The following is a 57,671-nucleotide window of genomic DNA, read 5'->3' on the forward strand; positions in this document are numbered from 1 at the left end:
CATGAGCCGGGACAGGTATTCAACCGCAGGTGGAAAATGAAACCCGGAACAGTTTCCACCAACCCATTTGGAGGTGAAGACCAGGTCCGGATGAATCCGGGAATAGGCAATCCTGATTTGCTGGAACCTGCCGGGCCCACAGATCCGGAAGTGCCTATTGTATCCGTCCAGTCCCTTGATGGCAACCCCATAGCCTTAATGGCCAATTATTCCCTGCATTATGTTGGCGGGACCGGCGGAGGAGAGATATCCGCGGATTATTTCGGCATGTTCGCCAAGCGGATTACACAAATGGTAGCCGCAGATCAGCAGTCCCCCTCCTTTGTGGCCATGTTGTCCAACGGCACCAGCGGGGATATCAACAATATCAATTTTGGAGGCAAGCCTTCGGCCCCCATGCCTCCTTATTCCAAAATGGAGATCGTGGCCAATACGCTGGCAGCCGAAGCTTTTAAGGTCTACCAAAGCATTCAATACCGGGAATGGGTCCCCCTGGCGGTAAAACAAACGGAAATTTCCCTGGGTGTAAGGAAGCCCAATCCGGAAGAACTGCTTCGGGCAGAAAAAATCATGTCGGAGGCAAAAGGTCCAAACATGGTTTCCAGGGAGGAAGTTTATGCCAGGGAAACGGTATTGATCAAGGATTTTCCGGACCAAAAAAATATAATTCTTCAGGCAGTTCAGTTGGGCGATTTGGCCATCACGGCGATTCCCTGTGAGGTTTTCGTGGAAATAGGATTGGAAATCAAAAAGAAAAGTCCTTTTGGAACAACGTTCAATATTTCCCTTGCCAATGGTTATAACGGTTACCTTCCCACCCCCCAACACCACGCATGGGGGGGATATGAAACCTGGAGGGCCAGGTCCAGCTATCTGGAGGTCGATGCGTCCAATAAGATCACCGATACCGTAATGGATTTGTTGAACCAACTGAAATCAGCCCCCAAAACCTCCAGATATCCGGAACCGCTGAATGCCGACAAGCTTAAACTGGGAAAAACCGTAAAGCTGTTCAATGGCAGAAATCTTGACGGCTGGTATACTTTTCTTACGGAAAGCGGAAAAAACCATGACCCTAAAAATGTTTTCACGATTAAGGACGGCATCATTCATATTTCGGGGGAAGAATGGGGTTGTATTACCACCGATGAAGAATTTGAAGACTATAAATTGGTAGTTGAGTTTAAATGGGGAGGGGGAACGCATGAACCCCGCCTGGAAAAATCCCGGGACAGTGGGGTTTTGTTGCATTCACAGGGAAAGGACGGAAATTTTTCCGGGACTTGGATGAATTCCATCGAATGTCAGATCATAGAAGGGGGTACAGGGGATTTTATTGTGGTAGGAGACGGAACCGACCGGTTTGCAATCACCAGTCCGGCCGCACCGGAAATGGTAGCAGGGGCTTATGTTTACCAACCGGACGGTGATCCCGTAACTATAAACAGGGGACGGATCAACTGGTTTGGCAGGGATCCGGAATGGAAGGATGTTATTGATTTTAGGGGAGCCAATGACGTGGAGAAGCCGGTGGGTGAATGGAATACACTGGAATGTCATGTATTGGATGGAGAGATTACCATTTATCTTAACGGCGTGTTGGTAAACAGGGCATTGGAAGTGCAACCAAGAAGCGGAAAAATCCAGATCCAGTCCGAAGGCGCGGAAATGTTGGTGAGAAAAGTTGACCTGAGCCCCATTTCCCAACAATAAGTAATTGAAGGATGTACTCAATAATAAAATAATAGATTTTGGCCGTTTAAATCGGATAGTTAAACAGGCATTATTATGAAAAAACAAAATCATTTTTCCAGAAGGGAAGCAATTAAACTAGGCACAGGTGCAGGATTGGCACTTTCTCTGGGATCTGCCCCCCTATTTGGACAGCTCATTCCTAAAAGGAACAACCTGATAAGTACCGAGAATCAAAAGGAAGGGACCACGGACTGGCAGCTTACCCGTGTACGCTATGATGAGGATTTGTACCGGACGTCCTTCATTGAAGGGTATTGTTCCAGACAGAGCTTCCAACATGGGGAAAGGTTGGATATAATGATTTCAACCTCACCGGCTCAATCCTATAAGATTGATTTTTACAGAACAGGTTACTATTCAGGAACTGGAGGAAGATGGATGCATAGTATAGGGCCTCTCTCCGGACAAGTCCAACCGACCCCTTCCCCGGGAGAAATGAATATACATGAATGTGAATGGGAAGTGTCTGCCAGTTTGGTAATTCCCAAAGATTGGCTTAGCGGTGTATATCTGGGTAAACTTCGTACGCTTCCCGAAAATGACGAGGAACCCTATTGGGAAAGCTATATCATTTTTATTGTAACTGATAAGCGCCCGGCAGATGTCCTTTTTCAGTGTTCTGACAATACCTGGCAGGCATACAACCGTTGGCCCAATAATTATTCCATTTATACCCACCCCAAGGGCGTTCAGGGCCCCTGGGCAGCGGTAAGTTTTGACAGGCCCTACGGGAGGCAGTCCCAGTTTACCGGCATCGTAAACGATCCCCTATCCTTCGGATCAGGAGAGTTTATCTCCTTTGAGCGACCCTTTTCCTACTTTCTGGAGCAACATGGCTACGATGTCACCTATTGTTCCAACAGTGACATGCTGACCCCTGAACGGGGACTTAAGACGAAGGTATTTCTGAGTGTTGGCCATGACGAATATTGGGATATCAGACAGTTTAGAAGTGTGGAGGTATTAAAGGAAAGAGGAGTGAACCTTTTGTTTTTCTCAGGAAATTCAGTTTGTTGGTTATCACCATTTTCAAAAAGCAAAAGCGGTAATCCCCAGGGCAGGATTTTTAGGGCCGGACCGTTTGGGGGGGATAATGATTATGCGGTAAATAGGGAAAAATCCTTCGGTCCCTATCCGGAAAGGGGACCGGACGAAGGTCTGTTAATGGGGGTCAGGAATATTCAGCCGATCAACGGTGGTGGGGATTGGATCGTAGTAAAGCCAGATCATTGGATGTTTGAAGGTACAGGAATGAAAAAAGGAGACGGAGTACCTGGTCTGATAGGGTGGGAATACCATGGAGATGCCGCAGAAATTGAGGGGCTTGAGGTCGTAGCGGAAGGTACAGCCTGGCAGGGGGGAACAAATCCTTCACATTGGCAATCCGTAATTTACCCGGGACCGAAAGGGAATTTTATTTTCAATGCTTCCACAATATTTTGGGCACAGGGTCTAAGTAGCCCACCGGGCCATACCCTGCCCTGGTCCCATTTTAGCCGTCCCCACGGCCCGGATAAACGAGTTCAGATGATTACGCATAATCTCTTAAAAAAAGCTATTTTGACTAATTCTTGAAATGAAGTAATGTCTTAATATTGTTTACATCAAGAACCTTCCTGCTACATTATGTTTCCCTAACAGTTTAGAGATGACTCGATGGCAGGAAACGTCTTCTTAAATAAATTCGAATAGGGAGAGAAATCTTATATATTTTTTCGATGAAACTGCTCTTTCCGGAGAATTTAGGGGGATGTATATTTTTTCAAACATCCAATTCAATCGTATTAACCTCCCTTAGGTTTAATATTACTTCAATTCTTTAATGGAACTCAGGTTAATTACAACCCAATTCGATAAAAATTGAATTGGGCAAGAAATCAGTCTATATAAATATTAAAATATAGTATTGGAAAAGTAAAAGATAATAGAAGAAATGAAATTTTTATGTAGGTAAATTTCGTAAAAAAATAAGTGGGTAAAATCGATTTTCACTATCGGTCTACCCAAAAATAACGATTGTTTACAGCAATTCAACGGGGGTTATCGTTCTTTCCTTCTTTCTGTAAAAACTATTTTCCACTTCTAACCTTTCCAATTATGAAAAAAAAGTACACCCTATTCCATTCGAGAAAGAAAGATCCTGGATGTATTTGTTCATCCTTTTGATTATCCCCTTTTTCTCGATGGCAGGTGAAACCGAAGCACTGGTTTCTGAATCCCTTTCGATTGATTTTCATTTTCTGGCTGAGACTGATTTAAAAGTGTCCATACAACCAAATCCCGATATTATTGAAAACAACTCGGAAGATGTGTTGGATATTTCAATTAGTGGTACGGTGGTGGATCAAAAAGGTGAGGCCATACCTGGAGTTACTGTCTCTGTGGAAGGCTCTATCATAGGTACAGTTACGGATATTAATGGGAAATATGTCATTTCAGTTCCTGACGGTTCCACTATGATTTTCTCTTTTATAGGGTTTAATACTCAAAGGGTTCAGGTTGGAACACAGAATGTTATAGACGTTACCCTTATTGAGGAAATGGCTTCCTTGGATGAATTTGTTGTGGTCGGGTATGGCACAGTAAGAAAATCAGATATAACCGGAGCGGTGGCCTCAGTATCGAAGGATAAAATCAATGAGTTTGCTTCGGCAAATGTAATGCAGGCCATAGCGGGAAGGGCTTCTGGTATTCAAGTGAAACAAAACAATGGAAGACCGGGAGCCCCTATCAGTGTCAGAATTAGGGGGACAAATTCAATTGTTGGAAATAACGAGCCATTGTATGTGGTGGATGGTTTTCCGGTAAGTAACCCCTTGTCCATCAATAATTCCAGTATTGAGAGCATTGAGATTCTTAAGGATGCCTCGGCTGTTGCCATTTATGGCTCAAGAGCCTCTAACGGCGTGGTTTTGATTACCACCAAGAGGGGTAGGGAAGGAGAGACAAGTGTGAATATTGAAACTAACTATGGGTTTCAACAGGTGATTAAAAAAATGGAGATGATGAATCCTTTGGAATTTGGCATCTATTATAATCGTTTGGATAACAATATGAACAGGGGTGACCGATTTTCCCAGCAACAATTGGATGAATTTGCAGCTATGGGAGAGGGAACCATTTGGCAAGATGTCGTTTTTCAGACCGCACCCATGCAAAACCATTCAATTAATGTCACTGGAGGGACAGAAAAGACCAAATTCTCCGTTACAGGCGGTTTATTTGACCAACAGGGAATTATAAATAACAGTGATTTTAAGCGGTATTCCTTTAATGCGAATATACGCCATGATATTAACAAAAAGTTTTCATTCGAAACAACGATGACACTGTCAAAAAATAAGAGTGCCCGTCAACTTTCCGAACAGGGTAGATTTGGAACATCATTAATTGGAAGGGCATATGGAATTCCCAATTATTTAGGGGTTTATGAAGAGGACGGTTCCTATCTGGAACCTGTTCTGAGAGATCCTAGAGTTTCCGAGGCATTATGGAATCCATTGAATTTCATAAACGAAACAAGTAATATATTAGGAGAAAACAATGTACTTGGAAATCTTGCGGCCTACTACAAAATAATTGATGGCCTGGAACTGAAAATTTCGGGGGGGATTGAGAGCATCAATTCCCGTACAGATTTTTATCAGACAAAGAACTTTCAAAATGTTCCCGATGGCGTGGCAACGGTTAATGTAAGTGAATTTACCAGTTTGTTGAATGAAAATATTTTAAGCTATAATAAAACCTTTGGAGAGAGACACAGTGTTTCCGCCGTGACGGGATTTACTTACCAGAATTTCTTGACCACCTCTTTAACCGGTGGGGGGAGAAATTTCTTAAGTGATGTAACGGAAACTCATAACCTGGCCACTGCAGCCATCCCGTCCATACCCGGATCAGGATACTCTCAATCTAATCTTCTTTCAGGTTTGGGCAGGGTAAATTATTCTTTTGATAACAGGTACTTATTTACCATCAGTTACCGTGCCGATGGCTCCTCTGTGTATTCTCCAGGCAATAAATGGGGATATTTCCCATCTGCTGCATTTTCATGGAGAGTGTCAGAAGAAGGTTTTTTCAATGTTAATAGGGATGTAATAAATGACTTGAGGTTAAGGACCAGTTGGGGTAAGGCGGGAAGCCAAGCAATTAGTCCTTATGCCACCATGAATCAACTTTTCCCTGGAACTACCGTGTTTGGAAGTGCATTATTTACCACCATGGCACCCTCTGTGAGACTAGCCTCCGACTTGAAATGGGAAACTACAGAACAGTTGAATATTGGTCTGGAAATGAGTTTCTTACAGAGTAGACTGCAATTGACTACGGACTATTATATCAAAGAAACCAGTGATCTGCTCAATGCTGTTCAACTAGCCCGTTCGACAGGATATACCAACTCACTTCGTAACATTGGCCGGGTAAGCAACAGAGGAATTGAGTTTCAGGTCAACGCCAGTATTTTTGAAAAAAATAATTTCAATTGGGAGGTCGATGCCAATATTTCGTTCAACCGATCGAAGGTTTTGGACCTTTATGGCGGACAGGATATTCTGGCAGGTCAGTTGCAGATGATCATGTTTACTGATTTTGCCAACACCTATAGAGAGGGTGAGCCTTTAGGAATTATGTTTGGCTATGTTGAAGCAGACGAATATACAGAAAATGGGTTTTTGCAATACGTGGACCAAAATGGTGATGGAGTCATTGATGCTAGGGATAAGGTTCAGATTGGCGATCCCAATCCCAATTATATTTTTGGTCTGAATTCCAAGATGTCGTTTAAGGATTTCACCTTTTCCGTTTTTCTTACTGGTACCCAAGGCAATAGCATCATCAATATGAGTGCCGTTGCCTATAGCATGGATCAAACCAACGGAACCAACAAGTTGAAAGAGGTACTGAACAACCACTGGACTCCGGAAAATCCCGATGCCAAATACCCCATTCCATCTACCAACAACAGGTTTTTGTTTTCGGACAGGTATGTGGAAGATGGATCCTTTGTGAGGCTTCGTAATATTGAACTGGGCTATAATATACCGGTGCATAAGTGGACAGGAATGAAAAATGCCCAGATTTATTTCAGTGGTCAAAACTTGTTAACCTTTACAAGTTATTCTTGGTTGGATCCCGATGTGAACACCAGAGGAGGGTCCAATTCATTGGATCAGGGGATAGACTATGCTGGATACCCTGCAATGAAATCTTATACTTTTGGAGCAAGGATTGGTTTTTAACTCATGGATAATAAAAAGATGAAAAAAATATCAATTAAATTATATATAGGGATTATAGCATTAATTCTAGTTGTTTCCTGCGAGGATACCTTAATGGAAGAGCCAAAAGCACTAATGGTGGAAAGTTTTTACAATTCACCGGCCGAAGTTGAAGCGGGATTGGCAGCAATCTATGCACCCATACGGGGGCAGATGAGCGGATGGTGGATTGGTGCCTTGGATTGCCAGGCAGAATGGGGTGCTGGTTTAAACGGAGCAGCTAATTTCGATGCCCATAAAACAATGCAGGGTTTGGATAATGTAGCAAGCAACAATATAGTAGCCATATGGGACAATATGTTCAGAAGCATATTGTACGCTAATTTGGTAATAAAGTACACTCCCCTAGGCACTGTATTAAGTGATTCGCAAAAGAACGTCTATTTGGCTGAGGCGAGATTTATGCGAGCCTTCGTTTATTTTCAATTGGTAAAAGCTTGGGGTGGAGTGCCGCTTTATACTGAGGAGACTATGGATCAAACCATCGGGGTGGCAAAAAGCACAAAGGAACAGGTATATGAGCGTATCAGGCAAGATCTTGAATTTGCGGAAAATCATTTGCCCGATGCCCCCGCACTTTTGGGAAAACCTTCCAAATGGAGCGTTAAAACGGTCTTGGCAGACGTTTATTTTTATATGGGCTTACACGTAGAGGCTGCATTAAAAGCCAATGAGGTCATTGAGTCCGGAAAATTCCTACTCGAAGAAGTAACTGAGGCGGATGACTTCAATAATCTATTTGGAAGAGAGGCCAGTTCGCAGGAAGAAATTTTCTATCTGAAATTCAACCAGAACAGTACAAGCGGATTGATCTTGTTTACCCAACAGATCAATACGCCATGGTGGGGTGCACAGGGATATGGTATTCATACCTGGCACACATCCTCCCGGTTTTATTCTGAATGGAGTGATAGTGACCTAAGAAAAAGCTTCGGGTGGTATGTTGAGACATCCAGGACCAATCCGTTTCTAGCCGGACAAGCAGCGTTTCCGAGTTCAGGGGTGACGCTGATTTCTCCTAAAAAGTACAATGATCCCAGCGCAATTATCTCCACCTTCGATTTGCCCGTTTACAGATATGCGGATTTACTTCTCATTTATGCTGAAGCATCAGCCCGTGCCAACGGTAGTCCCACCCTGGATGGAATGGAAAAACTCAACATGGTGCACCGAAGAGCCTATGGTCAGCCTGCCCAATCGCCTTCGGTTGTGGATTTTAACCTTTCAGATTACAATCTGGAATCTTTTATTAACCTGGTTATCAGAGAAAGAGGGTATGAATTCCAGTTTGAGGGGAAACGTTGGTTTGATTTGGTAAGAGCTGGCAAAGCCAATGAGGTAATGGTTAATGCCATCGGCAGAGAAGTTGCGGAAAAACATTTACTCTGGCCAATTCCTGCCATCGAATTTGACCTGAATGAATCCCTTTTACCAAGTGATCAAAACCCAGGATATTAACTGGTGTGAAAAGCCCCAAATGGTTTTAATATTTCTTAATGTTGGAAGGTATTTCCCTTCCTTCCTTTAAAATTGGCATTTGGATAATAGTATTAGGTTTGGAAAAGAAAGTAGGAGATATTATTCTTTTTTGTAAGTTAATTTGTATGAAAGGTTAAGAAAAAATATCGAATTTCTCTTTCTAGATTAAAAAACGAAAAAAGATTTGGCGGGAATCTCTTGAAGCTAGCTTCACCTTCAATGCAACCCAACCCGTTCAGAAATTCAAAAAATGTCAATTATGATAACAAACGTGTTTAGTCTGATTTTTGTTCTTGGCGGAATTTTTGGATCCCCATCCCTTACAGCGCTGACTGATCCAATGGGAATGCCTGAACGGGATTCAATTAAAATTACCGATCCTTCGGATAAAATTGTAACAAAATTAATTGATTTGGGAGCCGACGTATCCCTAGAAGTGGTTTATATCCCTCCAGGAAAATTTAAAATGGGAAGTACACCGGAAGAAAAAGCCTGGGCCACCGGTACCGAGGGGGGAGCCACACCGGGAACAGAAAGGGAATCCTATGAGGGAGAATTTCCCCGTCCAATGGAAGTGAAAAACGGTTTTTGGATGGGAAGAACCGAAGTTACGGTCGGTCAATTCAAGCGGTTTGTTGAGGAGACGGGCTACGTTACGGATGCTGAGAAACCGGGTGGAGTAACCCAGGTTTTCAACCCTGAATGGAAAATTTCAGGTCTTGCCCCTCCGCACCCCTGGATTAAGCTGGAAGGCAAGAGTTGGCGTGATCCGAATTTTGGATTCCCCTTGCGGGACAGCTATCCGGTAGTAAGTGTGAGCTGGAATGATGGAAATGCGTTCTGCGCATGGTTGACTGAAAAGGAGAAGGCTGCGGGAAACCTGCCCGATGGAATGGAATACCGTTTACCGACCGAAGCCGAGTGGGAATATTCCTGCAGGGCCGGACAGGAAAGCCACTATTTTTGGTGGGGAAACGACCTAAGCGATGGAGAAGGCAGGTTCAATATTTCCGCCGTGGATTTTCTTCCCGGCCGGAATAAGATCTGGCCTCTGGCCAATGCACCCTGGAGCGATGGCTTTGCATTTGTCTCCCCCGTGGACCACTATAAGGAACTGGGACGCAACAGCTTTGGGCTTGCGGATATGTTGGGGAACGTTTGGGAAATTGTTTTGGACCATTTCGATCCGAAGGGTGGACATGAGACATTTCATTCTGTGGAAAACAATTACCGGCCGGTTTGCCGTGGGGGTAATTACTATGATGTCCCCGGCAATGCCCGGGTTGCTGTGCGGTTGGGGCTTCAAAGTACCAGTTATTCTGATTCCCGGGATGGTTTCCGGATTTGCTTAGGGGTGGTCCAAAAATAGTTGGAATGGAACATTTTCCGGCGTCGTAGAAAGGGACCGATCTTTTTTACAGCTAAGGGAGTCGCTCGCTTAATCAAAACCAACACCTTTGCTATAATTAACCTGGTGGGTTTGAAATATTTTACGGATTTTGAAACAAGTTTTAGAATAAAAGTGATAAACGAAAAACCAATCCGCCCTAATAGAATCTTTATACTTCTATTTCTTATTTCTTTAGGGGAAATGGCAGCTTCAAAATCTACATTTGCCCAAACCCCGGAAATCTTTGGAGGAGCAGCCCAGATTGAAATTACTCCCCAAGAGAGTGGTTATCCTCATTATAGAGGGGCAAGTACAGGAACACATGACCCTCTTTTTGCAAAAGCAATGGTTTTAATGGAGGGGGATGAAAAATTTGCCATCCTGGTCTGCGACCTTCTTTGGATCGAGAGGGACCTTTCCATCAAAGTCCGAACAAAGATTGAAGCCGACATGGGGATTCCCTACCACAATATTATTGTATCAGCCACCCATACCCATACCGGTCCTGCGTACCATCCTAACATACGTGAATTGACTGGTAAACTGCGAATTCCTTTTGATACAATTAATACTACTGGAGAAAATGACTCCTATCCTACCTGGCTGGCCGAGAAGATGGTTGAGGCAGTATCTAAGGCCCATGATAACGCTGTTCCTGTCATGCTGGAATCCGGTTCTGGATTAGTGGATGACATTGCTTTTAACCGTAGGTTTTTAATGAAGGATGGGAAAATGACCACAAACCCAGGCGTGATGAACCCTCAGATCAGCAGAACCACCGGTCCAGTTGACCCTGTTTTTGAAATCTTGCTGCTACGAAAGAAGTCGGATAACCGGCCAATTGCTGGCTTGAGCAATTTTGCGGTTCATGCGGATACCTTTGGGGGGACCGCATTCAGTGCAGATTACCCGGGATTTTTAGCTAAGGGCCTCGCCTCTATGTATGGGGATCAATTCGTGTCGGTATTTGCGGCAGGGGCCTGTGGCAATATTAACCATGTCGATGTTTCGGGAAGTATTCCGCGCCCTTCATCCGAAGTTATCGGTAAAGCCCTGGCTCAGGCGGTTGAACCGGACCAATTGAAAGCTTTGGGTATAGGCAAATTTGAAAGCCTGTCGTCTATTGTATATGCACCTTTGCAACACTTCACCCAAAAAGAATTGGAATGGGCACATCAGGAGGAGGCCCCGCCTCTCTATGTGGAATCCGCCTTTCTGGAACGCAGGAGACGTCTGAAAATCCGTTCCTTGGAACGGATGCGCAGGACAGAAGCCATTCCGCCAACCATTGGTGAGCGACCCTGGAAAATACCATTAGAGGTTCAGGTATTCCGGATAGGGAATGAATTTGCCATTGTGGGAGTGCCAGGGGAGGTTTTTGTGGAACTGGGGTTGGCGATAAAGGAAAAATCCCCCTTTAAACAGACTCTCGTCATTGAATTGACCAATTGCCATATTGCCTATGTACCTACAATGGAAGCCTTTTCAGGTGGAGGTTATGAAACCGTCAATTCAAGACTGGCTCCGGGAGGAGGGGAATTATTGGTGAAAACCGCTATAAAAATGCTTGAGGAACTTGGCAAAAGTAATTAAGGTAAAATGAATGTCCAATGGTAAGGCAATGAATTTTATTTTAGAGACAATTTACCTCCGGCGGTTTTCGGTATTTTGCCGGTTGTCCAAATAAGCAATACTATTCAGGAATGGATATCCGAAAATTTAATGTAATTTGAATTAAAAATAAATTAAAGAGATTGGCAGGGGCAAAATAAATTCGTATGAAATACTGTGAGACAATTCGTAAGGCCATAGGATTTTTTGGCAGTTTTTCCATTTTAACCATTCTTTGCCAGATCGCAATGGGACAAAATCTGCTTGCGGATTCCGAATCAGCGATATTCCGTGCAGGAGCTTCAACCAGTAATATTACACCGCCTTTGGGTTTGGGAATTGTGGGTAATTTTGGTACCCCCCCTCCTGGAGTGCATGTTCATGATGAACTTCATTCCAGGACTTTGGTTTTGGATGATGGCAGTACCCAATTGGTATGGGTTATAGTGGATAATGTGGCGATCAAACGGGAGGTTTTTGACGAGGCCAAGCGACAGATCCAGCTGAAAACCGGTATTCCGGTATCCCATATGATGATGTCCGCAACCCATACCCATTCCTGCATTGGGGCTGGGGGCGGAGAAACCGGGGATGAGCTGGGGTGGTGCTCTTGGAACGAACAAAAACCGCTGGTCGGGTACCAGAATTTTCTGGTAGAACGAATTGTAGATGGAATTATCATTGCCCGCAACAACTTAGAACCGGCCAAAATTGGCTGGGGTTCTGGACAGGTTCCACAGCATGTTTTCAACCGTCGCTGGAAAATGAAGGAAAAGGTAATCAATCCCTTTGGGCAAATGGATCAGGTCCGGATGAATCCTGGATTTGAAAACCCTGATTTGCTGGTTCCTGCTGGTCCCACAGATCCTGAAATTGCCTTTGTTTCAGTTCAATCAATGGATGGGCGTCCCATTGCTCTTATGGCAAACTATTCCCTTCACTATGTAGGTGGGGTTCCCAAAGGACATCTGTCTGCGGACTATTTTGGCGTTTTTGCGGACCGGATTCAACAACTATTAGGGGCAGACCGACAAGATCCCCCTTTTGTGGGAATGATGTCTAACGGAACCTCGGGAGATATAAACAACCTCAACTTCGGCACGCCGGCGGAAAAACATACTCCCTATGAGAAAATGCGTTTGGTGGCAGATGATCTGGCTAAGGAAGTTATAAGGGTTTATGCCAATGTCAAACACCAAGATTGGGTTAAGTTGCAGGCGGCCCAAAAAGAAATCAGCTTGGAGGTACGTAGGGCAACACCGGAAATGCTAAAGAACAGCCATGCATTGATGGAAGGAAGCAGCACCAAAAAGTCTTCCCAACATCCCCTTGAAATAATATTTGCAGAAAGCTTATTGCAAATGGAAGAAGAATGGCCGGATAAGGTGGATATTATTCTACAGGCGTTCCGCATCGGGGACTTGGGGGTCGCCGGTATTCCCTTTGAAGTGTTTGCGGAAACTGGCTTAGAAATTAAATTCAAAAGTAATTTGCAGCCGGTATTTACCGTCAGTTTGGCGAATGGTTGGGGAGGATATCTGCCCACACCGGAACAACATGCCCTTGGTGGCTATGAAACATGGCTGACAGTTAACAAAGTAGAATTTTCTGCCTCGCAGAAGATTGTACAGGAATTGTTGGCTCTATTTCAAACATTGGAATGATAATGTTTTTGTTTCGTGTAAATTGATTGGAGGATTTAATTTGTCCTAAATATTTTATTCTAGTATGAAAAAATCACAACATAATTCCAGAAGAAAATTCATAAAAAATTCCGTCGCAGCTTCTGCGGCTTTTGGTTTTTCTGATTTTTTCCCTTTCAACAGCTACGCAGAGTCCGGAATTAGGAACGATTCAGACAACACGAAACCAAAATTGGAATTCATGAAAGCAGGCTATGCCGAAGGGGATATCAGCCCGGAAATCGGTATGGAGCAACCCGGAAACTATGGCAAATCCTACCATACTACCTTTCATGATCCCTGTAAAGTAAGAGTATCCGTTTTTGAGGATGGTGCAACAAAATTGGTACTTATCGGAGTGGATGCGCTGGCGGTGTATCCCCCTCTGATTCAAAACGTCAGGGACCAGATTAATGCTGCCTGTGGCGTTCCTCAGGAGAATATCCTAATCGGCGCTTCTCATTCCCATTCTTCTGGACCTACGGCTATGGTACAACCCGGGGAATTTGATCATGCCGATGAATTTGTTCAGTTTCTGGCTTATGAAAAATCCTCATGTGCCGATCCCAAATACCTTGATTTTGTAGAAAAACAAATAATAAAAACCACCTGCGAAGCAGTGAATTCCATTCAGGAAGTTGCCATGGGTATAGGTACAGGCAGTGAAGATACAGTATCCTTTAACCGTCGGTTTAGGATGAAAAACGGCTTAACCTATACGCATCCAGGCCAACTGAATCCGGATATCCTGGAAGTTGCCGGTCCCATTGATCCGGATGTAGGGGTGATCGGTACCTGGGACAAGGAGGGTAAATGTATTGGCTGTATTGTTAATTTCGCCTGTCATACCACAACCAATCCAGGTGGTACATCTGCAAATTGGGTTTATTATATGGAACAGACCATCAAAGGAGCGATGGGTACAGAATGCGTAGTAGTTTTTCTACAGGGGGCAAGTGGGGATGTCACGCAGGTGGATAACTTAAATCCTGAGGCCAACCGTTCCGGCGAAGCCTGGGCACGATTTGTAGGCGCCAAAGTGGGTGCCGAGGCTGTGAAGGTACTGTTGGATATGCCAAGAGGAATATTGCTGCCCCTGAACTCCAAAAGTGAAGTGGTCATGATGGGCAGAAGGGTTCCGGAAAAGGGGAAAGTGGAGAAAAGTTATGAATTGGCACGGAAAGATCCTAAAGAAGTGGGAGCAACCGAATGGACCTTTGCAAAGGAAATCGTTTTGTTGGATTCGCTTTTAAAAAAAGGGAAAACTTCTCCAGTGGAAATTCAGGTCCTCCAGATCGGACCTGCGGTTTTTGTATCCAATCCCGCAGAATTTTTCTGCCAATTGGGACTGGATATAAAGAAACAAAGCCATTTTCCCTTTACCTTTCCGGTATCTATGGCCAACGGGTGTGTGGGATATGTGCCTACCAAAGAAGCTTTCGATCCTAATGGGGGAGGGTATGAGACAAGGTTAACTGCCTATAGTAATTTGGAAATCGAAGCGGGAAATAAAATGGTGGAACTTGGAGTAAAACTGGTTCAAAAACTGAAGCCGGGAAATATTCCCAAAGCGGTTAAGGTTCCCCCGTTCAACGGAGAACCTTGGAGTTATGGAAATGTGAAACCAGAATTGGGTTGAATAGAATGCGAATTAGAAGCTAATTTGCCCCAACAATAGGGCATTTAACGTTGTTTAAAAGTAATTATGACCACACATAAATTAAAATATTTATTTCAGCAACCATTTTTTTTACTCCTTTTACTTTCTCCATTATTTGGGTTTTGGGCATGTGAAAATAAGCAGGAGGAACAGGCTGAAACGGATGAAGTTACATTTGAATTGCAGGATTACCCGGTAAATTCCCCCTTATTCACCTATGAAGATTCGGTTCTTCTTAAAAATGGACTGGCCAGCTTTCAGTTGGAGCCTGGTCTGCGCATTGAATTGATTGCGGCGGATCCCCTGGTAGGAGATCCTTCTGCTTTTGCTTTTGATGAGAACGGTGTAATGTATGTAGCCGAGAACAGGGGTTATCCGGACCCGGCAGAGGGGGGAACCCCCACAAAATCCGGCATAATTGCCCGGTTGGAGGACAGGGATGGTGACGGGAGATTTGACCACAGGACCGAATTGGTGACCGGACTCACCTATCCCAACGGGATCATGGTTTGGCGTGGTGGGGTATTTGTAACCTGTGCACCTGACATTTATTATTTTAAGGATACCAATGGAGATGGAAAAGCCGATGTTCAAAAGGTGGTGCTTACGGGGTTTAATGCGGACAAAACTGCTCAGATCAGAACCAGCCATCCTACACTTGGCATGGATGGCTGGATTTATGTTACAAGCGGTTTAAATGGGGGTAATGTGACATCCCCCGAACACCCCGACCGGGACGCGGTTGCTTTTTCACCCGCTGATGGCCGGTTTCATCCCGAAACGCTGGAATTTCAGACAACGGGAGGCAGAAGTCAATTTGGATTGACCTTTGATCCTTATGGCCGACGTTTTGGGGCTTCCAACAGACATCCTTTGCAACAGATAGTTATTGAGCCCTGGTATCTAAAACGAAATCCCCACCTTCTGTTTAACCAAACGGTACAGAATGTGGCCAAGGCCGAGGCAGAGGCAGTTGTATACCCTATTAGCAACGCGGTGACTTCTGCGGATTTTATACCTAAGTTAATTGGTCTTTCACATAAAGGGACCTTTACATCTGCCTGTAGCCCTATAGTCTATAACGGGACGGCCCTAAATGCGGATCACAGGGGCAATGCATTTATATGTGAACCTGCCCAAAACTTGGTTCAAAGACAGATTATGAGTGCGGATGGGGTTTCCTTTCGTTCTGAACGGGCTTACGAAAACCGTGAATTTTTGGCATCTTCTGACAGTTGGTTCAATCCGGTTTTTCTGAGCCACGGACCCGACGGTGCCCTCTACCTCGCCGACATGTATAGAAAAGTGATCGATCACCCATCCTATGTTCCTGAAACTGCGAGAGGGGGATTGGATTTTGAAAGTGGAAGAAACATGGGCAGGATTTATAGGATCGTAAACAAGGATTTTACACAGCCAAAGAAAAACAGGGAACACAGTCTGGGATCTTCAACCAGTATAAAGGATTTGGTGTCCTACCTGGAATTTGAGGAAGAATGGGTCAGGGCCACTGCCCACCGTTTATTATTGGAAAGATCGGACATTACTGCCGTCCCCTTGTTGACAGAATTGTCAGAAAAGGGAGAGTTGCCTGAAGGAAGGGCCCGATCGCTGTGGATTCTTGAAAGTCTGGATGCTTTAAAGGGGGAAATTCTGAAACGGGCGATAAAAGACAAGGATGCTGGAGTAAGAGAGCAGGCAGTTCTACTGGCGGGAAAATTAAAGGACCAATATCCGGAATTGATCCATTCTTTGATTGAAGCTACAGAAGATGGGGAAATCCGTGTCAGGTATCTCGCTTCATTGGAATTGGGGTCGGAGTCGGGTGAAAAAGTAATCCATGCCCTGGCAAAGGTGGCTGCAAGAGATGGGGACAATCAATGGTCCCGGGCCGCAGTTTTGAGTGGTATCGGAAATCAGCTTCCCGAATTTTTAGAAAGATTCAGAAGAACCGATCCAATTCAAAATGGACCATTTGCCGCTATGATGCAGGATCTTGGTGAACTGTTTGGCAATGCCGGCTCAGCTGAGGAGTGCCAAGTCCTCCTGGAAGACATGGTTACCACTGAAGGTGGACTTGATTGGCGGATGGCCACTGCACTAGGGCTGTTGAAGGGTCTTGAAGGACGAGACCAAATTAAGACTGACAATGGGCTTTTCTTTGCCTTGGCAAGAATGAAGTCACCTGGCACCGGTAAGGAGGAATTAACATCCTTTATTGATAATGTAGCGGATGTGGCCATGGAGAAAAATGAGCCCCTTAGGTCCAGATTGGTGGCTACTGCAGTCCTGGGCTATACCGAATTTGCAATAGCTGGAGCTTCGCTGAAAGAATTGCTTGCGGCACAAAACCCTCCGGAAATACAGCTCGAGGCAGTAAGGGCTTTGGCAAGGTTGAATGATCCAAGGAGCGGGAAGATACTGCTTGCTGGCGATGGCTGGTCTGCGTACACCCCTCAGATTAAATCTGCGGTGATTTCAGCCCTTGTAGCCAGAAGTCCAACGGTACTCCAGTTGTTTTCAGCAATAGAGGACAAGGTAGTGGCGCCTGCGGAAATCCCTTCCATGATCCGGCAGAGGCTGATGAATGATGCCAATACCAAAGTACGGGATAAGGCAGCTTTTCTGTTTGAGGACCTGGAAAGCGGTGGTAGAATGCAGGTTTACGAAGAATTTCTTAGCATATTGGAAAATCCAGGAGACCCGGTGTCAGGGAAAGGGGTATTTGAGAAAACCTGTTCTTCCTGTCATACCTACGCAGGAGAGGGTGGTGAAGTTGGCCCTGATCTTACAGGGGTAAACAACCAGCCTGGGGATGCGTTGCTTTTACATACAATTGTTCCCAATTATGAAGTATTGCCTGCTTATCAAGCAATTACCATCCAAACAAAAGACGGCAGGTCTATTTCTGGGTGGATATCCGCGGAATCTGAAAATAGCATGACCCTTCGAACAGCTTTTGGAAGCAATGAATCCATCCTTCGCACCAACATAGTTTCTATCCATAATCCCGGACTTTCTTTAATGCCGGATGGACTGGAACAGACCATGACGAAGGAAGACATGGCCAATCTAATTGCTTTTCTAAAATCTGGTGGGAGTTGAGTATCAAAATCGAATAAATATTAATTAATCCAAAAAAAAAACAATCATGAAAAAAACCGCAATTTTAATTCTTTCTTTTTTAATACCTCTGACACTTATAATGGAAGACGGCAATGCTCAGGTAACAAAGGGATATGAAAATGCATTATATAAAGAAGGTAAAACCACGTCTTTATTCAATGGTAATAACCTGGATGGTTGGTATGTTTTTCTTCAGGACCGGGGAAGAAACAATGACCCAAAGCAGGTGTTTACGGTTCAGGATGGTCTGATCCGCATATCCGGTGAAGAATGGGGCTGCATAACCACCGATAAAAATTACAAGAATTATAAGTTAGCTGTACAATTCAAATGGGGGGAGAAAACCTTTGCGCCCAGGGAGGATAAGACCAGGGACAGTGGGGTTTTGTTACATTCCCAAGGTAAAGATGGTGGATATTCCGGGATTTGGATGAATTCGATTGAATGTCAAATCATTGAAGGCGGTACCGGGGATTTTATTGTGGTGGGAGATGGAACGGATAAATTTTCAATTACCAGTCCTGTTGCTTCAGAAAAGCAGGGGTCTAGTCCGGTATTTCAACCGGGAGGCGAGTATGTAACGGTTAATAAAGGAAGAATCAACTGGTATGGCCGTGATCCGGAATGGAAAGATGAATTGGGCTTCCGGGGAGGAAGGGATGTTGAAAAACCTGTAGGGGAATGGAATCTGCTGGAATGTGTGGTAGTTGGGGAAGATATCACCATTTTTTTAAACGGTATATTGGTCAACCATGCCACAAATGTAAAACCAAAGAAGGGAAAGATTCAAATCCAGTCAGAGGGGGCTGAGATGTTTGTAGGAAAAGTTGAACTTACAGCACTGACCAAAAATTAATTTTGAATTAGGCCACTTCAGTAATATTAACCAATTTCCGATATTGGGTAGGTGTCATGGATTTATATTTTTTAAACTGTCTATTGAAATTCGCAAGGTTGTTAAAGCCACATTTAAAGGCTATTTCCACCACGTTTTCATCATTTTCCAAAAGTAATTTACATGCGTGTCCTATTCTGATGGAATTTAGATATTCCACAAAGGTGCTTCGGCATTGATCCTTAAAAAAATTACAGAAAGTAGTGATCGCCATATTGGACATAGCTGCTACTTCCGGAAGTGAGATGTCTTTGTTGAAATTTTCCAGAATATACTCCTTGATTTTTGAAAGTCTGTCTATTTTCGGATATTCAAATTGCCTTACATATCCGGGGCTTGCCAATAATTCGTATTCTTTTGTTTTGGACAAGATGTCGAAAATAGATAACAGACTAGAAATCCGCTGTAGTCCGTTCATATTGATCATACTAATTAACAATGCATTGATTTGGTCCTTGGTTTTTCCAGTAAAGGCCATTCCCCTTTGGGATAGGAATAGAAAATTCCTGAAAGCGTCCATTTCCGGTATTTTCATAAATTCCTCTCCCAAAAAATCTTCCTTAAAATGGATTACAATGGCATAAACCCCATGTTTAGCCTGTCCATTTACATAAATGGAATCATTTACCCAAACATGCGGCAGATATGGTCCAACACAGACCAGGTCTCCTGTTTGAAAATGACCGATATGATCACCTACAATTCTTTTTCCGGTACTTTTCAAAACTAAGACCAGTTCATATTCAGGATGGTAATGCCAGGGACAGGAGATAAATTTTCCTTTTTCTTTAAATACAATAAATGATTTATCAAAATCCTGGGGTAATCTAATTTCTACAGACTTCATAAAACGTTTATTTATTATCTTAAATTTAATAATTAAATGTAAAATTTAAAATAAAAAAAGGAGCTTCAAAAAATAAAATCATTAATGTGAAAAATAGTACCAGTCATTTTTTTACTACATTTATTCTCACAATACCTAACCGGATGTAAGAGCCCTGCTTACCAATTCAAAAACCGGGTGAAAGGGATATTTGGCGATATGTTTTGGGGTTTTAACCGCAAAAGAGCGGGAGAAGCATGCGAAATACTGACAAAAGAAGTGTATCGCGCAGCACTATCAGTACTACATGTAGGCGGCTGTTCCGGATTTGAGACACCTTTTTATAACCAGTTGGGTCCATCTAGCCGGCGGGTGGTTAACGGTGACCAAATTCCATGGCCTTCTTGCTTACTCTTTTCAATATGCACCAAATCCAAGCCTACCCGAAGCCGCATCCGGAAGACCAAAGTCCTGGGGTGTACAGAGGTCGTCACTCATAGCAAAACCTGGGAGACGGGGAAACAGCAGCGTAGATTACTTAAAAAATCTTGAAGAGGGATGGAATTTGTCGTCAAAGTGATGTAACATCCGTGCTTTTTTGTATAATGTGACGACATCAACCTGGGTGGACTTGATCATACCTACCGGAATTCGGATTCAGGAGGGAGGAGGTACGAAAAGTGGTAATTTTACCACCGAACTTCGAGGGAGTATTGAATCGACCATCCTGTTGCCCGGTTGAGGGGACACCAACTACTCAGATATGATTTTCCACAAAAAAGACCTTTGGGTCACGTATTACTCTTCTCATGAAGAAAAGTCAGTGATTTACCTAGCAAAGATTCCTTTCGTCGATTTAGATTAACCCAAGCAATGAGTATCGCTATGAAAAGTACCCTTCTTCTCACGTATGTCCTTTACCTTTCTTTTTCCGCCTTTGCAGAAAAACCTTCATATCCGGCTGACAGTACGAAACGAGTCGTCGAAAAAATGAAAGATATCCTCATTTATCAAGACGACAGATACTATGCGGCATTTCCCTCCATCGTACGTAAACCCGATGGAGAGTTTTTACTGTCCTTTCGAAGAGCGCCCAACCGAAGGAATTTTGGGTCCAAAGGATACAGCCATACCGATCCCAATAGCTACCTCGTTCAGATGACATCCAAAGATGGCATTAATTGGTCTGGTGAGCCGGAGCTTTTGTATGCACATGATTTTGGAGGATCCCAAGATCCCTGCCTGCTACAGCTTTCGGATGGCACCCTGCTTTGTACAAGCTACGGCTGGACGCAGATTTCCGCAGAAGACAGGCAAAACCTCAAGGTGCCGAATTTCACGACAGGTTCGGGGTATGTTTTTTTAGGAGGCTATGTAGTCCGTTCCTTGGATGGGGGGGGATCTTGGAAGGGTCCATATTATCCACCACATATCCAACCGGAAATAAATTATACACCAACCGGAAATCCGGTGCCGGCCTACAACCGTGGAGCTTTATATGAAGGAAAAGACGGAAGGATCTTTTGGATAGTAGCTTCCCACGATCAGCAATCGCCTAGTAAGACGTCGAACCACTTGCTGATTTCTAACGACAAAGGGCTCACTTGGCAGTACTCCTGTCCGGTAGCCGTGGACAATGAAGTGGTATTTAATGAGGCCTCTGTGTATGAGACTCCAAAAGGTGATGTCGTCGCATTTATCCGTACCGAAAAACACGAGGATCAGGCGGTGATCGCACGGTCAACCGACGGCGGAAAAAGTTTTGGCCCGTGGCAGTCAATGGGCTTTAAAGGACATCCTTTACAGGCCATTCGCTTGCCCGATGACCGAGTGTTGCTGGTATATGGGTACAGGCATAAGCCTTATGGAATTCGGGCGAGAATTTTAAATGCGGAATGTAATGATTTTGAGACAGCGGAAGAGATTATCCTACGCGAGGATGGAGGGAGTACAGACATCGGTTATCCATGGGCGGTGTTGCTGAATGAAAATGAAGCCTTGATCACTTATTATTTTAATAAGGAAAACCAGATTAGGCATATTGCCGGAACGGTAATAAGGTTTTGAAAGTAAACCCTATTTTCCATTTGACAGACAAAGGAAATAATGAGTTTCCTTTGTCTGTTTTTTCTTCTTTCTTTGTCTTTGATGAGGGAGGGCAGGAGATTCCCGGGTTTTCTAGGAACGAATAGTAGGCACTTATTGGAATGAACTAGGCATAAAATTATATTGGGGTGGAAGCACGGATGTTTCTTCCCTGTCAGGCAAAGCCGTAAGAATGAGAATTACTCTGCGGGATGCGGGTGTGTTTTCGATTTATTAGGTGAGACTAAGCTACCTCTTGCATGTTTACAACTTTTCTGTAATGTGAGGGTGTCATTTTTTTTTGCTTTTTAAACTGCCTGTTGAAGTTTGCGAGATTATTAAACCCACATTCAAAGGCTACTTCCACGATATTCATGTCATTTTCCGAAAGCAATTTGCATGCATGACCAATCCTCACCGTGTTTAAGTATTCGACAAAAGTAATCCGGTACTGCTCCTTGAAGAAATTGCAAAAGGTAGTTACTGCCATATTGGCCAGTGAGGCTACTTCTGGCAGAGTGATGTCCTTATCAAAATTTTTGAAAATATATTCTTTAATTTTGGAGAGGCGATCAGATCCCTGAGGATCCACTTGATCCAAATAACCCGGACTTGCCAGTAGCTCATATTCTTTGGTTTGGGATAGGATGTCAAATATAGAGAGGAGGCTGGAAAGCCTTTGAATGCCATTCATGTGGAGCATCCCTGTCATAAGGGTATTGATCTGTTTTTTCGTATTGCCATGTAGTGAAATTCCCCTTACGGAAAGTTTAAGAAAGTTTTTCAGAGTTTCCATTTCGGGAATGTTCAGGAATTCTTCTCCCAAAAAATGTTCCTGAAAATGGATGACAATGGCCTCTGCAGGGGAGTCAGCCTGGCCGTTGATATAAATAGAATCATTGACCCAAACATGGGGAACGTAGGGTCCTATACACACCAAATCTCCCTCCTGAAAGTATCCTATATGATCACTAAGCATGCGCTTTCCTGTACTTTTTACTACTAGAACCAGTTCATATTCTGGATGATAATGCCAGGGACAAGGGAAATAGTCGCCTTGTTCTTTGAATACGATAAAGGATTTGTCAAAATCCTGAGGCAATCTAACTTCTATCGATTTCATAAATCCCTGATTTTGTTCGGTTAAAATAATAAGAAATACGAGAAGATGAAAACCTACCCGCTTTACTTGAAAAATAGTATCATAAATATAGAAAAAAATAACAGGACAGGGAGACCTAAGAAAATCTTTTATATATGTGGTTATTTAGAGGAGTTTTCTTCGGTTATATGATGTTAGTCATCTTGGATTCAAGGTGGTGATTCAATATATTTGGATAACCTGACAAAAAATCATCTTTAAATTCTACCAAAACAAGAATTTTTAAACAGGGGTTATCCTAAATCACGGTAAAACAATGTTCACTTAAAAATAGTATAGAGCGGGTAATCGGTCTCGAACCGACGGCCTTCAGCTTGGGAAGCTGACGCTCTACCAACTGAGCTATACCCGCATAAACTCAAATTTAATCCCTTTTCCCGCAAATTCATACATGATGAGAAAAAAAATCCATACGATACTTAAATGTTATATTTATGCAGTTAAAATTTAATTTGCAAAAAAATAAATATACACGACATTTTACGTTATGTTGGTAGGATTATTGCTAATCTAACTTGGCATCACCCTGCTAATTAATTTAGGGACTCCCTAGTCCTTTAAATGACGTTCTATTGTGTCCATATACTGCTATGGGTTCAAGTAAAATATGAAAATCCTGCTACCCTAAGGATTAGAATAAGAATTGAGATGTAAAAAAAGTAGGAAGTAAAATGACGATCATCGTTCGTACTTTCCTATAACTTCCTCAGGCCAAATTTGGGCTGAGGAAATATTATTTCGCATACGGTTTGATTAAGACTTAAAATATAAAACCCTCATGAAAAACAAATTACTTCCACAAGTGTACTTTTTCGTTATTTCCTTAGGTCTTTTTTCCTGTTTTGGGTCAGAAAATAATGAGCTCGAATCCTATCTTCCACTAGAAGATTGTGTAGGAATTAGTTATGGCGATACTATTTTTTATGTCCGTGAAGGTGTAGATTACAAGGTACTGCCTCAAAATATGTTAGAGGGAACTTTCCGTTCTCTTCCTGAAGGGTTGTCCATTGACCCGAACACGGGAGAGATTGACATAAATGCCAGTGAAGCGGGTCTAAAATACAAAATCATCCTAGAGAATGAAGCATTACAAACCGCCTGTAGTTACACCCTGACGATAAGTGGTATTAATTACATTGATAGCCCATTTGTCTTAGATCAGGGGGAGACTCAGGTCACACCCACATACAATGCATCTATCAGTGGTGTCATTCCATGTGATTTGGGAGATCACCAGGAAGAATGCCATTTTGATTTAAAGGGGCCGGAGGGCAACCGGATCTCTGATTTGGGTGTTGCTGTCAACGAGCGAAATGGAGCGATAGATTTGCAGCAGACAGTAGACAATGATTTTTTTGGACAAAACCCTACAAACGGACAGGAGGTAGACGTGGAGATGTATTATCGTCTGCCCGATGAAAGTGACGGTGCGCTTAATTCCATAGGGTTGCGGTTTTTTTACTTTGAGACGATGGGGGATGTGCCGCCCCAGTTATTGGAAGAGATTGAGGACAGGCAGACACAAATTTTCGGTGATGAGGATTTTAATACTAATCCCTTCTTCCGAGTTGCTCCTAGCCGATCCCGTCTTGCGCCTCCTAGTGGCAGAGCGAGGCCTCCATATTTGGTGGTTGTCTCAAGGTTAAGATAATTTCTGAATGAAAATCGTTTATAGGGTTCTTCTTCTTCTTGTCATTCTGGATTTGATGACCTTATCGCCCCTTTTTGCCCAATCCGCAAAGGTCATTAATCTATATGAAGAGGGACTTCGCCTTTTTGAACTGCCAGAACCTACTGAAGAGACGGACAGCGTCGCTATACGGATTTTTCAGGAGCTATTAAGAATTCCTTCCGTAGAGGTCCCCAGAGAAATACAGTTTGACTCCCAACAAAAATTAGGGATATTGTTTTTGATAGAAGGAAAACCGGAGCGGGCGATCCGAAGCCTTTTGGTGGCAAAGAATTTTTTTGAGCTAGGTGGATTGACAGATACCCTTGTATTCAAACCTTTGTTGTATTTAGGCGACAGTTATTTTATGCTCAACAAGGGAGACAGTAGTATTTTTTTCTTAAAGCAGGCAGAACGCATCTTGGAGCAAAAACAATCCATCGATGATAAGGGAAGATTATATAATTCCTTGGGCGTCACCTACTATGAAATGGGTAATTATGTTCAGGCAATCACCTATTTTTCAAAAGCAAAGTCGCTGGTATGGAAAGACACTTCTTTGCCTCCTCCAAACGGAAATGCGCTTTTCGCCATAGAGAGCTTTCAAAGCAATGAGGCATCGGCTTACGCCAACTTGAGGGAATTCAAAAAGGCAATTTCACTTTACCTTGATTTGCTTGAGTTTACCTCCAAGCCAGATGCCATTTACAGTAAATTGGCATCCTTATATGTGGAAAGAAACCTTCCTGATTCTGCGGCATTTTACATGGAACAGATTCAGTCCGACACCGAAAGGGAGTTATTGGTCAACCGAAATCTTGTAGCTGATATTTACATTGCACAAGGAAAATATGCCCAGGCTGAAAGTATGTTGCGAAAGCTGATTTCGGAAAAAGGAGCTATAGAGAAAGAAAATTTTGATAATACTTACCAGCTGGGTATATCTTATAAATTATTGACAAAAGTTTATCTTGAAAAGGGCGCTTACGCACCTGCTTTGGAGGCAATTCAACAAGCAATAGTCCGATTTAGTGAAGGCTTCTCCTCGCTGGATTATCGGGTAAACCCCGATCCGAGTTCCAACAATTGGGGGATGCTTGCTCTTTTTGAATGTTTATTGATAAAAGCAGATGTTTTCCTGAAAGCGGCAAACTCCGGATATAGTGATGACTTTTTCAACTTGGGTTTTGATACCTTCCGGGCTGCTTTTTCTATGGTCTATTACATGGGTAATTTTTATGACAATGAAGAAGCCCGGCTTTTTTTGGGAGAAAAGACCCAGGCGGCTTATCGTGATGCCATAGTGGCTTCAATGAAAAGATATAGTGCCACGGGAGATAAAGGCTTTGCTTGGCAGGCATTTAATTGGACGGAGGAAAGTAAATCCTCAGCTCTTGAGCTAGCGCTAAATGAGCAGTTAACACGAACTGAGTCCGGAGTTTCACATTTTCAGCGGCAGGAGGAAAGGGACCTAAAAATGATGCTTTCCAAGGCTAACCGACAGATTATTGAAAATGAGGACCCGGAACACATCCGATATTTGGAAAATGAGATACGGGATATTCGTCTTGCCCTTTCCCGTATTTATTCTACTTATCAGCGTCCGACAACTACCGTGGACACCACATGGGTGAAAGATAGGCTGGATCACACCTACATTTCAGGTGTTACAAATCAAAGTAATACCGCACTATTATCCTTTTTCTGGGAAGGAAACGTGTTGTACAGATTCATCATCACAAATGACGGGATTCAGGCCACCGAAATTCGGGAGGCAAATAAATTGAATAGTGAATTAGATTCTTTACAAGAGTTACTATTGTCTTCATCGGGGAAGAGTCGCAGCAAATTGGATCAAGTCAGCAGAGAGGTTTTCCGTATTCTATTTTCTGATGTGGAATCCTTGTTGGGGTCTAAAGCAGCTTGGGTCGTATTTCCGGATGGAAAATTGACAAATCAACCCATAGAGATGCTGATTAATTCACGTGGGAAATATTTAGTCGAAAATCATGTGATTTCCTATCAGTTTTCAGCTAAATTTTTGGCATCGTCTCCTTTAATAAAGTCCGATTTGCTCCAAAACGCGGTGGGTTTTGCACCGTTTAATAAAATAGGGAATTCAGTTGGGAAAGAGGATTTCTCTGTGTTGCCTTTTGCAGAAGTAGAGTTAGAGGGGGTTAACGGACAAAAATATTTACATAATCAAGCCACCAAACAACAGTTTTTGGCAGTGGTAGAAGATGCTTCTATCATCCATTTGGCAACGCATGCCAAAGCGGAATTAGAAGATCCCGATAGAGCTTTTATTGCTTTTTTTCCTGAAGAAGATGATTTCCGGCTCTTTTACGACGAATTGTATTCACTGGATTTGCAGGAAGCCCGTCTTGTGTTTTTAAGCGCCTGCGATACCCATTCGGGAAATATCCTGAGTAGTGAAGGGCTTATCAGCCTATCAAGAGCGTTCGCTTATGCGGGTTGCCCCAATATTGTCGGGAGTATTTGGAAAGCCGAGGACAAGGTAGTTGCCTACCTCAGTCATCGATTTTATAAAAATCTTGAAGATGGCTTTTCCATGGCTAAAGCACTACAGCTTGCCAAGGTGGAACTGCTGCAGGATCCTACTATGGCCCAATACAATCACCCGTACTTTTGGAGTAGTCTCGTCTTTATCGGAGGATTATCCCCGGAAGTTAATTCCATACCTACATGGAAATGGATATTGATTTTCTTACTTTCTTTGAGTATTTTCGTCTGTATATGGCTATACCTGCGCAAATTACGTTCTAATAAGATGTATGTAAAATGACGTGCAATGAAGAAATATTCAGCAATATTTTTGTTCAGTCTGTTGCTCCTGATGCTAGGCTGCACAATAACGGATGATGGACAAGCTGAAGAAGAGCTCGAAACCGAAAGCTTGGGAGATTCTTTTTTGAGAAGTTTGCAGGCTGTCATGGCAACTGAACTTTCCCAACCAATTGACCGCTTAGTCCAAGTGAGATTTTTCAATCACTCGGAGACTGTTCCCAAAGGATATTCAAATTTTTATTATGATCAGCAGGGCAAACAGGTGCTGGTTGTAGGTTTGAATATGAATGCGGATACTACAGGCATCACGCTTTCAGATTATGATGAAAGGGGTAATAGGGTTCATCTGATAAATTTCATTAAGCGAAATGGGGTATTTGAGTGGGAGGTGGCAACCGAATATGTGTATAATTCGCTGGACATGGAAATCGAAACCTATAGCTTAAGGCCTGATAGAGAAAGAATACTGCTTATCGAAAAATCATATGATTCCATTGGAAGGTTGATTGAAAGCCGCTTTGGGATGGAGGGATATAGATACGCCTATGATGAAAACGGTAGAATAAAGACCGAAAGCTGGATTATTTATGGGAATCCAGACGCAACTTTTAGGGAATTAATTTATCGGTATGATGACGCAGACCGGATGATAGCTAGGGAAGTTGCTTATGGAAATCAGGATGACGGACCTAATTTAGTGCCATTGTATCAGTACGCTTATGACGAAAAGGGGAGACTGTCCCAAATGAAGGAATTTGATACCTCCTTTGGAATATCCCTTAGAATTACAAGAGAATATATCTATTCTGGGGAATGAAAATTTTGGTTACTTAATCAAAGAAAGCATCTTGATTTTTGCCCGGTAGCCCAAGGGGAAATTCCGGTTGTATTTGTGTGCTGAATCTTGAGTGATGTCCGAAATTAGTGCGTAACCCTCAGTGAAATTATTCATCTGTATATTTGCCAATGCAGTATAAAAATCCCGTTCATCCTGTAATTCACCAGATTGATCCAGTGAATTTCGCTGGTTGAGCAAATCCAAATAGATAAGGGCCTGTTGGGGTTTGTTAGTCTCCAATGCTGAAATACCCAAAAGAAGTAACTCGTCTTTGGAAAGACCTTCCAATGCCTCTACTGGGAATACAGCAAGGACCGCCGCAAAATCGCCACTTCGGTATAGGTCTTGGATGCTGGATGCATTTTCAGAGTCCCCCCTAAAGGAGGAGATTTCATAGGAGAGGAATTTATCTTGATAAAGATCAGTTCCAGAAAGGCTACTGAGGTTTAATACACCACCTATCGCTATAAAGAACAGAATACTGGCTGCTATTCCTATCCATTTTGCAAAAAAAGGGATCCTTACTACCCGAGTTGTATCAAATTTCTCAGATACCTGATTGCCATTATTTCTGTTTAGAAAGCCATTGTGACTTTGCTCGACAAGATTCCGAATAGCCTTTACCCGTACAGTTTGCCTACTCCATTCATATAGGGCAAGCTTCTGTTTCAATTTAGTTTCACGCATCAGCCGATTTTCCAACACCTGTACTCCCGCTGCTTCCAAATTACCATCCAGGTAATCTATCAATATTCGATCATCTTCACTGTAATCCATGACTTAAAGCTGTTTTTACTTTTTCGTATAATTCTTCACTGGACTCAATCTTCGCGGTAAGTGCCTTCATGCACTTGTATTTTTTATTCCGCAGGACCTGTTCGCTGGAGAGTTGTTCTTTTTCCACGATTTCTTCCATGGAGAGATTGTCAAAATAAAATAAGGTAAGAATAGATCTACACCCTTTTCCTAGCTTATCAAAGAGTTCCATCATCATCTTATACCCTTCCATCTTAATTAATTCCTCACTATAATCCCCTATTTCAATCTCTTTTTCACTTTCGAAAAGTATATCCCGTTGGACTCTGTTCTTCCGCCTTCTCAACTCGCTCAGCCATACATTTCTGTTGATGCTATAGAGCATAGATTTGATACTGGCATCTCCACGATATTTGTTATCATGCACCATGTTGACGAATACAACCATGGTTTCTTGAATCGTATCTTGTGCATCTGTTTGACTACCGCTGTTTTGAAGGATGAAGAACTCCAGCATGCTGTAATGAACCTCATAAAGCCTATCGAGTGCTTGGTTGATGGTTTGGGCATTTCGGAGCTCTTCCAAAATTTGGACATCATTCCACAATGGATCTTGCTTCATATATAAGTATGGTCCGGCGGGTAATTTGTAACCTGTGATTTTCAAAATTACACAATAGGGTTCGTTTGTTTATGAAAACTGGGGATTTTCCAGTATTAAATTAGTATCACATTTATAAGAATACGAATAGTATGTTTACGGGTTCCTGAAACTTTTGAATGGGTATTTTAATGGTTTCTGCCGCAATCAAAGTTAAAATAATTATTTTTAAACCTTAACTTGCAATGGGCTTTTGACCTCGCTCACTCTTGGAACAAGGAACCGACGTTTGTAAAAAGGGACATTCGGGGCTTTGTGACAATTAGGCTGATGTATGCAGTACAAATGCATGTTTTTCGACTAATCGAAAATGGAAATGCTTCAATAGTGATAAATAGCTAAACCCGAATTCAACAAAGAAATCTTTCATCTTGCCGATGAATATCCCTAAAAAACCAAAAAAGAATAAGTTATGTCTGATACCCAATATATAAAATCGAAGGAATGGTTAGACCGGGCTAGTAAAGTGCTTGCCGCCGGGGTCTCGTCCGAATTTAGAAAATACAACCACCCACATGCCCTATTTTATACCCATGGTAAGGGAGTCCACCTGTATGATGTAGATGGTAATGAATACCTGGACTTTACCCTAAGCCAAGGGCCACTTATCCTTGGCCATTCCAACCGGGAAGTGCTGGACGCAGTGCACGACTATTCCGAAGATGGGCAGCTGTTTGCCGGACAGCATCAGCAGGAAGTCGAATTGGCAGAATTGCTCAACCAAATCATCCCTTCTGCTGAGATGATGCGATTTTGCCTCGATGGCTCAGAGGCGGTTCATACTGCTTTTCGCGTGGCCCGCTCCAAGACAGGCAAAACTAAATTTTTACGGTTTGAAGGACACTACCATGGCTGGTTGGATAATGTTTCTTGGGGGATTTCTGCTCCCTCCGCAGAGGCCCTGGGAGACCGACTACATCCGAATGTGTATGCCTGGAGTCAGGGTTTGCCGGAGATGTCACGGGAGGAATTTTTAGTCCTACCATGGAATGACCTGGAATTGGTACAAAAGACACTGGAAGAAAACCATCAGGAAATTGCGGCCATAATCACAGAGCCCATGATGTGCAACAGCGGCTGTATTCCCCCAAAGGAAGGTTTTTTGGAAGGCCTGAGAAGTTTGTGTGACGAGTATGGAATTGCCCTGATTTTTGATGAGGTGATTACAGGGTTTCGGCTGGGACTTTCGGGTGCTCAGGGGTACTTTAAAGTCACACCCGATATGTCCATTTTTGCAAAAGCTATAGGTAGCGGCTACCCGATCAGTGCAATAGTAGGGAAGAAAATCTGGATGGACGAAATTGTCACAGCCCGGGTTATTCATGCAGGTACCTTGAATTCGTGCAATCCAACGGTGGCAGCGGCATTGGCGACCGTGAGCATCCTCAAAAGGGATGACCCTTATCCCAAGATGTTTGCACTCGGAGAAAGGCTACGGTCAGGATTGAGAAAACAGGCTGCGGAAGTGGGTGTTAATTTATTGGTACAGGGGTTGGGGCCGGTTATCCACACCGGATTTATTGATCAAGAGGAGGTGAACGATTTCAGAGATGTTCAGCTCTTCGATAAGGGTAAATTGAAGCAGTTTATCGGGGGACTTCACGATTCGGGATTGCGGGTAATCGGAAGAGGGCTTTGGTACATCAGTGCCGTGCATACTGAGGAAGACATTGACAAGGCCTTGCGAATATCTAAGAGAATTCTCCAAACCATGACCCAAAAAAACGAATGAACAATCAGTACAGTAGATTGGCAGGAAAACCATACAGAAGATCTGGCAAACCTAAGCTCAGGCATGCGGATTTTCCATAAAGTTTTTCTTTTTCCCCGGTTCGTTTTCCATAGTTTAGGTAAAACCTTGAAGGATGTGATGACTGTACGGCTGCATTGTTGGTAAAATTGACGTACTTTGCGCTCCCTATATGAAATTAGAAACCTTCAAGTACACCGCTAACTTTTGTGAAGAAAATATTTGGCATCTATGTCAAAACCCTGAATTGGCAGCTTTCACCAAAACAGTTTTGATCATTTCCAATCGCAGCAGAAACTGTCCCTTGTGGCATCAGAAGTCAGCTGTAGGGCAAGACACTGTTCGTTGGGATTACCATGTTGTAATGCTAGCCTCTTCCCCTGAGGCTAGCCTTATCTATGACTTTGACTCTACCTTAGATTTACCTTCCCCGCTTGGGAGGTATCTTGAACTAACATTCCGGTCCGAGTACGAGAATGAGCAACCTGCTTTTAAGGCAATTGATTCAAATAATTTTATCCATCTCTTCTTTTCGGACAGAAGCCACATGAAAGATCCAGAAGGAAACTGGACATTTGCTCCGCCAAGTTGGCCTTTGATTCAAAATACAGAAAAATTACCCCTACCGGAATTACTTGATTTCAGTGAAAACTCCAACCAGAATATCTATAACTTGGAGGAGGTAAAAGCAATGGGTATTTAAAACCAAAAAGGCTAATTAACTTAAGTTGGGTTTCAACCTTGAAAGATTTTTTGGAGCCTTTGAAGTGCTCATGTCATTTCGTCTTTCTAGAAGGGTTTACTAAATCCAATTAATTTTTATAAATATCTATATCGCATTTAAATAGGTGGTGAAATAAGGCTCCGCGGATTTATATCACCAACAACCCCGCTTCCCGTAACGAATATACAGGTTTGGAATACCAAAAGGGTGCCATATCTCCAAAGAGGCTCTCATAACCGCCCTTTACCTCGGCAAATGTCAGCGGCTTCCCGGCATGAACACTGCTTTGCTTGATCATTGCCAGTACCCAATCACCCCTTTCTTGATCCAATACCACCTGATCCTCTCCTTCGGGAGTGTGAAAGGTGAGTACCATAACCTGCTTGCTTTTCCCTTTTTTTGTTCGGGTCTGAAGGGATACTTCGGGTTCTGCCCCGATCCAGACAATTTTTGCCGTGGGCTTGGTTAAAATATCATCGTCTAGCGCAAGGCAGGTTGCAATAAAATCACGGGCAATGGCGGTTCTGGGAATTTTAAAATCAAACCATTCCTGCAGCTTCATCTCAAAGCCAATCCCATGCATAAAGTTGAACAGGGATTTTTTCAGTCCAAAGCTGAATTTGCTGTGATCAATACCCGTACTATCCGAAAAAGCGACTTCGTTGTCCGCAAAGTTGATTTCCTTTTTATGCGGAACAATATGGTACGCGTCCGGATTCAGGCCTATAGGACTATGGGCGGTCAGCGCAAACTGATGCCAAAAGCCCGACTGAATAATTCCTTCTTCAAACAACTGCCGGACCATCTCCAGGCTGTCCACCGTTTCCTGTACCGTCTGGGTGGGATAGCCGTACATCAGATAGGCGTGCACCATGATATGGGATTCGGTAAAATTTCGGGTAACCCGGGCCACTTGTGCTACCGTCACCCCCTTGTCTATCAATTTGAGCAGTCTGTCGGATGCTACTTCCAAGCCGCCTGAAACGGCAATGCAGCCGGATTCTTTGAGAAGCCGACAAAGGTCAAGGGTGAAACTCTTCTCAAACCGAATATTGGTCCACCAGGTAACGGTCAATTTTCGCCGGATAATTTCCAAAGCCAACGCCCGCATCAACGCTGGCGGCGCGGCCTCATCTACAAAATGAAACCCATTGGTTCCTGTTTGAAGGATAAGTTCCTCCATCCGGTTCACTAGCGTGCGGGCAGCTATGGGTTCGTAGATTTTTATATAATCCAGCGATACGTCACAAAAGGTGCATTTTCCCCAATAACATCCATGCGCCATGGTAAGCTTATTCCAACGCCCATCGCTCCAAAGGCTGTGCATCGGATTAGTCATCTCAATAACCGAAATATATTGGGTCAGCAGCAGGTCGGAATAATCCGGGGTGCCCACATCCTGTTGTTTGTAATCTGGCTTGGGCGAATTATTTTTGAAGACCACTTCTCCATCCTGCAAAAGGAAGGTGCGTTTATACAATCCGAAATTAGGATTGGAAGGAGAAGGATCCAATACTTGGGTAGCCAACAATTCAATGGGCATTTCACCATCATCCAAGGTAATGTAATCGACAAATTCAAACACCCTTGGATCTTTCAGGGATCGGAGTTCTGTATTTGGAAAGCCTCCTCCCATGGCTATTTTTATTTCTGGCCGATGTTGTTTTAACCACTGTGCACAGCGAAAGGCACTGTAAAGGTTGCCGGGAAAAGGAACGGAAAAGCAAACCAATTTGGGTTTGACTTCGGCAAGCGTCTTTTTAAAAATGCTTAGCGTAATTCTATCGATATAGGTGGGCTCACTATTTAATTGATCATACAATTCATCAAAAGAATTGGCACTTTGTCCGAGTCGCTCCGCATAGCGGCTAAACCCAAAGTCCGGATCCACGCACTCAATGATAAAATCAGACAGGTCCTCTAAAAACAGGGTGGCATAGTGCTTGGCCTTGTCCTGCATACCCATCAGTCCAAAGGCATATTCCATATCATCCAGCGTTTCAAACCGGGAGGCACGGGGAAGGAAATTTTCCGTACAAAGCAGACGGGCAAAGGTCTGGTTTTTCCCCTGTAAGAACTGGACGACATCTTCCAATACCTGTAAATACTTTTCTCTTAAGGTATAAATCCTACGGGAATTAGCAGAGACGATGGTTTTCTGATCGACTGCTAAGTCAAAAACTCCTGCCATGCCTTTTTTGGAAAAAAGTACCAAGATTACTTCCAAACCCAAATCCATCTGAAAAGAAGAAATTCCTTTCGTCTTTAGAAACCCCGTTAGGTAAGCTGTAGCCGGATAGGGGGTGTTGAGTTGGGTAAAAGGCGGGGTAAGGAGCAGCAGATCTTGCAAAGCAGGAATATTTTTGGAATTATGCAAATATAGGGTATTTGAAATAGGTATTTGAAATGAAATTTTTGCCAAATTTATGGATATTTGTAATAGGACACTTTACACATTCTCTTATGAATAAACGCTTACATCTTGTTTTGTTTCTTTTTGTTGTATGCTTGCAGGTGCGAGCCCAAAATCAGGTCTTGGTGTTTCAGTCAGATTTTGGTACCAAAGATGGGGCGGTAGCGGCCATGAAAGGGGTTGCCGTGGGCCTGTCCAGTGACCTGAAAATATTTGATCTTACCCATGAAATTCCGCCGTTCGATATTTGGGAAGCTGCTTATAGGCTGGAGCAAACGGCGGAGTATTGGCCTGCCGGAACCGTATTTGTATCCGTGGTGGACCCCGGTGTGGGAAGCGAACGTAAATCTGTCGTGCTGAAGACCAAGAGCGGGCACTTTTTTGTCACCCCTGACAATGGCACTCTGACGCTGGTTGCGGAAACGCTAGGAATAGAACAGGTAAGGGGGATTGATGAAGCAAAGAACCGCCGTGCAAATTCCGAAAAGTCATACACCTTTCACGGAAGGGATGTTTACGCCTACACAGGGGCGGCGCTTGCCTCCGGAAAAATATCTTTTGAGGAGGTAGGAGGGGAACTTCCCGCAAAAATTGTAGTCCTACCCTACGAAAGACCCCGAATGGAAGGCGGTGTGATTAGAGGCAATATCATCATTCTAGATCCGCAGTATGGCAATATTTGGACAAATATTCACCAGTCACTGGTGGAAAAGCTAAACCTAAGCTACGGAGATTTGTTGAAAGTTAGTATAATTTATCACGATAGAATCGTTTTCGATGAAGAAGTTCCTTTTTCAAAAACCTTTGAGGATGTGGGGGTTGGTGAGAATTTGGCGTATCTTAACAGTCTGCTGAATTTTTCCCTGGCCATCAATCAGGGCAACTTCGCTACAGCATATGAAATAAAAAGTGGCGAAGGTTGGAAAATCCAGCTAAAGCCAGCCAAGTAAGAATTCCTATTGGGAGCAAATCGATGAAATGCTATGAAAAGAAATTTACTGATCGCAGTTTTGATTCTTATAACGCCTCTCCTGTCTAATGGGCAGACCTTGGTCACGGGTAATGTGACCGATAAAGTTACCCAAGAGCCCCTTGTCGGAGCGGCTGTAGTGGTGCAGGGAACCCGTCGAGGAACAATCACAGATTTGGATGGTAATTTTCAAATACGGGCCATTTCCGGAGAATTGATAGTTATTTCCCAACTCGGTTATGTCCGGGAGGAAATTCCCGTTGAAAGTAATTTTAACCTTATGGTGAGTCTGGCAGAAGATGTAAATCTGCTTCAAGGCTTTACATTGGTGGGATCCAGAAACCCCAACCGTAGTGAGCTGACCTCACCTGTACCTATTGATGTTATTCCTTTTTCGAATATCCAAAAACTTTCTCCGCAGATCGATGTAAGCCAAATGTTGACGTATGCTGTGCCTTCTTTCCAGTCCAACCGGCAATCTTCTTCGGATGGCTCCGAACATATTGACCCCGCGGTCATTCGTGGGTTGGGCCCGGATCAGACCTTGGTATTAATAAATGGCAAGCGCAGGCACACCACTTCGCTGCTCAATAATCAGGGGTCCCTTGGGGTGGGTTCGGTAGGTACAGACCTCAATGCTATCCCCGCAGCCGCCATTGAGCGTGTGGAGGTTTTACGGGACGGCGCATCCGCACAATATGGATCAGACGCTATTGCGGGAGTTGTTAATATTATCCTAAAGCAAAATACGGATGCGCTCGACATCTACGCAGGTAGCGGAGTCACTTCCAGTGGGGACGGTGAATATTTTCAAGTCAACGCAAACTATGGGAGTGCCCTTGGGAAAAAGGGGGGTTACCTAAACTTTACGGGGGATTATTCCTTCCGTGGCACAACCAACCGGACGGGGAATCACGATCTAATTATTTTTGACCAGTCTGCTTTGGGGAATTTCTTTGCTTATGATTTTACATCCAATTCTATGGCATCCAGGCAGTATGATGACGATATGCTGGCACAAAACGGATTGAGCAGGGATGATTTTAATTTCCGCATAGGAGATGCCCAAACCAAGAATTTGGCAGGTTTTGTCAATTTAGGTCTTCCCTTTGGAAACAATGGGCAACATGAATTTTACAGTTTTGGCGGGGTCAATTTTCGGCAGGGTCTAGGTAACGGTTTCCGCCGACTGCCCAGCGAAACCAGTAATGTGGTAACCGAACTATTTCCATTTGGCTTCCAACCCAACACAGAATCTGAAATCTTTGATGGTTCGTTGGCAGTAGGTTCAAAGTTTGACGTTGGCAAGGGTTGGGTAGTAGACCTAAGTAATACCTTTGGCACCAACAGCTTTGACTATATCGTTACAAATACTAACAATGCCTCCATGGGTGCAAACAGTCCTACCCGCTTCGATGCGGGAGCACATCAGTTTACTCAAAACACCATCAATCTCGACGGAAGGAAGTTTTTTAAGGACATTGCGGCTGGATTTAATCTGGCAGGTGGAGCGGAATTCCGTCTGGAGAATTATCAAATCCGATCCGGTGAGGAGGCATCCTACCGAAATTACCAGTTTGTAACCAACCCGGATGGTTCTATCAGCAATCCATCCGGTATTGCAGGTGGTTCTCAGTCCTTTCAGGGATTCAGACCGGAAAACGAGGTCAACGAAAACCGGACCAACGTGGCTTTTTACGCCGATGCCGAGCTGGATGTGGTCAAGGCTTGGACAGTGGCCGCCGCCGCAAGGTATGAGACCTACAGTGATTTTGGCAGTGCGCTAACGGGAAAGCTGGCCACCATGTACCGCTTTACAAATTCGTTGGCGGGAAGAGCCACAATAAGCACCGGATTTCGAGCGCCCTCCCTGCATCAGCGGTACTTTAGCTATGTAAGTACGAATATTCTTCCAAGCGGCCAGTTAGGGCAGTCCGGAATATTTACCAATGAAGGTGTCATTGCCCAAACCCTTGGTATTCCAAGTCTAAAGGAAGAGCGGTCTAGAAACTATAGTGCGGGAGTTACCTTCAATCCGGGGAATGGATTCAGCATCACGCTTGATGCCTACAAGATCGATGTGGATGATAGGATTATCTTGACGGGGGATTTTGGGCAGGATGCATTTGGCACCCCTGTGCCTCCAATCCAACGTCTTCTCTTGCCACTTGGAGCGGAGACAGCACGTATCTTGACAAATGGAATTAACACGGAGACCGTGGGACTGGATTTAGTGGCTACGTACAGCCTACCTGCTGGGGGTGGGATTTTGGATTTTATTTTAGCGGGAAATCATAATGAAACCACCATTGTTGGGGATTTAAATATTTCCGAAGAATTGATAGGTCAGGAAGGTGTGTTTCTAAATCCAGCGGCAAGCATGGCCATCGAAAGGGGAAACCCACGTACGAAGGTGGCCTTCTCCACCACCTATTCAGCTTCTAAGTGGAGTGTGCTTTTTAGGAATACCTATTTTGGAGACGTGGTTCGGGATGGGTTTCCCTTTGGAAAAATCCAGCGGCTCACCCCTAAGATTGTAACCGATTTATCGTTGTCCTATCAACTGACCCCAGAATTGGCCGCCACCGTCGGGTCCAACAACTTGCTGAATGTGTTTCCTGATTTGCAAATTTATGAAAACAGCTATTTCGGTGTATTTAAATATGCTCCGGAGCAAATGGGGATGTCGGGGGCGTTTTTCTTTGGGAGGTTGAATTATAGGTTGAAATAGATATTAATGGATATTTGATATTGGGACATTGAAATATGGTGGAAATACGGTAGAAATATGGTCTACGGCCGAAATATTGAGATGATATTTGGATTTTGGATATTAATAGATATTAGATATTTGTTGATATTAGAATACTAGTTGGATATTAAGATATTGAAATACAGTGGAAATCGGAGTTTAGTTTGGACATAGAGAATGTCCGGGTATGATCCCGTTAGGGGCCGAATGTGGGTAGAATGGGTTGCATTTTTTGTTTTCCATTTTTGGCAGCGGGGATGTTTGGGGTGCCATTCCTTTCCCGCCAAAACTGGATTCTGTGAAGCGCTGCCCTCTTGATGTTGAAATGGGACGCTGATTTGGCGGATGAAGGGGATTTATGGGGAAAATGTAAACTTTGTATTTTAGCTCAATAGGTGACTCATTAGTAACCTTGGGTGTAGCGTTGCCCCAAATGAAGGGACTATGCCTCGTCATCCAGTTGATTCGTTCCGGTAGCCTTGCCCGAATTTCTTCAACCTGTGAGGCGGAAGACATCGTCAAAAGAAAAAATGGATAATTTATTATATCATTTTAGTTTCTCGGAATACGCTCCTCAGGAAACCTAAATTATCAATATCATGTATTTCATATATTCCGCCTTGCAGATTTTGACGTTAAGAAATCCGGGCAGAGTGGTGGCAAGGGCAGAGGCATGTTTGACGAAGTTTTTGTTCCCAGCATATTTTAGATAGATTCGCTCCTTACAAAAACTAAGGAGTTTGCCTATGCGCGGGTAGAGCACGGATTTTAGCCAAAAGATGCACAGCGGCGGGGTTTTTTTGGTTACTTTTTTTGACCTGCAGCAAAAAAAGTGACAAAGCCAACCTCAGCCGATAAAGTGAAAAACTGAGGAGAACATGTGAGTTTAAAGCAAGTATAAGACATTTTTTTTACAATCAATTGTTTGATTCGGGATTACCTAATTTACTACCTCATTAAAGGGCTGTTTTAGAATTAGACACGAAAATGTCGAGTATTTAAATTCTCAAGATTTTATTTGATTAAAATCACTTCCCATACTTATCATTCAACCCCTCCCCATTAAATATCTTCTCCTTGCACTTTTCGATGCGGGAATAGCGGGTTTGGGGTTGTTTGGGTTGGGAGAAGTAGATGATATATCCCCTTTGCCGTCCGGGGGTTAGGGCATAAAAGGCTTTTTCCAGCACCGGATCCTCAGCAAACTTATCCCGTAATTCATCAGGTATAGGCTCGGGATTCTTTTTGAAGACAACTTTCAATCCTGATTTTTCGATTTCTACCGCCTCCAGAATATATGCCTTTAATACCTCCTCCTGTTCATGGATTTGCTTGGGATTGGTAAACTTTATTAGCCGTCCTGACTGCGAACTTTCGCCATGCTGATCTAGGATGTTTTGGGGATCTTTTAGCAAGACCCCTTTGAAAAAGCTCAGCGAACTGTAATCCTTAAAGGCACTAATTACTACAATATTCTTGTCCTTGTAAGTGTAGCAGGGCACGCCCCATTTTACCTCCTCAGTCAAGCCACATGCCAATACGATATGCCGAAGCAATACGAGCTCTTCTCTCCAACTATTCACCTTGCATGCGGGCGTTGCGCCGTATTTGCAGCGCATACATCCGTCAATTAGGTATTTATCGACTTTTGGGTTCATGGTTATTAGTTCTTTAGGCCGATTAGTTTTCTTTCTAAAGGTCTAAAGTACCAAGATATAATAGACAAGACCAGCAATAGGGTAGGTCCAAAAAAATCGACGGCAGGATCTCCAACGGCAAAATGGGACAAAATTGCTCCCGTCATCAGGAAGAAAAAGCCAGCATAGGCCCATTCTTTTACCAATGGGAACTTTGGTATGAGAACAGTCACCACACCCAGTAATTTCCAGACACCTATAATAGTAAGAAAATAAAGCGGATAACCCATGGCGGTCATTCGTTCCGCTTCTTCCACTAACGGAATCAACTGAACAACACTACTCGATGTCATTCCCAAGCATAGCCAAATGGTGGCTACCCAATAGATAATTCTGTCCCTTTTTTTCATCTTACTTCATTTTAATTTTTTGAACAATTTCCTCCAAGCGGTTATGGGCCATATTAAGTCCGTAAGCAAAGGGCAGTTTGAGCATATTGTCCCTACCGTCTACAGACTTAAAGATGATTTGAATCGTCAATTTGCTTGTCGATTCAGAGAGTGCCGCAAAATCTATAAATTCCAATTGTACCGGAAAAGAGGTATTATCCATCTCAAACGTCCTTGTTATTTTTGCGTTTGGCTCAATTTCGTGTATGGTTCCGTTAAAAAAATGTTTGTTTCCCATCGGGTCCGTGGTCTCAAACTGGTAGCTGCCGTGCCTCTTGGCATCAAGTTTTACTACTTTGGTTCCCATCCATTGTGCCACAAGTTCGGGTTCTACATAAGCTTTAAAAAGCAGATCTACCGGCAAGTCAAATGCCCTTTTGATGAAGATTTCCTGCTTACCGTCTTCAGCGGTTACTTTTGTTTTTTGTTCCACGGAGAATTAATTTTTAGGCTTATAAGCTTTCATAACCTGCTCCAAATTATCAAACCTTTCCTCCCACATTTTCCGGAATGGCTCAAGAAAATCTGCCACCTCCTTCATATTGTCGACATTGAGGTGATAGTGTACTTCCCTGCCACTTTGTTCCTGAGTCAACAGGTCACATTCCGTCAGAATTTGTAGATGTTTGGATATGGTGGGTCTGGCCGTGTCAAAATTGGATGCAATCGCTCCCGCAGTCATGGACTGTGCCGCTATCAGCAGCAGTATGGCCCTTCTTGTAGGATCAGCAATCGCTTGAAACACGTCCCGTCTGGTTTTCATAATGAAGTTATTTGGCTACAAATATATATGAAGTTATTTGACTACGGAAATGATAGGTAAAAATTTTTTAATTTAAAGAGTGTAGGTTGGCTAAAGTAGGTTAAATGAATTAAATCATGCGTTTACAGCAGAAAACAAACTGATTACGTAGACTCCAATGCTCCAGAAAATATAATTATCTCGAATCTAGTTCAGTTTCCGACTACATTAATTAAGTAAGATAAAAGCTATTTATGCCAATCTTTCAAATTCTATCAATAGTTTTTACTTTTTCAATATGCCCGATACGGTCCTTAGTTCATTGTTTCTAGATGATACTAAAAACACCATATCATCGTGGTGAAAAAATATGATGTGTATTTGCTTTAACATAGATATTTACTTCATTTATATATCTTATTGAGCTCAACAGCCCCCAAGCTGTACTCGAAACTGCACTCAAAATGGCCTTGCCAACAGGTTGGGGAACCATCGCAGCTACCTCAGGGACGCAGGATGATACATTTGAAACGAATTTGATTATACTATCTTTTTTGTCTGTTTCGGGCTTCGCCATCTCCAAACCTAAAACAGTTATAAACAACGCTACATGAAGTCCACCAAATATTGTGATGGCCACACTGGAAAACTTGCCAAAGGCTGCCTTACCCGCGGTTAATTTATCGGAGGCTGTAATTCCCTCTAAGACAAGTGGGAAAAATTGTATCGCCCAGATTGATTCTTCAATGGCAGAGGGGGCGTCATTGGGGTCGATTTGCAATTTAAATGATGAACCTAACGGAAACTGTGAAAGCTGGAACAAGGTATTGAATCCCACGCCGAGTCGTTTAAGCTTGTTAGGGGCTTCTGGTGTTGCGTTGAGGTAGGTGTTGAAGATTCCGGTAATAACAATAAAGCCCAGAAAACATCCTCCCAAGCCCAATGAAGCCTTTTCTTGTTCAATTTGTTGCTGGGTGCGTTGATCTTGATTTATCGGTAAAACAGCACCAATAACATCTCTATACCTGGTAAGTTCCTCACCATGAAATGGACCATGGTCGGACCCGGTACCCAGTTTGTAGAGCAAGGTGGCGGGAATGGCACCCAGCAATGCGCCAAGGCTGTAAAGGGTGAGTTTGGTACCGTTGTCTTTCATGATGACTTGCTCATAGAGACGGGTCACAAACGGGATATCAATCCGGTATGCCAAAAGTTTGTCTATCTCCTCCAGCATGTTTTCCAGTTGGGTGAAAAACCATTCCACTCCCGCTATCATCAAATCAAAAAGGCTGTCAGCAATGGTCTCCAATAAGTCAATCAACCGATCAACGATCACACTTAGGTTGAATTCTGTCCCGGAAAACAGGTGCAAATTGCCAATTGCGCCGTTGATTTGAATGGCCTTGTCTGTGTTGTCGTGGTGGATTTTATCCAGATCTTCCTGGGATTGACTAGGATCCGCGCCCCCGTCGGAGTTTCCGTCCAAGGAGGAATCTTTGACATGCGTACCGACCATATTTTGAACGTATGATCCTTTTACATTGGTGCGTTGTGTAGGAGCAGCGTCTTCTTTGATGGATGATTTATGTTGTGCCGCATTTGATTTTAATTGCTCCAACCAGGTGTGTGTACTAGCTTTAAGACCATTTGCCCAAGCCAAGGTATTAGTTTTGGTTTTCCCTAAGTTTGCCCGTGTGGATACCATTACCGACCTCAATAATTGTTCGTTAAAGCGCTGGGTCTCCAGGATATCATCCCAATCAAAAAGGGTCTTTACAAAATTAATTGCCCCTACAAGGGTAGCTCCTACTTTATCCAAAATGCCTTTTACAGCTTGTACGGCATGTTCTACTGCATGGATGGCAAATGCTGTTACTTGATTGAGGGTGTCAGTGATATATACAACAGCTACGCGGATAGTTTCCTTGACGGCTTCATATACATGTTCGACAGTTTGAACCACAAAGCTTACCGCATCTCTTATAGCGGCAAACAGATCAAAAATCCCTCTAGTACGGTTGGTTTCGTCAATTGCTGCTAGCAGGTCAGCATAGGAAGGTGGAGAATCAGACCGCTGCCGTTCATTGGTAAGTCCCAGCAGCAGGCGGGTCAACGGATCATTGACGATAAGGTTTTCCGTTAATGCCATATTTCGGGTCCGATTGGAACGGTGTGTTCCCGCTACGATAAAGTTCCTGTTTTCATCTTTCCCAAAACTCCAATCAGGCAATTCATTGACGGAAAGGGAACGGCTGATGCTGGGTTGGCCTTGCATCACCGCATAACCTGAAATCACATCGGTTTGCGAATCATAGGCATGGGGTGATGCGGTGGCATTTTCGTATAGTCGGCGTAACGGCGGTGTGACAGTTTCCCGAAGGCGCTGTTCCACCGGCCGTACCACAGGGGTATTGCTTTGTGGTGTTTTTTCCGTGGCCACTCCCATGAAATTCCGGATGGCGTGGGCCACCGCAGCAGCGGATTCCTGAAACTCAGAAGACACCATCGCTTTGGGTGCTTCACCGGGTACCATTTCCACTTTTTTGTTCAACAAATCAGCTTCGGTGACCTGAGAAAGTACGTGATGCGCCTGCCTGTCCGGAAAAACAAGCAGGGCATGGTCTTTGAGCATAAAGGGTGCTGTAATCCGCAGTACGGGCGCCAATAGGTCTTCGGCTTCTAAGGCAAAAGCACTTATTCCCTGAGAGTTGGTCGCCATCACATAGGGTTGGTTGATGGCAATGGGATGAGCAATGGTCTTTCCGGATTCCTCAGTCAACAGGGCTGCACTTTGAAAGGGATTGTTGGGTTCCGCCTGAATGCTTATGGACAGGTCTAAGTTTGGAAGCGGACGGTCATTGCCATCGTAGGCTGTTACCTGAAGCCGGTACGAATTTCGCGGGGTTATTTTGTCATCATCAAAATGGTAATCCTCCATAAGCGTCACTTGGGCGACTAGGTAGGCTGACCCAAGTGGTTCCAGGTCAATGTCCGAAAGTTCGGTAAACTCCGGTTTGCCCATCGGAAAGGCGTGCCGCTTGTAAACGGAGGTATCCCTACCAAGGGCATTCTCAAAGGCCCAGCGGCCCACTAGCCCGGGTTCGGTTCCGGCAAGATAATGATACATCATATGCCTTATCTCTCCTACCGCCAAGGCCCGGTTCCAAAAGCGGATCTCCGCAAAGCTTCCCTCCACAGGGGTAGCCCGCCCTTCGAAGGCGCCAAACTGGAACTGCAACTGATCGCCGATCTGCATTAAACTCCCTAGAGTGGCAAGGGGAGTAGTAAAGGCTTCCTCCCCGTCCAAATAGCCGCTTATGCCTGTACTGGTAGTGGTGACCGCTATATGATGCCACTCATTAAGCGCCTTGCCACTTGCGTCAAAAATAAACTCGGTATAATGGCCATCACTTGCATTTTTGATAGAAAGGATTAATTGATTTCCCTGCTTGAGAAGAGAGAAACTTATGGTGTCGTTTGGCCCTAGGCCAAGAAGCAAGAAACCATCGGTATTTATTTGTGCCCACAATTCCAAAGAAAAATCTGATCCCGTTAGGTTGGTGTAAGCAAGTGTGTGCATTCCGCCTTTTTCAGGACCTACATGAAGCACTTCCCTCATGGCCTGGGTGGATTGAAGCGGGTATTTGACGTCATCAGTCAACATTGGAAGAAATACTCGGTTGTCTCCATAGATGTCTTCCTCTACCTCAAAGGCGCCAAGTGGTTGGTAATCCGACAGGGAGGGATCCGAGGAATCAGGAACTACCCCACGTGCAAATTCCGCTACTTCATCGGCGGATAAAGGGCGCGACCAAAAGCGAAGCTCAACCAGATCGCCAGTAAAAACAGTATCGTTAGCATCTGTGGCCTGTCTTGCTCCAAGGAGTAAGGGTTGGTTGGTTATTACTCCATCAAACATATAACCGCCGGGAGGATAGGGTCCCGGCTGTCCGTTTAGGTAAAATGTTGTCGAATTTGCAGTCTTATCTTCTACGATTACCACGTGATTCCAGGTTCCTGTGGCCACCTGGAGCCCTGAACCATACCCATTTAGGGATAGTCCGCTGGGATCTTCCAAGATCCAAGGAGTGCCCCCGTCATTGGGATGGTCTGAATTCGAGACATCTCCGTAGCTGATCAATGTCCCAGATGCTCCTTCCGTACATCGGATCCAAAAGGCCACACTACGGTCGCCAGTAGGGAATCGGGAATAACCGCGGGTAAACATAATCAGGGGATTGTTGTCCGTACGGATCCGTTCTTGGGCATGGTAGTAAGGTTGTACCGTATCCAGCCAAAGACCCCGGCGACGGTCATGGTGGATGTCATCGAGCGGGAGATTGAGGTAAGGCGTGGCATTTTCAGGCACTTCGCCCAATGCGTCATAGTTTACCGCTTCCGCAGATAGGGCTTGGCTATAGATATGCAATTCGCTCATGCAGCCCCTAGCTTCCTGAAGGTCACCAAACTGGCCGTCCTGTGAAAGGTCAGGGGCCCTGTTTCCAATATAAAGCGGACTCGATGTGAGCAAGCGCATGGGTTGGTTGTTGCCGTTGATGATATCGAGCGAGACTGTATCAATTAGCACGGCGTTTGCGTAGCAGCTAATGGCATATCCAGTAGGGGTACTTTGGAGTGTGATGGCGATGTGGTGCGCCTCTTCGGTCCAAAACAAGGGAAATGAACCACCTGAAAAATAGTGGCTGTTTCCGGAAAAGGAAAGCTCCATTCCACCAGACTGAATGGAGATGTCTAAAAAGGTAACCGTCTCATCATATATACTGCCTGTGTCGTAATTTCCGTAAAACAGTCGGGTTGACTGATGGGTCCAAAGCGAAAAGGTACAGGCATCTGTGGGGAAATGCTGCAAGTCGGAAACAAGAAATACCTCGCCTCCGAGACCGGTTCTGGCTAGTGTTTGCATAGGGGTGGTTTTTTATTGGTTAGATGGGTTGATGAATTACTAGTTTAAATTTCCCCAGATCAATAAAAGGTGGAGCAACCGAATTGATTAATTATGGTATTCGAAAGGAATAAGTTAGAATAAATATATTCAATTGAATTAAATAAATTACTCAAAATTCTATTTTTATTTTTGTTTTTTTATAGAATTATAAACTAGATATCCTATCTTTTTCAAACTATTACTTTAATTGTGTTTTTTTGAAGTAATAACAAGTTACCATTACAACCCCATTTCGAATCGGCAGAGCGGGAAATGGAATATGACACCAAGATCTCGCTCAATTGAATAGCAATTTTGTCTCAGTTCATAGGTGAAAGGTTGATTGAGGGGACGGATGGATGCTGCTTGTTGAAGGAGGGTAGGATCAATAATTGCTTTTGGTGGAAGTTTGGACACCTTTAAAAAACTCAAAAAAACGGCAAGTATGTGACGATAAAGAGTTGGATAGAACTGAATATATTGAACTGTAAGAGTCGATTGAGGTTATTTGCAATGTTGGTAATAGTATGAATACATTTAACAAATCATTTTAACATCTTTTTGGCATGGGAGGATGGAAATCCGACGGATGTCAAAGCAGCGGAACGGATGGCCAGGCTTTTTGACGAAATAAAAAAAGGACAATCCCGTAAACTCGGAAGCGGAATCCCATGTGCTAAATGTTTTTCTGACGCGACTCCTCTTCTGTTTCTTTGCCGAGGACACACCTATTTTTCAGGATGGACAGTTTACCAATGCAATCAGTTCATATACCGCTGCAGTTTTTCCCCCTCAACTTAGCATAAATATCCAAACTGATAAACCTCCCATCTTTGATTTCACAATTCCTCATGGTTCCTTCGAGTTGAAAGTTTAATTTCTCCAATGCCTTCTTACATTTTTTGTTTTCCGTTTCTACAAACCCCTCAATTCTATGAAGGCCAAGATCGGTAAAGCCATAATTTAAAATAAGCTGCATGGCTTCCGGCATTATTCCCCTGCCCCAATACTCTGGGAGCAACCAACATCCAATTTCAGCTTTTTCATGGGTTTTAATTAAGTTATTGAAGCCAGTTGAACCGTAAAACGTCAGGTCATCTACGGAACAAACAGCCCACCAAATTCCCTCTTCCGTAGCCTCCAGGTCCGAGAAAAACTTCATCTGATCCTTTGTCCCTTCCAACGTGTCATAGCTCACCCCGTAATATCTGATAACATCAGGATGCGACAGCCCTTTAAAGATATTTTCCAAGTCACCGTCGACAATTTGACGGAGTAGAAGTCTCTCTGTTTTTAAAATAGGAAATTGTCCAAGCATCTATTTGTTTTGATTAAATCCAATCTAAGGTTGGGAATACTCGATAAAACAAATATCAGCAAATATCTAATATCAACTGATATCCAGTATCCCCCCTATTTCGGCTTTAGGTCATATTTCTACCGTATTTCCACCATATTTCTATTTCTGTATATCAATAAATATCCAATATCTACAAATATCATTCTTCCCATATTTCGGCCGTAGGCCATATTTCTACCATATTTCTACCATATTTCCTCCAACCCATTAAACATCCCTCCTAAAAAGCAAAACGAATTGAAATTTAGAACAGTAGAAACAAATTAATTTTTCGGTGGATTGATCATGATATGTGCCCTGTGGGTACCTGGGTCCATGATCCAAGGGGCTCCGGGTAATTCAGGGCTAAGTGGTAATCCCGTACTAGCTTGAGTTGCCCAGGGAATATACACCACGTAACGGAGATAGGGGTTTTTCACTTCCCCGCGCTGCGAATCATAGTCCTCTGCGGAGGCATTTAACACATATAAAGTAGCACCGTCCTTAGGCATTTTCAGCTTTCCGTTTTTTGCTTCTTCCTCACGGATATCAAAGATTTCCTTAAAGGTCTTATCCTCATTTTTCAATTGACGCCCCCGTTCCATAAATGGTTCCAGGTCCTTGTGGTAGCAGGAAACGCTAAACCCTGCCGATTTCGGATCATCCGCAATGCATATCATCTCGTTGGATCCGGCGCGTAGCTGTACAAATTTACCTTGTGCATCGTAGCCATATACCTTTGCCCCTTCCCGTGTAGCTTCCGGAGCTGCCATAAGGGCTGTTTTGATTTGGACTTCCTTGGATGGTATTTGTTGGGCGGTGACCGCAAAGACCGATCCGAGTAAACATAGGGTAAAGAGAAGCTTTTTCATAGGAGATAAAATTTTTGGGTCTGTGTCTGCAACTTTAATTTGAGTTTGTGATGAAATATAAGAAAATAAAAAAGAGGTAAAAAATAAAACACCAAAAAAGCCAAGAAGTTAGGGAGTTCCCTACTTCTTGGCTCTATTTCAATGTGAAATGGGTATGCTATCTTTCCGTCCGGTTGTTGGTACGGTCTACTGGAGTGCGGTGTTCCCTGTTTGCCAAATCCCACGCGGTGTGAAAGATCAGCTTGGCTCTTTTTTCCATTAAGTCAAACTCAATCTTGTCGACAGTGTCTGTTGGCTGATGGTAATCATCATGGACACCGTTGAAGAAAAAGATTACCGGGATGTTGTGTTTGGCGAAGTTATAGTGATCGGAACGGTAGTAGAAACGGTTAGGATCATCCTCTGCATCATACCTGTAGTCCAGCTTTAGGTTGGTATAGGTGATGTTGTTGTATTCATTGATGATTTTCAGTTGGGAAGAAAGCATCTCCGAACCGATCACATAGATGTAATTTTGGTCTTCCTGATCCTGATATTCATAGTCAATCCTGCCGACCATATCTATATTGAGATTGTTTACAGTATTTTCCAACGGGAAAATTGGATTGTCAGAATAATACTCCGAGCCCAATAGTCCTTTTTCCTCTCCGCTCACATTCAAAAACAGAATACTTCTACGTGGCCGGATCCCGTCTTTGGCAGCTATTGAAAAAGCTTCAGCGATTTCCATAACACTGACGGTGCCCGAACCGTCGTCATCCGCTCCGTTGTTGATCTCTCCTTTGCTGTTTATTCCTACGTGATCATAGTGGGAGGAGATTACAAGAACCTCTTCCTTTTTATCCGTGCCTTCCAAGAAAGCCAACACATTCTCAGTATCTACCATTTCTTTTTTCTTAGTGACTTTAAATTTCACTTTCTGTGTTTTTATGGATTCTGGATTGTTTTTGGCGGCCTCTTTTAGTTCATCCACGGGCGTTTCAAAGATTTCCCCCATCTTATCCGAGCTAACCATAAATACCGGTCGCTGGGCTGTGGGTTTGTCAAAGCCCAACCTTCCCTTACCGGAAAGGGATTTAAAGCGGTTAGCCATCCGTTCAAAGTTAGCCTGTCCTTCCATCGTGACGACTACTAAGCCAAGAGCTCCCTTTTCCATTAATTGCTCGGTAAGGTTCCCCGCCCGTTCGCCGATGGCCCAAATGCCTACAAGCTTATCAGTGACATCCACTTTAGCCAGATTTTCATCCGTTACCAAACCCAGAAACACCAAGTCTGCTTTAGCGGCTTTCCTCATGTCTCCGTCTCCCATAAAGACAAAATCCTCATTTTCCACCAACTTGTTTTTTCCTACCTGAAAGGTAACTTCTGTCCATAAGACACTTGATAGTTGAAATTTTTGATAGTAATCTCCATTCACAGGGCCTTTTAGATCAATGCTTTTATAAAATTCCCTGATGTATTCCGCAGCCATTTTTTGACCTTTTTCGCCGGTATCCCGTCCCTCCATCTCATCAGATGCCAGATAGGTAAGGTGCCGCCGCAGATCGTCTGCCTGAATGGAGTTAGCATAGTTGACTACTTGTGCATCTTGCGAAAACGCATTGATCGACAAAAAGAGGCATATTATGACCCCAATACTTAATTTTATTTTATTCATTAGAAATTATTGGTTTTAGATGGAACCTACTTTTTAGGTTTTTAATTGTTTTTGTTAAAAACCTAATTGATCCCAATTCTGTTAAAGGGTAGTTAATTCATTTGTCTTTCTAATCTTACTGACGAATTATTTATACATTTGCTAAAGCGTCTGAAAGCCAAGTAAGCGCCGCCAAAAATAAACATATTTTCTGCTTCTATGAAAATTAATCTTCAACCATCACTTAAATTTCACCACAGACACATAGGGCCATCCCCATCGGATACCGCTCATATGTTGCAGTACATCGGTGCTTCCTCACTGGATGAACTTATTGATCAAACCATCCCAAAGGCTATTCAGCTGGAGAAATCCATGGAATTGCCGGAGGCTCAGTCTGAAGCAGATTTTCTGAAAAGCTTTCATAAACTGGCCAAGAAAAATAAAATTTTCAGTTCCTTTATCGGCTTGGGATACCACGATACAATTGTGCCGGGTGTCATACAACGAAATATTCTAGAAAACCCCGGGTGGTATACTGCCTACACTCCTTATCAGGCAGAAATCGCCCAAGGAAGGCTGGAAGCATTGATCAATTTTCAGACTGTAGTGATCGAACTTACTGCGATGGAATTGGCGAACGCATCCCTCTTGGATGAGGGGACTGCGGCTGCGGAAGCTATGACCATGCTGCATGCTTCAAAGCCTCGGAACAAAAAAAGCGCAAACAAATACTTTGTAGACGAAAAGGTTTACCTACATACTATTGACTTACTAAAAACCCGCGCCATTCCCGTCGGGATCGAACTCTTGGTTGGATCTCTTGATTCGCTTGATCTAACTGATCCGGAACTTTACGGCGTGATGCTTCAATATCCAAACTCCGACGGTGAGGCAATCAACTATGAGAACCTGGTGAGTTCCGCCAAAGAAAATGACGTGTTCACTGCCTTTGCCACCGACCTGCTTAGCCTCACCCTACTCAAACCTCCCGGGGAAATGGGGGCTGATGTTGTTGTCGGGACTTCGCAGCGGTTTGGTGTACCGATGGGCTTTGGAGGACCGCATGCGGCATTTTTCGCCACCAAGGAGGCTTTCAAACGTCAGATTCCTGGCCGAATCATTGGAGTATCGATAGACAAATCGGGAAAAAAAGCATACCGGATGGCCCTGCAAACCCGGGAGCAGCATATTAAACGGGAAAAGGCTACTTCCAACATTTGTACGGCCCAAGTGCTTTTAGCCGTGATGGCTGGCATGTATGCCGTATATCACGGTCCGAAAGGGCTAAGGGAAATTGCGGAAAAAATTCATGGATTGGCAGTAATCACTTCCGATGCATTGGAAAAGATTGGACTTAAGCAGGAGAACCAAGGCTTTTTTGACACCCTGAAAATCAAAGTAACCGCTTCCCAAAAAGAGAAAATTAAGGCTTTTGCACTTTCCAGAAAAATAAACTTTCGATACGAGGCAGATTCGGTGATGCTATCCTTTGATGAAACAAAAAACTTGGAGGACGCTCATACTGTTATCGAGATATTCACCCAAGCCGTTGATGGAAGTCAGACGCCTGACATGACTTCAGAAAACTCACTCACTGCCCGCATACCGGAAGACTTGCAGCGAAAGAGTACTTATCTGGAGCATGAGGTTTTCAACAGCTTCCATGCCGAACATGAGATGTTGCGGTATATGAAGCGTTTGGAAAATAAGGATCTTTCTCTGGTTCATTCCATGATTTCACTGGGATCCTGTACCATGAAATTAAACGCAACCTCGGAGATGATCCCGGTTACCTGGCCGGAATTTGGGCAGTTACACCCCTTTGCGCCTCAGGAGCAGGCTGCCGGTTACTACGAACTTTTCCAAAATCTGCGTAATTGGTTGACAGAAATAACAGGATTTGCGGACACATCTCTGCAACCAAACTCCGGAGCCCAAGGGGAGTATGCCGGGTTGATGGTAATTCGGGCCTATCACCTGAGTAGGGGGGATCACCACCGGAATATTGCGCTTATTCCAACTTCCGCCCATGGCACAAATCCCGCTTCTGCGGTGATGGCTGGTATGAAGGTCGTATTGGTCCCCTGCGACGAGCGGGGTAATATTGATCTGGTGGCCCTGAAGGAAAAGGCTGAAGCCCATAAAGACAATTTAGCGGCACTGATGGTAACTTATCCTTCTACCCACGGGGTATTTGAGGAGGCCATTCAGGAAATCTGCCAAACCATTCACGATTTTGGCGGGCAGGTTTATATGGATGGAGCCAACATGAACGCCCAAGTTGGACTAACCAGTCCGGGTAGAATTGGCGCCGATGTTTGTCACCTAAATCTTCACAAGACCTTCTGCATTCCGCATGGGGGAGGTGGACCGGGCATGGGACCTATCTGCGTTGCCGCACACTTGAAACCTTTCCTTCCGGGTAATCCTTATGTTAGCACAGGCGGAACAGAGGCGATAACCTCCATTTCCGCGGCACCTTTTGGCAGTGCGAGTATCCTGCCCATTTCTTATGCTTATATCGCAATGATGGGTGGAGATGGTCTGACCTTAGCTACGAAAATAGCTATTTTAAATGCAAACTATATCAAAGTTAGGCTGGAAGACCACTACCCCATCCTTTATACCGGCAGTCAAAATAGAGCTGCGCATGAAATGATCCTGGATTGCAGGGGATTCAAAGACGTAGGGGTTGAAGTAGAGGATATCGCCAAGAGGTTGATGGATTACGGGTTTCATGCGCCAACAGTCTCCTTCCCGGTAGCAGGAACCCTAATGATCGAACCTACAGAGTCCGAATCGCTTGCCGAGTTGGATAAGTTTTGTGACGTCATGATTGCTATTCGTGAAGAGATAAGGGAGATCGAATCTGGGGCTGCTTCTAAAGACAGTAACGTGCTGAAAAATGCTCCCCACACGGCAGACCTGATTATTACCGATCATTGGGAAATGCCCTATTCACGAGAGAAGGCAGCTTTTCCACTGGCTTTCGTCCGTGAAAATAAATTCTGGCCGACAGTAAGAAGAATCGATTCCGCCTATGGAGACAGAAACTTGATATGTAGCTGCATTCCCACGGAGGACTATGCAGAGGTGGAAAAGGTGTAGAGTTACTTTAAATTTTGTCATTATTAATATTTAGGGGGGATGATTTATCCCCCCTTTTTTTTCTTCATCCAGTAGATATCTAAACAGTATCGATGCCTTATCTCTCTTCCAATCAACCCGTCAACCTATAACCCCAAAAACCTATAGACCTATAAACCAATCAACTTTTTTTATGTGTCGATATCATCTACGGAGCGTTCATGGAACCATTGTTTCAATTTTTGAAACGAGAATACTAACAGGTGATGCGTTTTGAGAAATATCTTTATGATAGTGAGATAAATGTTAATTCCACATAGTCTATTCAAGTTCACATGAAAATAGGTTAACATGCGATTTTCGGATTTTGGTTGATACTACGTTGTCTAATATTCATGAAAATTGAAACCTGACAGGTTTTCAGATCTTTGAGTGTTTTTTTGCTTTGCTGTTCAAAAAACTGTCAGGTTTATCGTCTTTCGATTTTATAAATTTAAGGAAGAATAATAGTTAACTTAAAGTAGCATGTTTCTATAAAAATTGTGTAAATTAGAGTATATAAATATTTGTTTGTCAGATGGGTAAATTGATTTTTATATGGATTTTTGCTTTTTTGCCTTCCATGGTATCCCAAATCACAATAGCCCAGAACGATGACCTGATTTTTCAACGTTTCTCCATTCAGGAGGGACTCAGCCACAACAGCGTACTCAGCATAATTCAAGATAGAAGAGGTTTTATATGGATTGCTACCTACGATGGACTAAATCGTTTCGATGGATATCAGTTCAAAGAATATAACCATGATTACCGGGATACCACTACCATCTCCCAAAATCTGCCCATGGCTTTGCATGAAGACAGCAAGGGTCGGATTTGGGTAGGAACTGCTGGTTCGGGCTTATGCCTTTTTGATCCTCAAACTGATAAATTTACCAGGTATACCACCACCTTCAAAGAAAACGGAGAAAATAAAGAAGTTCTTAATATTAGTACAATTCAGGAAGATTTAGATGGAAATGTATGGTTCGGTTCTGTAAACGGCTTGTTCAAACTAGAACAGGACAGTAAAACCCCTATTCAATTTTCTTTGGGGTCAAATAGGTCGATAATAAACAGTTTAACATTGGATACTTCTGGAAATATTTGGGTTGGGACCTTTGGAAATGGCCTGTTTAAAATCCCTTATGATGACAATACATCCTATATTCAATGGAAAAATGACCTAGAAGCCCCAGAAAGTATAGCTAGTGACAATGTAATGTCTGTGTTTGAAGATCATCGGGGAACATATTGGATTGGATACATAGGAGGAATAGATAGTTTAGACCGAAATACCTTCAGTTTTATACACTTCAGTCATAACCCGGATGATCCCAATTCTCTCAGTACCGATATCCTCAATTCAAGAACTATTACCGAAGACAAATGGGGTAATTTGTGGATTGGTACTACTAAAGGGCTCAATAAATTGAATAAAGAAAGAACGGCTTTTACCCGCTATCATTCAGACCACAATAACCCCCATACCATAGGCAGTGACGACATACACGCAGTGTTGGTTGATAAAATGGGGAATCTGTGGTTAGGGACGGTCAATGGGGGTGTAAGCTTGTCCAATCTGCAGCCAAGGGAGTTTTATCTGCTTCAAAATGAACCGGACAACCCCAATTCCTTAAGCAGTAACATGGTAAGAGTGATTTTTGAAGACAAGGAGGAAATGCTTTGGATTGGTACGGAGGGAGGAGGGTTGGATAAGTATAATAGGAAAGATGGGACTTTCACTAACTTTAAACATGAACCTGATAACCCGAAAAGCCTATTTAATAATCTAGTCAGTTCTGTTTTGGAAGACCGCCATGGTAATTTTTGGATAGGTTATGGAGGCAGTAATTTTTACGTAAATAAAGGAGGAGTGAGCAAAATGGATAGTTCCTCAAAGAATTTCACCCATTACAACATTCAGGCCTCCAAAGTTTATGGAGAAGCAGACAAAGATGTTTTTTCAATTTTTGAAGATAAAAGTGGCGTTATATGGTTAACCACTCAAAATGGAATCAAAAGATTTTTACCGGAATCGGAGACATGGGATCATTTTTTATACATGAAATCCAATCGCGAAGGTATTAGTGATTCTTGGTGTTATACAATTTTCGAAGACAGTAGAAATGACTTATGGATCGGAACTGGAACGAATGCGTTGAATAAAATGGATAAAAAGAGGGAGGGTAAATTTCAACATTTCTCTGCCAATCCAAATGACCCCAATAGTTTGAGCAGCCATTCGGTCAGGCATATTGTAGAGGACAACCAAGGATTCCTATGGTTTGCAACAAGTGGAGGAGGAATATGCCAATACGATCCAGAGACGGGCCACTTCACTCCTTATACCAAAAAAAATGGACTTCCCAGTAATTCCATCAGCCGAGTTGAAATAGATGAAGAAGGGAAAATTTGGATGAGCACCAACAAGGGAATATGCCGGTTTGACCCTATCAGTAATGAAGTTCAAAATTTTGACTTGGGTTATGGTTCATTAAAACATCATTTTACAACTGGCTATGTAAATGCAGGTTCCAGCACCAAAGGGAAGGATGGCACATTGTATTTTGGGGGAAGTGACGGTGTTGTGTATTTTCATCCTCAAAAAATTAAACCCGCCCCAAATCCGGCACCTGTGGAGCTGACACAGTTTAATGTATTTGATAAGCCAGTACCAGGTTGGAACGAATCAACAGCTATAATTCTACCCCACGATCAAAACTTCATATCCATGGAATTTGCTTCTTTGAGTTTCGTCAATGCCCCTAATAACAGGTATGCCTATTACCTGGAAAATTTTGATCAGGATTGGATATATTCAGATGACCGAAGATTTGTCAGCTATACCAATCTGAGTCCGGGCAAATATGTTTTTAGGGTAAAGGCATCAAATTATGATGGCGTTTGGTCAGAATCGGGAATCAACTTAAACCTTACAATCCTACCTCCTTGGTGGCAGACTTGGTGGGCATACCTGCTGTTTTTTATGGTGGCGGTGCTTGCCCTATATTTGATGAGAAAGAGTATTCTTTATTGGAATAGAATCAATACGGATCTTAGACTGCAACATATCGAGGCGGAAAAAATGCATGAGCTGGATCAGGCGAAATCGGCATTTTTCGCCAATATTTCCCATGAATTCAGGACGCCGCTGACCTTGATATCAGGGACTGTGGATACGCTGAAAAAGAAAGATGGGAATTCGAGTCTCAGGAGGGAGGCCTATGAACGTATCGAAAGGAATGCTTCAAAGCTGCTCGGTCTGATCCATAAGTTGCTGGAATTATCCAAGCTGGAATCAGGAAAACTTAGGGTTGAGCCCAAGCCTGGTAATATCACGGATTTTTTGGAGAGTCTGACAGGCTCATTTATCTCACTTTTTGAAAGCCGCGAAATCTACTTTCAGACTGAATTGCCTGAAGAGGATATATTCGCATCGTTTGATGCAGCTAAACTTGAAATGATTTTCTCCAACCTGTTGTCCAATGCCTATAAATTTACTCCCGAAGGAGGTGAAGTATGTTTTTCCGCAGAATTGGAGCCTGATGGAGTGGGTTATCTAAAGATAACAGTATCGGTAAAAGATACAGGCATCGGAATCCCGAAAGACAAATTGGATCATATATTTGAACGGTTTTACCAAGAAGAATATTCCAAAGCTAAACCCTACGAGGGGACAGGTATTGGGCTTTCCCTGGCAAAAGAACTTACCGATCTGATGGGCGGTAAAGTCTCAGTGGCTAGCAAGCTTGGAAAAGGATCTGTTTTTCAAGTAGAAATTCTTCTGAAAATTGCAACTCCGGATGAAATGAGTCAGATAACGGAAGTGGTTAATAGAAAAAACTCCCCGTCCTTAGCCCTCAATGCCCATTACACATTGTCGTTTGAAGGCCAAGATGACTCAACGGTTTCTGACAAGCCAAAAATATTGGTGGTGGAAGATAATGTTGATCTAAGAAAATTTATGCGGGGGCATTTGCAGGAAGACTATGTGATATTGGAAGCAAACAATGGTTTTTCAGGATATGAAAAAGCTATGAGTTCACTCCCCGAACTCATAGTCAGTGATGTGATGATGCCTGATATGGACGGGATTACTCTGTGTGAAAAGCTCAAAAACGAGGACATTACCAGTCATATTCCAATCATCCTGTTGACAGCAAGGGCAGATTTGGAAAGTAGGTTAGAAGGGTTGGAAATGGGAGCTGAAGATTATTTAACTAAACCTTTTAAAATCGAAGAACTTTCTGTCCGAATTAAAAACTTGCTGGAATCCAGACGAAAATTAAGAAATAGATATCAGGCCTCATTTTCCTTGGATCCTAAAGAGATCACCGAGACTTCCATCGAGGAAAAGTTTGTTCAAAAGCTGTTAAACGTAATGGAGAAAAACCATGCTGATCCCGATTTCGATGTTGAAACCTTAGGCAAAGAAATAGGCATGAGTCGAACCAATCTTTACCGCAAGCTCAAAGCTATCGTCAACCAACATCCTACTGAATTCATACAATCTTTCAGACTCAAAAAAGCGGTTATGCTTTTAGAATGCCATTCTGGAAACATTAGCGAAGTAGCTTATAGTTTAGGGTTTAACAGTCTGACTTACTTCACCAGAATTTTTAAAAAAC

At 43.4% G+C, this 57,671-nt stretch carries 36 protein-coding genes, 1 tRNA gene and 1 pseudogene (2 of these 38 cut by a window edge); 23 read left to right on the forward strand and 15 right to left on the reverse strand.

The genetic code is table 11. From position 1 onward, the window contains the following. From FQ608_RS12310 to FQ608_RS12355, 10 genes are all read left to right on the forward strand, one after another. Positions 1-1,713: the 3' portion of a neutral/alkaline non-lysosomal ceramidase N-terminal domain-containing protein gene (locus FQ608_RS12310; protein ID WP_158858539.1), read on the forward strand. The gene continues 576 nt to the left of window position 1, outside the view; 1,713 of the gene's 2,289 nt are visible here — the last part of the coding sequence; the start codon falls outside the window, past its left edge; the stop codon is at positions 1,711-1,713. A 75-nt stretch (positions 1,714-1,788) separates the two neighbouring features. After that, on the forward strand, positions 1,789-3,330 hold the full coding sequence (locus tag FQ608_RS12315; RefSeq protein ID WP_158858540.1) for a N,N-dimethylformamidase beta subunit family domain-containing protein: 1,542 nt from the start codon (positions 1,789-1,791) through the stop codon (positions 3,328-3,330). A gap of 569 nt (positions 3,331-3,899) precedes the next feature. After that, positions 3,900-6,995 (forward strand): SusC/RagA family TonB-linked outer membrane protein, encoded by a 3,096-nt coding sequence (locus FQ608_RS12320; RefSeq protein ID WP_158858541.1) that lies wholly within the window; start codon positions 3,900-3,902, stop codon positions 6,993-6,995. A gap of 18 nt (positions 6,996-7,013) precedes the next feature. Then, a complete protein-coding gene (locus FQ608_RS12325) occupies positions 7,014-8,492 on the forward strand; it encodes a RagB/SusD family nutrient uptake outer membrane protein (RefSeq protein WP_158858542.1) in 1,479 nt (492 codons plus the stop codon). A 280-nt stretch (positions 8,493-8,772) separates the two neighbouring features. Next, entirely contained in the window at positions 8,773-9,882 is a 1,110-nt protein-coding gene (locus FQ608_RS12330) for a formylglycine-generating enzyme family protein (RefSeq protein WP_158858543.1), read from the forward strand. 222 nt (positions 9,883-10,104) lie between these two features. After that, a complete protein-coding gene (locus FQ608_RS12335; protein WP_158858544.1) occupies positions 10,105-11,496 on the forward strand; it encodes a neutral/alkaline non-lysosomal ceramidase N-terminal domain-containing protein in 1,392 nt (463 codons plus the stop codon). 185 nt (positions 11,497-11,681) lie between these two features. Beyond that, the gene (locus FQ608_RS12340; RefSeq protein WP_199856366.1) at positions 11,682-13,178 is read left to right on the forward strand and encodes a neutral/alkaline non-lysosomal ceramidase N-terminal domain-containing protein; all 1,497 of its coding nucleotides are present in this window, start codon (positions 11,682-11,684) and stop codon (positions 13,176-13,178) included. Between the two features lie 64 nt (positions 13,179-13,242). Continuing rightward, entirely contained in the window at positions 13,243-14,835 is a 1,593-nt protein-coding gene (locus FQ608_RS12345) for a hypothetical protein (protein WP_199856367.1), read from the forward strand. Positions 14,836-14,901: 66 nt separating this feature from the next. Further along, positions 14,902-17,961, forward strand: coding sequence for a PVC-type heme-binding CxxCH protein (locus FQ608_RS12350; RefSeq protein ID WP_158858545.1), 3,060 nt, complete (start codon positions 14,902-14,904; stop codon positions 17,959-17,961). Positions 17,962-18,007: 46 nt separating this feature from the next. Continuing rightward, a complete protein-coding gene (locus FQ608_RS12355; RefSeq protein ID WP_158858546.1) occupies positions 18,008-18,838 on the forward strand; it encodes a 3-keto-disaccharide hydrolase in 831 nt (276 codons plus the stop codon). 7 nt (positions 18,839-18,845) lie between these two features. On the opposite strand, the gene FQ608_RS12360 is transcribed toward FQ608_RS12355, so the two are convergent. Next, positions 18,846-19,724, reverse strand: coding sequence for an AraC family transcriptional regulator (locus FQ608_RS12360; RefSeq protein ID WP_158858547.1), 879 nt, complete (start codon positions 19,722-19,724; stop codon positions 18,846-18,848). 177 nt (positions 19,725-19,901) lie between these two features. Here FQ608_RS12360 and FQ608_RS12365 point away from each other — a divergent pair, with 177 nt between their 5' ends. From FQ608_RS12365 to FQ608_RS12370, 3 genes are all read left to right on the forward strand, one after another. Then, complete coding sequence (locus tag FQ608_RS12365; RefSeq protein ID WP_158858548.1) at positions 19,902-20,255, forward strand: hypothetical protein; 354 nt, start codon at positions 19,902-19,904, stop codon at positions 20,253-20,255. 55 nt (positions 20,256-20,310) lie between these two features. Then, entirely contained in the window at positions 20,311-20,445 is a 135-nt protein-coding gene (locus tag FQ608_RS27775) for a hypothetical protein (RefSeq protein WP_262885498.1), read from the forward strand. A gap of 143 nt (positions 20,446-20,588) precedes the next feature. Then, entirely contained in the window at positions 20,589-21,770 is a 1,182-nt protein-coding gene (locus FQ608_RS12370; protein WP_158858549.1) for a sialidase family protein, read from the forward strand. Positions 21,771-22,032: 262 nt separating this feature from the next. On the opposite strand, the gene FQ608_RS12375 is transcribed toward FQ608_RS12370, so the two are convergent. Both FQ608_RS12375 and FQ608_RS12380 read right to left on the reverse strand, forming a co-directional pair. Further along, a complete protein-coding gene (locus tag FQ608_RS12375; protein ID WP_158858550.1) occupies positions 22,033-22,911 on the reverse strand; it encodes an AraC family transcriptional regulator in 879 nt (292 codons plus the stop codon). A gap of 318 nt (positions 22,912-23,229) precedes the next feature. Further along, positions 23,230-23,302, reverse strand: a tRNA-Gly gene (locus FQ608_RS12380). Positions 23,303-23,728: 426 nt separating this feature from the next. Between FQ608_RS12380 and FQ608_RS12385 the strand changes: the two genes are divergently transcribed. Genes FQ608_RS12385 through FQ608_RS12395 form a run of 3 tightly spaced genes read left to right on the forward strand, consistent with a single transcriptional unit; the run spans position 23,729 to position 28,244 of the window. Further along, positions 23,729-24,601 (forward strand): hypothetical protein, encoded by an 873-nt coding sequence (locus tag FQ608_RS12385; protein ID WP_158858551.1) that lies wholly within the window; start codon positions 23,729-23,731, stop codon positions 24,599-24,601. 7 nt (positions 24,602-24,608) lie between these two features. Continuing rightward, entirely contained in the window at positions 24,609-27,425 is a 2,817-nt protein-coding gene (locus tag FQ608_RS12390) for a CHAT domain-containing protein (protein ID WP_158858552.1), read from the forward strand. A gap of 6 nt (positions 27,426-27,431) precedes the next feature. Beyond that, the gene (locus FQ608_RS12395; protein ID WP_158858553.1) at positions 27,432-28,244 is read left to right on the forward strand and encodes a hypothetical protein; all 813 of its coding nucleotides are present in this window, start codon (positions 27,432-27,434) and stop codon (positions 28,242-28,244) included. Positions 28,245-28,253: 9 nt separating this feature from the next. Here FQ608_RS12395 and FQ608_RS12400 read toward each other — a convergent pair whose 3' ends face one another. Then, positions 28,254-29,042: a hypothetical protein gene (locus tag FQ608_RS12400; protein WP_158858554.1), complete on the reverse strand. Its 789-nt coding sequence runs from the start codon at positions 29,040-29,042 to the stop codon at positions 28,254-28,256. Next, positions 29,029-29,643 carry an RNA polymerase sigma factor gene (locus FQ608_RS12405; protein WP_158858555.1) on the reverse strand — a complete coding sequence of 205 codons (615 nt, stop codon included), beginning with the start codon at positions 29,641-29,643 and terminating at the stop codon, positions 29,029-29,031. The genes FQ608_RS12400 and FQ608_RS12405 overlap by 14 nt, the downstream gene beginning before the upstream one ends. Before the next feature lie 451 nt (positions 29,644-30,094). Here FQ608_RS12405 and FQ608_RS12410 point away from each other — a divergent pair, with 451 nt between their 5' ends. Continuing rightward, positions 30,095-31,414 carry an aspartate aminotransferase family protein gene (locus tag FQ608_RS12410; protein WP_158858556.1) on the forward strand — a complete coding sequence of 440 codons (1,320 nt, stop codon included), beginning with the start codon at positions 30,095-30,097 and terminating at the stop codon, positions 31,412-31,414. Between the two features lie 190 nt (positions 31,415-31,604). Beyond that, entirely contained in the window at positions 31,605-32,135 is a 531-nt protein-coding gene (locus tag FQ608_RS12415) for a protein N-terminal glutamine amidohydrolase (RefSeq protein WP_158858557.1), read from the forward strand. 169 nt (positions 32,136-32,304) lie between these two features. Here FQ608_RS12415 and FQ608_RS12420 read toward each other — a convergent pair whose 3' ends face one another. Then, positions 32,305-34,533: a B12-binding domain-containing radical SAM protein gene (locus FQ608_RS12420; RefSeq protein ID WP_234364184.1), complete on the reverse strand. Its 2,229-nt coding sequence runs from the start codon at positions 34,531-34,533 to the stop codon at positions 32,305-32,307. An 86-nt stretch (positions 34,534-34,619) separates the two neighbouring features. Between FQ608_RS12420 and FQ608_RS12425 the strand changes: the two genes are divergently transcribed. Together FQ608_RS12425 and FQ608_RS12430 are read left to right on the forward strand one after the other, a co-directional pair. Beyond that, the gene (locus FQ608_RS12425) at positions 34,620-35,519 is read left to right on the forward strand and encodes an SAM hydrolase/SAM-dependent halogenase family protein (protein WP_158858558.1); all 900 of its coding nucleotides are present in this window, start codon (positions 34,620-34,622) and stop codon (positions 35,517-35,519) included. Positions 35,520-35,552: 33 nt separating this feature from the next. Beyond that, positions 35,553-38,270: a TonB-dependent receptor gene (locus FQ608_RS12430; RefSeq protein WP_158858559.1), complete on the forward strand. Its 2,718-nt coding sequence runs from the start codon at positions 35,553-35,555 to the stop codon at positions 38,268-38,270. A gap of 180 nt (positions 38,271-38,450) precedes the next feature. Here the strand turns inward: FQ608_RS12430 and FQ608_RS12435 are convergent, their stop codons facing one another. The 6 genes from FQ608_RS12435 to FQ608_RS12460 form a co-directional block, all read right to left on the reverse strand. Beyond that, a complete protein-coding gene (locus FQ608_RS12435; protein ID WP_158858560.1) occupies positions 38,451-38,813 on the reverse strand; it encodes a hypothetical protein in 363 nt (120 codons plus the stop codon). Positions 38,814-39,319: 506 nt separating this feature from the next. Next, a complete protein-coding gene (locus FQ608_RS12440; RefSeq protein ID WP_158858561.1) occupies positions 39,320-39,949 on the reverse strand; it encodes a YdeI/OmpD-associated family protein in 630 nt (209 codons plus the stop codon). A 5-nt stretch (positions 39,950-39,954) separates the two neighbouring features. Then, positions 39,955-40,338: a DoxX family protein gene (locus FQ608_RS12445; RefSeq protein WP_158858562.1), complete on the reverse strand. Its 384-nt coding sequence runs from the start codon at positions 40,336-40,338 to the stop codon at positions 39,955-39,957. Between the two features lies 1 nt (position 40,339). After that, positions 40,340-40,810 (reverse strand): SRPBCC domain-containing protein, encoded by a 471-nt coding sequence (locus tag FQ608_RS12450; RefSeq protein ID WP_158858563.1) that lies wholly within the window; start codon positions 40,808-40,810, stop codon positions 40,340-40,342. Between the two features lie 6 nt (positions 40,811-40,816). Further along, entirely contained in the window at positions 40,817-41,140 is a 324-nt protein-coding gene (locus FQ608_RS12455; RefSeq protein WP_158858564.1) for an ArsR/SmtB family transcription factor, read from the reverse strand. A 331-nt stretch (positions 41,141-41,471) separates the two neighbouring features. Next, positions 41,472-46,043, reverse strand: coding sequence for a LamG domain-containing protein (locus tag FQ608_RS12460; protein WP_158858565.1), 4,572 nt, complete (start codon positions 46,041-46,043; stop codon positions 41,472-41,474). Between the two features lie 694 nt (positions 46,044-46,737). On the opposite strand from FQ608_RS12460, the pseudogene FQ608_RS28040 reads away from it, so the two are divergent. Next, positions 46,738-46,791 (forward strand): annotated as a pseudogene (locus FQ608_RS28040) (type IIL restriction-modification enzyme MmeI); the annotation flags it as partial. Positions 46,792-46,830: 39 nt separating this feature from the next. Here FQ608_RS28040 and FQ608_RS12465 read toward each other — a convergent pair. The 3 genes from FQ608_RS12465 to FQ608_RS12475 all read right to left on the reverse strand — a co-directional run bounded on the left by FQ608_RS12465 (position 46,831) and on the right by FQ608_RS12475 (position 49,932). Further along, complete coding sequence (locus FQ608_RS12465; protein WP_158858566.1) at positions 46,831-47,382, reverse strand: GNAT family N-acetyltransferase; 552 nt, start codon at positions 47,380-47,382, stop codon at positions 46,831-46,833. Positions 47,383-47,687: 305 nt separating this feature from the next. Continuing rightward, positions 47,688-48,275, reverse strand: a complete 588-nt coding sequence (locus FQ608_RS12470) for a hypothetical protein (RefSeq protein WP_158858567.1) — start codon at positions 48,273-48,275, stop codon at positions 47,688-47,690. 157 nt (positions 48,276-48,432) lie between these two features. Then, the gene (locus FQ608_RS12475) at positions 48,433-49,932 is read right to left on the reverse strand and encodes a M28 family peptidase (RefSeq protein ID WP_158858568.1); all 1,500 of its coding nucleotides are present in this window, start codon (positions 49,930-49,932) and stop codon (positions 48,433-48,435) included. Positions 49,933-50,130: 198 nt separating this feature from the next. On the opposite strand from FQ608_RS12475, the gene gcvP reads away from it, so the two are divergent. Then, positions 50,131-53,022 (forward strand): aminomethyl-transferring glycine dehydrogenase, encoded by a 2,892-nt coding sequence (gene gcvP / locus FQ608_RS12480; RefSeq protein ID WP_158858569.1) that lies wholly within the window; start codon positions 50,131-50,133, stop codon positions 53,020-53,022. Between the two features lie 556 nt (positions 53,023-53,578). Continuing rightward, positions 53,579-57,671 carry the 5' portion of a hybrid sensor histidine kinase/response regulator transcription factor gene (locus tag FQ608_RS12485; protein ID WP_158858570.1) on the forward strand. Its footprint extends 98 nt past the window's final position, so 4,093 of the gene's 4,191 nt are visible here — the first part of the coding sequence; the start codon lies at positions 53,579-53,581; its stop codon lies off the right edge, out of view.

The organism is Lunatibacter salilacus, assembly GCF_009797935.1.
Taxonomy (GTDB): domain Bacteria; phylum Bacteroidota; class Bacteroidia; order Cytophagales; family Cyclobacteriaceae; genus Lunatibacter; species Lunatibacter salilacus.

Excerpts from the sequence above, each read along its gene's own strand:
- FQ608_RS12315 (WP_158858540.1), top strand. The coding sequence starts at position 1,789 with ATGAAAAAACAAAATCATTTTTCCAGAAGGGAAGCAATTAAACTAGGC.
- FQ608_RS12320 (WP_158858541.1), top strand. The coding sequence starts at position 3,900 with ATGTATTTGTTCATCCTTTTGATTATCCCCTTTTTCTCGATGGCAGGT.
- FQ608_RS12325 (WP_158858542.1), top strand. The coding sequence starts at position 7,014 with ATGAAAAAAATATCAATTAAATTATATATAGGGATTATAGCATTAATT.
- FQ608_RS12330 (WP_158858543.1), top strand. The coding sequence starts at position 8,773 with ATGATAACAAACGTGTTTAGTCTGATTTTTGTTCTTGGCGGAATTTTT.
- FQ608_RS12335 (WP_158858544.1), top strand. The coding sequence starts at position 10,105 with ATGGCAGCTTCAAAATCTACATTTGCCCAAACCCCGGAAATCTTTGGA.
- FQ608_RS12340 (WP_199856366.1), top strand. The coding sequence starts at position 11,682 with ATGAAATACTGTGAGACAATTCGTAAGGCCATAGGATTTTTTGGCAGT.
- FQ608_RS12345 (WP_199856367.1), top strand. The coding sequence starts at position 13,243 with ATGAAAAAATCACAACATAATTCCAGAAGAAAATTCATAAAAAATTCC.
- FQ608_RS12350 (WP_158858545.1), top strand. The coding sequence starts at position 14,902 with ATGACCACACATAAATTAAAATATTTATTTCAGCAACCATTTTTTTTA.
- FQ608_RS12355 (WP_158858546.1), top strand. The coding sequence starts at position 18,008 with ATGAAAAAAACCGCAATTTTAATTCTTTCTTTTTTAATACCTCTGACA.
- FQ608_RS12360 (WP_158858547.1), bottom strand. The coding sequence starts at position 19,724 with ATGAAGTCTGTAGAAATTAGATTACCCCAGGATTTTGATAAATCATTT.
- FQ608_RS12370 (WP_158858549.1), top strand. The coding sequence starts at position 20,589 with ATGAAAAGTACCCTTCTTCTCACGTATGTCCTTTACCTTTCTTTTTCC.
- FQ608_RS12375 (WP_158858550.1), bottom strand. The coding sequence starts at position 22,911 with ATGAAATCGATAGAAGTTAGATTGCCTCAGGATTTTGACAAATCCTTT.
- FQ608_RS12385 (WP_158858551.1), top strand. The coding sequence starts at position 23,729 with ATGAAAAACAAATTACTTCCACAAGTGTACTTTTTCGTTATTTCCTTA.
- FQ608_RS12390 (WP_158858552.1), top strand. The coding sequence starts at position 24,609 with ATGAAAATCGTTTATAGGGTTCTTCTTCTTCTTGTCATTCTGGATTTG.
- FQ608_RS12395 (WP_158858553.1), top strand. The coding sequence starts at position 27,432 with ATGAAGAAATATTCAGCAATATTTTTGTTCAGTCTGTTGCTCCTGATG.
- FQ608_RS12400 (WP_158858554.1), bottom strand. The coding sequence starts at position 29,042 with ATGGATTACAGTGAAGATGATCGAATATTGATAGATTACCTGGATGGT.
- FQ608_RS12405 (WP_158858555.1), bottom strand. The coding sequence starts at position 29,643 with ATGAAGCAAGATCCATTGTGGAATGATGTCCAAATTTTGGAAGAGCTC.
- FQ608_RS12410 (WP_158858556.1), top strand. The coding sequence starts at position 30,095 with ATGTCTGATACCCAATATATAAAATCGAAGGAATGGTTAGACCGGGCT.
- FQ608_RS12415 (WP_158858557.1), top strand. The coding sequence starts at position 31,605 with ATGAAATTAGAAACCTTCAAGTACACCGCTAACTTTTGTGAAGAAAAT.
- FQ608_RS12425 (WP_158858558.1), top strand. The coding sequence starts at position 34,620 with ATGAATAAACGCTTACATCTTGTTTTGTTTCTTTTTGTTGTATGCTTG.
- FQ608_RS12430 (WP_158858559.1), top strand. The coding sequence starts at position 35,553 with ATGAAAAGAAATTTACTGATCGCAGTTTTGATTCTTATAACGCCTCTC.
- FQ608_RS12440 (WP_158858561.1), bottom strand. The coding sequence starts at position 39,949 with ATGAACCCAAAAGTCGATAAATACCTAATTGACGGATGTATGCGCTGC.
- FQ608_RS12445 (WP_158858562.1), bottom strand. The coding sequence starts at position 40,338 with ATGAAAAAAAGGGACAGAATTATCTATTGGGTAGCCACCATTTGGCTA.
- FQ608_RS12455 (WP_158858564.1), bottom strand. The coding sequence starts at position 41,140 with ATGAAAACCAGACGGGACGTGTTTCAAGCGATTGCTGATCCTACAAGA.
- FQ608_RS12460 (WP_158858565.1), bottom strand. The coding sequence starts at position 46,043 with ATGCAAACACTAGCCAGAACCGGTCTCGGAGGCGAGGTATTTCTTGTT.
- FQ608_RS12465 (WP_158858566.1), bottom strand. The coding sequence starts at position 47,382 with ATGCTTGGACAATTTCCTATTTTAAAAACAGAGAGACTTCTACTCCGT.
- FQ608_RS12470 (WP_158858567.1), bottom strand. The coding sequence starts at position 48,275 with ATGAAAAAGCTTCTCTTTACCCTATGTTTACTCGGATCGGTCTTTGCG.
- FQ608_RS12475 (WP_158858568.1), bottom strand. The coding sequence starts at position 49,932 with ATGAATAAAATAAAATTAAGTATTGGGGTCATAATATGCCTCTTTTTG.
- gcvP (WP_158858569.1), top strand. The coding sequence starts at position 50,131 with ATGAAAATTAATCTTCAACCATCACTTAAATTTCACCACAGACACATA.